This is a genomic window from [Clostridium] aerotolerans DSM 5434 (genome assembly GCF_000687555.1).
GTDB lineage: Bacteria > Bacillota > Clostridia > Lachnospirales > Lachnospiraceae > Lacrimispora > Lacrimispora aerotolerans.
On sequence record NZ_JHWJ01000002.1, the window covers coordinates 115,343 to 173,013 of the forward strand.

A 57,671-nucleotide genomic window follows, 5' to 3' on the forward strand; every position below is an offset into this window, starting at 1 on the left:
CTGAATCCGTTTTAATGAATTTAGGTAGGGCTCAAATGTATATTTAATAAATATATGTATCAGCACATTGGCTGTTATAAGGATTACAAAAATGAATTTATTTGTGTTAGCACCAAAGAAAGCAAGCAATATGGGTATAAGTATATTGAATCCAAGCTCTAAATATTAAGTGGTAATAGATATCGGGTAACAATTTCTGCAATCTAAATTTTAAATCAATTAACAGCAAGGGAGCATAAAATATTACCCTTATCATTTCATAAGATTTTTAGAATATAAGAATCATAACAGGCGATTACTGCCTATTTCTCTCTCCTATCCGTTCCAATTATGTACCTTACTTATAGAAGGTACAATTAATTGTTTTATATTTTGTTTACCTTAGGAATCCTTTCCATACTTTGTCTTTGTTTGCCGTATCTGCTCATATAGTATTACAAGTTCATTCTCAATCTTAGATCTTTTCCCCCATTGTAATACATTGAGTTTCATATTAGTTTTCTCTAACTCTCTTACTTCATCCCACAGCTCATTGATAACAGTTGTATATTCTTGCTCTAAACGTTCTTTCTCTTCTTTTTCTAAACGAGCCTTTTCTTCCTCACGCTGTCTCTCAAGAAGTTTTTCATTTGCAAAACCACGGCTGATATCAGCTTTCTCACTTGAATCCTTATATCCGTTTAAACCATCAAACAATTCTATAAGTTCTAAATAATCCTGTTCCGTCTCAGCCCCCTGAAGCCTGGATAGTCCCCTTTGATAAGTACTTTCAATGCGTTCAGTTTCAAGTCTATCATTTATTTTTTTGTTATATTCTTGAATTGTTTTTTTATAGCTTTCATCAGCAAATCGAACTGCTTTTTGATAATCCAAGTATCCATCCAGGGATTTTGTATGAGTGATTATGTCTTCGGAACAATGAAGTTTTAACAATGCTAAAAGCTTATAAAAGTACGCATATGCATTTCTAGGTTCTAAGTCTAAAATTCTATCACAATATTCCTGGGCAGATTGAAAGTTTCCATCTTCCAGAAAAAGGCTGGTACGTTCTAATAACTGGGTAACACCAGGAGTCAAATATGATATTTCTGAATTACTCTGCAAGCGGCTATCTGTTTTATCTTCATTTGCAGACAATACCTTTTTTATACCACGGATCAAATCTTGAATAAAACCAATCTTTGTCATATCCTGACTTTGAAACATGGATAATTCTTCAGGTAAATCGTATACATCTATGTCGCTGTAACAAGGAATTAAAAGCTTTCTTCTGTCTTTCTTGATTAATGATAAATAACGGCTCCATTCATTTTTAACCCATACTGCATTAAAATACTCTTGTTTTGTACCTATTACAACCATAACTTTGGCACTATTTAATGCTGCAAATATGTATGGTTCGTATAGTTGACCCAGTTTATCTTCCAGAGTTATTCGAGCAAAGAAAACTTTATAGCCTTCCTCTGTTAACTCGTAATATATATCTTGTGCCAGTGCACTGTCTTTTGTACGGGTCCCCCCCTCTGAGGTTTCCTTATAGCATATAAATACATCGTATGGCTCTTCTTGTGCAGAAATCACCAGAATGCCTTTTTGAATTTCAGCAATGCGCTTTGCTTCCAGCTCATATAAATCCTTTGTGTGTAAATCTTCAGCATTTTCAATCGCGGAAAGATAATCGGCATCTGTCAGTATTGAATCACTATGAACTCTATGACAGGTTGGAACTCTCTCATGTGTCTTGGGATCCTCTACATATTCAATACCAAACTTTGATAATACAAGTCCCCAATGTGCTTCCGCTGATGAAGCATTAATATTAAGAATATTTTCATACGCCATCATCGCCTTATCAAAATTATTTTGGCGTCTAAAATGATTGGCTCTGTTATAAAGATTTGCTATTTGATCGTCAGTAGCTTTTGGTAATGTCATTGTACTACCACAATGATCACAAGTTCCGTATGTTTGATTTGCGGAAGCTTCAATATCCCCACCACACATTTTACATTTTAATAAAGCCATAGTAATATCTCCTTAACTACATTCATTTACTTCATATTTATATGACCATTAAAATATATTTAATGGTATAGTCTCTTTTTCTTATTTTCTACTCTGGCCATACCATCAGGCCAAAAAAAAACTATTTTAAAGCTATGCATTTTCTATTTCGTTCTGCAACTAACTGCTGTACTTCTTTACAAATGATTTTTATGATTGATAAATCATTATCTACTACAGATTTAGAAAGATCAGCAACTCTACTCTTGATTTGATTTTCTAAATCTGCAAGCTCTTGGCTGCTCATTGGATCGCTGTAACTTATCGACTCTGCAAGTTCATTTAGTATTTTTTTTACAGCCTCATCTGTAATTTTATCTGCCATGCCTTCTATTTCTATGTGTAAGGTCTTGATGTAAAATACTTTTTCTTTATTTCTACTATCAATGCGCTCGATTTCATCTTTTGAAATATCTACAGCAACCAATCCTATCAGACAAGCACCAAAAAGAATTGTATTTAGTAAAATGCCATATTGGAAAGGAATAAAGACTAAAAAAATTTCTAATAGTCCAAATACTAACTGCACAATTAAATAAGTCCACGCAAGGGCAATTAATGAACACCCATAAACTTTGCTTCTCAGCCCTTCTCTCCCAAGAGCATAAAAGCCAACTCCAGCAGTCAATAAAATAGCCGCTGTTGTAAAACTATACCCTACCCAAAACATTCCACCTCTGTCCAATGGCAGCAAAAAAGCAACTATATTATATACAGCCAATATGACAAACACCGATATAAGGGATAACCCTTTGTTTTTTGAAATAATCATATCTTTAGCCCTCCCTAAAAATGCTGCCAATTACAGGCTGCTCAGAATTTTTTTCTTTTCTTCTTCAAATTCTTCGTCTGACAATATTCCTGCTTCTTTCATTAATTTAAGCTTCTCAACCTTTTGTTTAAAAGATACCATGTCATCAGATCCTTCTGGTATTGCAGAGGAGTTTGTTGTAGTAATATTATTTTTAACAGAACCTAATGATGACATCAAAGGGTTTAAAGCATCATTAGTGATACCTGCAACTACCGCACCCATACCACCAGCGATTCCTCCCATCATCCCAAGTCCAATTCCTGTACTGGAATAATTACCGACTCCTTCATTCATGGCAACCTTCTCGGCCACATCGTAACCACGTTCTGATTGATAGGTGTACCCTTCCTGCGCTCTCTTCTGTGCGATTGCAGCAGATTCTATCACCATTTTTTGTGCATTGGTCTGCTGATCGATTATCCCAACCTTTTGTCTCAGCTGTGCGTTAGCAACATCAGCATACTGTCTTATATGTATATCTTTAAAGGATTCATATGCTTTATCTCCATCAGGTTTTACAATGGTTGTTACAAAAAAGCGCTCAAGTGAGAGACCGTAATCATCAAAATCTGGAATCAATTGCTTATGCAAGGCTAATGAAAGCTCATCCATATGCGAGTCGACTTCAAAGATACCAAATTCGCTATTTTGCATTGTCTGAGCCAGGTATGGCTTAACTCTGGCCATTAGGAAAGCTCGGAACATCTGAGTTAGTCCTGCCTGCCCCAGGGAACGTTCCGTACCGACTAGTTTCACAAGCAGTTTTCGAGAATCCGATACGCGCAAGGCCATCTCCCCAGAAACTCCTATTTTAAGTGGAAACTTATAGGTCGGTTCCATATATTGAACCTGGCTATCTGTCCCCCACTTAATAGACATTTGCTCCGTTTTATTTATAAAATAGATCTCGCAATGAAATGGCGTTTGGTCATTTGTTGACTTACTTAAAAACTTCCTTACTAACGGTATATTCTGTGTTTCAACTGTATGACGTCCTGGACCAAATAAGTCCAGTGCTTGACCATTCATAAAAAATATTGCTTCTTGAGATTCATGTACGATTAGCTGTGTTCCAGTATTAAAATCTTCGATATTCGATTTCCATATAAATGTGTTGTTATCTCCTTCATACTCTACAATTTGAAAAATATCTGCCATTTTTTCTTCCTCCCCTAAACTTGTTCTTTTTTGCGAATATTATTTTACCAATAGTTTACGTTTACCATTCTGTTTGGATAAATTGTATTTATAAAAACTAATTGATCTATTAAATCTCGCTTCCATATTGCTCTCTTCTCATTTATTACATATAAATATTTCATTATATTTTATATAATATTACATATTATAACATTAATGATTAACATCATATAGATTTTGTTTTATTATTTGGTGATAAAATAATTTGATAGATCCTAACTAAAAAGTAAAGAATTCTTAGTATTAGTTATACATTATATGTCTATATGTTTCAATATAAAAAAGGGGTTAACTTATATAATGATTTTAAAAATATAATTTTTTTTATATAGTTTTAATTTTATGATTCCAAGATTAACACTTTCAAACAGATTGGTTTAACATGTTTAAAATTTTAATAGAGTTTATTAACATCACTCTTCTACTGTTTATACAAATATCCCTCCCCCAAAAAAATTCTTAATTTATTATCTTACCATTGAGGTATATAAATTAACTTATTAAAAAAAGGCAAAAACAGAGGTGGCTAATTAGAGCTCTTTGTTTTTGCCTTTTATTTAAGTACTTTCCCATCCAAATAAGAATCTGTATTAGTTGATTTTGGAGTGTTATGTCCAGTTTTGCACTAAACCCAATCATTATAATTTATATAATTGAATTTAACCTTTAATTCCTCTTTTTCATTTTTACGATTACATCTAGACAATTTGATAGGAAAGTTATGTTGATCTTCATTCTTTATTATTAAACTTTTAAAGTATAATATTTTTTTAAAAATTCATTATATAATTCATCATAATCATTTTTCAATTCATATTCTAGCTCACTTATAAAAAAGTTACTATCACTTATATTTGCTTTAACTAGGGAATCTAAAAAAACATCTGTAATATATTTATTCCAATATATAAATAATAAAAACAAATAAGTGATACATCCAATAGCATTTTCTTGAATCAATATTTTAATGTTTTTAATAATAGTATGGGAAGCCAGTTCAGGATTAATTAAAACAGCTTTATTAATGATTTCTGTAACAAATTCATTTTGTTCAGTATTAACAGCCCCATCACTATATAATTTCATTAAGTCTGGAATGTCATCTACACTAACTTCTTTTTCCGTACTTGAACAGAATTCATTCATCGTATAGATACCTTGATCATCTTCTTTTAAAGCATAAGCTGTTTCATATAACTTCTTGTCATACATCATTACCCCTCCTTACAATTTGTTTTCTTATTATGTTTCTTATTATGTTTCTTATTATTTTTCTTATTATTTTTTTGTTCGTATTCTTTAGAAAATATCTTTTCATCTTTTATTATTTCACTAGTGTATTTGCTACCTTTTTGATTTTTAGGATTTACTCGGCAAGGAAAAAGAGTTAGTTGAAGGTTCATTGACTACTTATAAGCCAACTTGCTTTACAAGAAGCTTTTCTTAATCGGCATAGATTAATGGATGGAGTAAAGATTAAAATATGTAGATAAGTTATAATGTTTGCTATACTAATACAAGGGATCGACAAAGGTAAGATGTTCACCATTTTAACGATCCCTTTAAGTCTACAGACCTTTAGATATAACAATTCCTTTGGGAGACCCCCAGCTTAAGCTTTCTAGAAAAACATTTATTGCCTGATCTACGTCAGCTAAATCATATTTTACGTCAATTTGTTCTTCATCAAGCAATAAAATAATACAAAATGTATCTAATTCCTTGTATAATTCATAAAATAACACTATTAATTCATTATTTGCCTTTTGATTTTGCTCATGGTTGTTAACCGCAAACTCCAAATCTGTAAGGCTTTCTCCTTGCAACGTAAAAGCGGTAAAATCGTATTGCTCTAAATTTTTTCCTACAATCTTTTTGTAGTAATTCCAATTATCATATTCTTGAAAATATACGGAGGATTGAAATTTATATTTCTTGGGATCTTGAGAAAACGTTTCTCCTCCCCATTCAACCAATATCTCTTCTAAATTCAACTTATTAATATCCTTCTTAGGTATTAATATATCAAGGATTAAATCCATTTTCCCCTCCACTAGTATATTATTTAGTTATTAAATGGCTCTGGTTTTCCTCGATACCAACCACCTTTTCCTTCTTTATCATACATAAATACATGTTGGTGAGGGTTCGTATGTTGATCCGCCCTACCATGATTACTCCAATGTACTTCACTCAAAGGAACATTTTTGCCATTTGCAGTTGGCCATGCTTCATCTAAGAAAGTAGCTGATTGCCTGTATACTTCACCCGTTTCTGAGCTTACCTTACCTCCTATAACAGTATGAGGACCGTTAGCATTTGGATCAGGTAACGGAATATCTTGCCCATTAACTCGCTGCTTAGCTACAGGTATAGGATTACCATCAGCATCTTTAGGTATATAAACTTTATCACCCTCAGCAGGATTATCATTTTTACACTCATTATTATTCTTTTTACTATACCCACTAGGATCATAATAAACCACAGGATTATTCCCGCAATAAGAATAAAGATTCAGCCCATCTCCCCGATAAACATCTTCCTGGTGGAAGCGTCCAATCACTGGATTATAATATCTGGCCCTTAGATAATACTGCCCTGTCTCCTGATCATATTGCTGGCCTGTATACAGAATCCTACTTTTAATCTCCTCTGACTTTTGACGTATGGCTCCAAAAGCATCGTACTCATAAAAGCTTTCTATTTGACCATGTTCTCCCGTTATGTACGCAGTACTGTTCCGCTCGTCCAAATGGTAGGCATGAATGCCTGCATCGTTTTTCTTCTCACTCCCAGCAACACCGTACCCTAAAATATATCTGGCACTAACAGATTGGTCCACTTCGGTCTCTGCCTGAAGTTCCCCATTATAATAAATAAATCTGGAGGCTTTTCCATTTACATTTGTGCCGACTCTTAAGAACTCTCCATCGTAGAAATTCTCATAACGGAAATTATCACCGATTACTTCCGTCTGCTCACCAAACGGATTATATCCATACCTCCTCTTTTCGGAATTTCCCTGCTCTTCAAGGATATTCCCTTGCTTATCGTATCGGTATACCCAGCTTTCTCCCTGAGTTTTTCTTTCGGTCAGCTGATTTCTTCTATTATAACAGTACGTTTCTTTCCCTGCAACAGACTCCTTCCCAATACGGTTTCCGCAATAATCATATTCATAGGAAATGTTCGTTCCATCATAACTTTCCTGTATTAAGCGATTTAAAGTATCATATCGATATGCGATTCTTGTTTCTGACGCTTCTCCTTTTATTCCAGATTCTACTGCTGACTTTCCAAAAAGAATACGGCTTCCGCTTTTTGCAATTCGATTTCCATTTAGATCGTATTCATATCGGAAATCAAACAGTGGTTGATTATCTGAAACGCAGGTTGCCAGTCGGCTGATATTTCCATCCGTATCATATTCATAAATGGTTCTCGCTCCATTTTTATGATAAATGGATTTTAGCTTCCCATCCGGATAATGACTGTATTCCACTAGTTTTTCATTACCTTCTGCATTAATATAACTTAGACTTCCTCTCCAATCATACCCATAATGCAATGTTTTACCAGTAATGTCCGTAAGGGTCTTCAAAGCACCATTCTTATCATATGTACAAGCCAAAAGTGGTTGGCCAGAGGATGTTTTTTTCAAGAGCTTACCGTCAGGTCTGTATTCATAAGTATAAATGAATCCTCCTGAAATAGCTTTCTTCTTCATTCCAAAGGTATCATACTCCCAACTTCTGGTCACCAGGTTCTCACCATTTTTGTCACAGCCTGCCTCGTAAACAGGGTTTCCATCTACATTATAGGCAGTTTTTACCTGATTTCCGTTTCGGTCCGTATGAAGAACTCTTCTGCCTTCCCTGTCATATCGGAAGGTTTCACTATTTCCATCCTGGTCAATTATTTCACAAACTTTCCCTTGACTATTATATCGGTAAGTAATCGAACCTCCATTGGAATCCGTTGTAGTGGTTATCAGTCCACTGCTATTGTAGGAGTATGTTTCATTACCGCCATCTGCATATCGAATTCCGCAAATACGTCCCCAACCATCAATATCGTAGCCTGTTTTATTTTGATTACCATCTGCGACTCCAGTTATACGGCCATTGGAATCATAGGTGAAAGCCTGGGCGGGCTTTTTCTGTTTTTTGCTTCTTTCAGTATAGATTTCAGTTTCCATTCCGTGAACTCCATACTGATAGGTGAACTCATTTCCACATGCAACCCGTTTTTTGGAAATGTTTCCGTCTGAAAGATACTGATTATCCTCAAGGACAGTTCCAGCCCCATCTATTTTTGATATTAAGTTTCCGTATTGATCGTAGGAATAATGAAAGCTGTTTTCTATTTCTGATGCTTCCCCACCTTTTGGCAGGATCTCCTTTTCCAGACGATCATTTTTATCATAATGGTAGCTAAACACTGGACCTAAACAGTCACTGGCATTGATAATTCGGTCTTTCAGATCATAGTCATAGGTTATTTCCCAAATCTCGCCGCCTTTTCCCTGTCTGGATATCTTCGTTATGTTTCCGGCAAGATCATAGGTAACAAAGGTGGAACGGTCAATGCCATTTTGATGGTCAAGCATCCGCTCTAAGCTTAGACGGTCACAAGAATCGTACTCACGGAATATCTCATATCCTTCTGGAGTTTTTATTCGGATTCGGTTCCCATTTTCATCGTAAGTATAACTGGTGATGGCATACTTTGCCTCACCCGGTATTGCAGGCAATCCACTGTCTAATTCTTCCTTTACTTCTGTAAGTCTTCCTGCTTTATCGTATCCGTAGTGTATGATTTGACGGATTTCATCGGATATAACCTTCTCCTCACAGATCTTTTTCCCCTGTACATCGTAGGAAAAGCGGATGACTGCTCCCATGCCATCTTCCACACAGATTAAACGGTCCCTTTTGTCATAAGAGTATTTTAAATGGAGTTCACTGCCTCCGTTTTCCTTTTGCTGTCCATCGGGGCTCCAATAACCTCCCCTGTGATATTCGCTGATTTTGTTGCCGTTGGCATCATAGTCATAGGTTGTCCTCTGGTATAATACCTCCTGTTCTTCCTCCTTTACAGGACGCAGAATTTCTAAAAGCTGACCTTTTAGATCGTAAGTATACCAAGTGGTCCGTCCCAGAGAATCTGTTTTTCTGGTTTGGTTTCCTAACAGATCATAGGTGTATTGTGCCTGAATACTTCCATCAGGTCCTGTGACTCGCTCCAGATGACCTGCATCATCATAACTATACTGCCATCCTGCACCATCATCGGCTTTAGGGTCATAGGACTCTGGGAAAATGTGTTTTATACGATTACCATTGGCATCGTAAAACATTTGTTCACAGCCTCCATCGGGATATCGAATCCGAATCTGGTTCCCATTGCTGTCATACTCATAAGTAATTCCTTCTCCATTGTCAGAGTCACTATGATATGCGTTGGGATGAATATGTTTCAGTACATTTCCCTCACCATCAAGAATCTGCCTGTCATGACTGCCATCAGGACGTAAGGTATCAATTCTTCGATCCAGGAAATCGTATCGATAGGTATATTCTCCGGTTTGATTTTTCCAGGCTTTAGGGGGATACATAGCTAAGAGCCGTCCCATACCGTCATAGAGATAGCGGGACTCGTTGCCTTCCCCATCCCGTACAACGGTGCGGTGATTCTTTGCATTGTATCCATATTCTCTACGACCACAGCTATCTTCCTCAGCCATTAAGCGCCCCATGGCATCGTATTCAAAACGTACTTCTTCTCCATTAGGGAACTCGATGGAGGAAGGCTTTCCACAATTCTGGGAATAAGTGTATTTAGTGGTTTTCCCTAAGGCATCTGTTTCCTCCAGAAGCCTTCCCTTACGGTCATATAAATAGGTACGGGTAATCCAGCCTTCTCCGTCAAACCGCCGTTCTCTCTCTGCTGTAAGATTATGATTTTTATCATATTCGTAAATGAATCTTCGACCGGCATTGTCACTTTTTTTCACCAGATCTCCGGCATCATCGTATTGATAGACCGTGTTCAGCCAACCTGTTTTATTTTCCTGAATAATACGCCCATCTTCATCGTAAGACCATTCCGTTTTATGACCCAGGCGGTCAGTCTCGCTGATCCGGTCTCCCTTTTCATTATATTGGAACAGGGTTTTTGTACCATCTTCATAAGAAATGGAAAGGATCTGCATATCTTTTCCATAGTGATACGTGACGGTTTTATTTCCTACGCTGCTGTAGACAATTACCTTCCGCTCCTCGTCTACATACTCCGCTTTATAAAAATCTCCGTTTGCCAGGACTTGATGAACCATTCTGCCGGCTTCATCGTAAGTATTTTCCAGATACATTACCTTTGCCTGGTCGATTGCTCTGGTTAGATATCCTTCTCTATCGTATTCGTAATGAGTGACTCCGTAATCCATATGAACCACATCAGACAACCGCCCATCCTCATACCGGTACTGCATGGTTCTTCCAAGAGTATCTGTCAGCTGAATGAGACGTCCTTCTCTCATGGTAACGTTAATTTCATAGTTAAGAGCGGTTGTGATTTTTTCTAAGTTTTCGCCGTGGTATGTAAATGACATTGCCTGACCGTTTTTGTCTGTTATAGACATTAAAAGACCGTTGGAGGCATAGCGATAAGTCTTATGCTTCTTTTTATCCCTTACCAGCCATTCCTCGTGATCCTTTAACAATTCAAACCAGCCGCACCCATTGGTTACATTTACCGCCTTCTCTCCATCCCACTGGAAGATGAGATGATGACCACTTTCAAGTATCACATGGCGTTTGCTTCCATCCTGGTAGAGCTTCCCTTCGTAAGCAAAATCCCAGCCCACGCCCATGATTCCTTCCCGTTTAACCGTAGAATTATATCTTCGCTCCAGCCGGATAGACTCCTGGATATCTGGAATCATATAATCCGAAGCTGTAATCAGAAACGCACCGGAAACAGCATCTACAGGTTCACCGAACAACTGGCCAAGGCCGCTGGATATAAAGTTCTCCTTTAACGATCCAAGAACGTCAACCTTTCTTCCCGGCAAAGCTGCATCCACTGTCACATCTACTGCCGTTCCATATACAGTCTGGACTCCGGCACCAATTATCTTTTTCCCAACTTTCGTTTTGGCAAAATTCTGAGCCTTACCCATAATGGCATTGCCTGTACCACCCTTAAACAAACCAAGAGCTGCATTAAAGGCCATATTCTTAACATCCACCCTGCCGCTTATCTGATATTCCTTAATACCACCAAATATCAAAGAACCACCCATTTGAGATACCACATTGGCAACCTGGGATTTGGGACACATGAATTTGGTGAATTTCCCAAACTTGGCGGCCTTTACAAGGGCCTTTCCACTTACCACATCAAATACAATGTCCGTTATAGTAGAGGCAAAATTATAAGCATCTTCATTCCCTCCAAATATGGTATCCCGTATGAAATTGGAAGGTCGCGACGCATCCAGGGAATTGACCTTACTGTAGCCATCCAGTCCTTCCGCCACGTCTGCAACTGCAAAGGCTGCTTTTACTCCTGCTGCCACAAGAAGTGGAGCCGTTGCACCGCCAGTGCAAATGGTTAAGGCAGTAAGACCGACTACCGTAGCAATACTTAAAACTCCGTTTAAGAATTTCTCCTTACTCTTTTGCTTGTTCTCAATCAGAGTATTAGTCAAAGCCGTATTCTGGGCATCCCGGTCAGCGGCATCTGTCTTTGTCAGCTCCGCTGTTATTTCTGCTGCCGATGGAACTGCCTGGGGATGGGAATCTGCCTTATGACTGATAAGAGTTGATTTTACATCAGTTTTATCTTCCAGGGTAATGATATCATCACCACTGTCACCTACCTGTAAGACCACCTTATTTTCGCCGGATATCATCAGATTTTTAACCGGAATTTCTCCCCCGGCCATCATGCCCTTTTGGGTCCTGATATTAATGTCCTTTCCGGTCAATGACATAAATCCGGCCTTATTTAAGCTTAGAAGTATGCTGCCGCTGGAATCAGGAGCATAGCTTAAATAATCCTTTGTCATATCCATGGCACTTCCGCTTGGATCTGAGAATTGTTTGTTATCCGGATTTTTGCTTCCCCCGCCTCCTGCACTGTCTCCAGTGCCGCTTCCAATTGCATGAACCGCAACAGCGCTTTGCTCGTCATGCTCTGGAAAATAAATATGTACCCGGCTTCCTTCCACTGGCATGCAGTAAAAGCTGCTGCTTTCTATGGCATATGTAAAATATTTAAGCTGAGCTGCCGGCTCATAAACCGGATCAATATCAAAATGCACCCGGACTCGGTTTCCGCTTCGTTCTTTTACAGTTGCAGGAATACTCATGCCATAAATTCGGGGATTCTTTTCTTTTTCTCGTTTTAGTCCCTCTCTGCAGGAGAGAGTATACTCGTAGACCAGTTCTCCTTTTAAAGTATACAGCTCCATTTCGATTACAATGGCAGATACCTTGTTAAAAGTCACTGTTTCCCCAACCTGAAGATATTTTCTGGTCCTGATGCACCACTGGGACGCTTCCTGAGACAACACACCATCAGGTCTTAATACCTTTGTATAATGAGCCATGTTTTTACTCAGAACATAATCCTCTTTGTTCAGCTCTGTCCCAATCTGTATATCAGGGATTCCAAAATAGACTTTTCCGCAGTCGCTCTTGGCATCTACCATCAGATAGGTGTTAAAGTGGCTGGCCAGTCTGCGAAGAAAGACCCAATCACTTTCTTCGTACTGCAAAAGCAGTTCTGGAATGACTCCATCACAGCCTGATTCTGCTTTAATATCAAATGTTCCGTAGTCTTTAAGAACCTTTCCTGCAACCGCCATGTAGGTCATGCTGCCGTCTAAAAAGCTTCTGCTTTTTTCCTTCCGGTCCCAGTCTTTTGTATAGGAATATGCCTCCAGATATAGAAACGACAATCCCTGCTCTACTCTCGTATAGACAGTTTCAATCTTTCCTTGAAATACTGTCTGCCCTCCAGAAGTCTCTTTTTCCCTGACTATGACTGGAACAACCGAAGCCATATTTACGAACTGCTCAGCCATTTCATCACTAACCAGCATTTTCATGGTCAGAAATACATGGTCGTTTAATGTTTGTGTAAGCCGAAATGTCTCTACCTGTATGATACCTTCCAGAGAGAGTTCTATTTCCAATTCCTTATAAGCCAATTTCATATCTCATTCCCCCTTTTTCATGAGGTAACCGTTCATTTGTATTTACTATTTGTTCATACTTTTCATCTTTTGCATATCCTCCATGAAATACCTCGATGTTAAATGAATATCTCAGGCAAACTTTCGATAATAGTAAGCAGGGTATTTTACTGTTCATACAAAAAATGATTTTACACTTATCCCAATATCAAAATACATTAAATAAAATTTAAAACATTCCCTTTATTCTGCTCCGAAAGGAAATAGCAGGAAGTACATTACTATTGCTTAACCAAACCATTTCTTCTCAGATATTCTTTATCTATTCCTTCTTTCATCTGTACTGCTGCAAGGTAGAGCTCCTTTAGTTCTTCTTTTGATATGATTTTCTTCACGTCCAGATCTGCTTGCAGGTAATCTCCCGAATCAGGTTTCATGTCATAAAAATCGGGAAGATAATAGCTTACTGTAGTGCCATATCCTCCATCATAATCCGTTGATACCCGGGCAGTTTTTTTGTCCATATCTATATTGCTAATCTTCACATCCACTAGATATTCCTTAGAATAATACTTCCATAAGATCTTAGTATTAATTTCTAATAATTCAGGTCCATATATAGCCTCAGTATTAGAATCAAATTTAATCTTTAAACACTTTTTTTCATCGTAAGTTACCACTTGAGCAGATACATGATTATCTTCTAAATACTCCGCATAATTATCAATTTTCTTCATGACATCTTGTATGCCACAGTTATCATTGATAACATTAGCCTTTTTAATAAAATATTGATTGATGAAGGAAAATGTTGCTAAAAGTAATAATGTTAATAATAAGGAGCAAATTATTGTTTTTTTCATCATAGTCTCTTAATTAAACTTGGGAAATAATACACCACGCATTATTTCCAATATCTTTATCTGTAAATGAAACAGTAGGGACTCTTACAAATTCTTTGTAGCTGACTTTACATTTTGAATCAGTGATCTTGATATATCTTTTTTACTTCCTTTATACGAACCCAACTCTATTTCTGACCAACCAAACTGATTCGCCTGTCCTTCACTTCCGGCAATAAACCCACACCAATTAAAATTTCACCTGGATAATAGCTCTGATTACCGTTATAACCTTGATAATTCAAATCAGATACATTGCTATATGCCTTATTTTTTATTCTATAAATTCCCAGAGGCAAATCAACGCTCCTCTTATACAGCCCGGTAGCAAAACCATACTCCAGATCATCATCTCTTTATTCTGGAATCAAAATACACCGTATGATGTTCACTTCATTCCCTTTATTCTGCTCCGTAAGTGAAATAACAGGGAGTCCGTTAAATTTCTGATAGCTATACTTATTGTTGTAATCCGTTATTTTTACAAATCTTTCATTATGTTTCAAGTAAGAATCTAACTCTAATTGTTTCCAGCCTAATTGTTTAGCCTGTTCTTCATTACCAGCAACGATTCCGCACCAGTTCCAATACCCTGGATCATATGATTCATTTCCGTGATACCCTATAAAAGAAAGGTCCGTAATATTTTTAAAAACCTCATTTTTTATCTGGTATATACCTATAGGAATATCCACACCAACCTTATACATACCAGGAGGATAAACTAGTTTCCCCTCTCCCTTTCCTTTCCCTTCATAATAGATTGGATTTATATCAGGTTTCTTGTCTAGAGCAATCAGTATACAGTCATCCAGATTAATCGCGTTCTCATTGTCTAAAGTAATATATCCAAAACGACTGACGCTTACTAATTGCTTATCCTGATCATCATAAACTCCAGCTCCACCGGTCTGGATATCCATGGACAAAATGAAATACTCACCTTTTGGTATCTCTTCACCTAGTTTATAGGCTCCCTCTCCATAAAAATTCTTTTTAACATCTTGTTCAAATGCATTATCATTATCAAGAATTATTTCTGTTTGGTCATTAATCTTAACTACATCTCCTTTACTCAAAAAGGCATAATTCATAAATTTAAAAATGTAATAATCTTGATCAGATACGTCTTTTTTACCGTTACGTAAAATTGTTAAATTGGGTGATGATAAATCCTTTTCTGCACTAAGGTTTTTACATAGATAAAGTCCTTCTGGTATATCAGTTCCTGCGGTATATTCGCCCTCACTAATCCATTCTCCACTTATTGAATTTATTTTTTTGATTTTTGCTGCCATTTCTGCATCGTTTTCCTGCTGATAATTCCAATATCCTTTAATCTGCGTCTCCAATTCTCTGATATCGAAACTATCGTAATTTTCATATCCATCAGGTTTTTCCAACACATAACGAAAACGTTCCTCCGGTGATATTGTTTTATTTAATACTTTGGTTGTTATAATAAATCCACTAAATATTAATAATGTAAAAATAATAAGCAATCCAAGTACTACTTTAGTTACTGTGCTTATGCGCATTGATTCCCTCCTGTATCATATCTGCATCAGACGGTCCCTCTTCACTAGAATTATCTCCATACTGTCCACTTATCAGACTCTGAAAATACTTAGCTGCGGCCTCCTTATATCCTTTAGCGCCTCCATTCTTACCGGCTGTTCTTAAATCAGAAAAAAGCTGCGCAGCTCCAGCTCCGTATTTTAAAACTCCGTCGTCTACTGGAGTCGTAAAATATTCATCACCCACATACCCGTATAGCCAATTACCTGCATAATCTTTCTCAAAAGCAGTACCATCTTCTTTGGGCCAGGGTGCTGACCATATTGAATAATTATACGTTTCACCGGTTTTTTCATTTTTAAAACTTCGGGACTTTAAGTCCAAAGGATTATTTGTATTTACCATATTTACAAACTGGACTAAATCGTTTTTATGACCAGTTATTGCAGAGCTTGAATTCACATCATTTCCCATATCTTTTAAATATTCCATAACATCTGCATTTTTAAATATATTCCTCTTTTTTAATTCTGATTCCGCACGTAAAGCCTCATTCATATATTTATCAGGATTTTCTTTTTCATCCTTTCTGATCTTATAATATTCATCAAACTCATTTTTATATTTGTTATAAATAATGTTCTCATATTTATTAACTATCTGATCCATCTCTTTTAAATCTCTATTCTCAAACAATTTGGACTTGGAATTTACAGCATTAGCTGGTACTAAGGACAGAGCCATCTGTAAACCTCCCCTTAAATTCTCACCTGGATTCAGCAATTGATGAATTTGTCCCCGTACTAAAGCATCCATATTTTCAAGAGCTAGAGATAACCCAGCTTTCCCTAATTTTGCAATCCCTAACCCCATGCCCACCGCAGTCGCCATCAGTTGATCAGCCATATTATTATTCTCGGACTTATCCTGTTTTTTCTCTGACTCTCCACTCCCAGCCTCCGGCTGCCCGGCTTCCATGATCTGTATCTCTCCCCCATACATGCAGTAGAGCTTGGCTCCCCCCATCAAAGGGCGTTCCGTTTCGGTTTCCACCCCTTCCTGTCCGTGGTCCCATTCCTGGGCTATGATGCGGGGCGTGCAGACGCCTACCACCTGGGGCGTTTCACTATCTTTAGGCTCTTCTTTCTTCTTTTTCTTACCGCCTGTAAAAAAGTTCATGACCTTATCGGTAAATGTTTCAGGGCAGGCTTCGTCCACTGCCTTTTGAACCTTTTCAGCTTCTTCCTTGGTGCTGGGATTTTCCATGCTGTAACAGCCACCAAAGCAGATTACATTGGTATCTCCCTCACAGTCTTTGATAGTCATCTGAGCCTGGCCTCTTAAAAAGACTCCATGAGTTTCAGGAAGTACCACCGCGCTTGGCCGCATGCCCATGGAGCAGGCAGAACAGGCACCGTGAACAACAAAGGTATCATTTAATTCTGCCATGCTCCTACCTCCACTTCTTTAAAGAGGATCCCCATGACATTTCTCCGAAGGAGGCTTTCTGCCACCTCAAGACTGATCAGTGGATTGGGGAAACGCTTGTCATTTAAGAGAAACACTTTGTGATCCCCGATCTTCTCCGGATCAAGTACAAGCCGTTTTATGCTTCCATTGGTATAAAATTCGGTTTCCTCTGCAAATGCATCCAGCCGTTCTAAAAGGAGATGATGGTAAACCCAGATGGTCTCCCGTTCTTTATGGGCAATGGTAACCGTCTTATAGACCATGTCATCCTCATAGACATCAAATACCTTTTTTACCTGATCCGATACCAAATAGACCGGGCTCTGAATGAAATCAGGAGCCGCCTCTCCGCTGTCTTTTGTGAGATACATCATGGTAGATTCCTGGATGTCGTCTCCATCCTCTTTGTAGAAAATATGCCTTGGACCATTGATATCAAAATCCCGGAAACGTATCTGGTCCTGCAAAGCTTTATCTTGTTCTATGGTAAAAAATCTCATGCATTTGCCCTCCTGTCGATGAGGATCGTCTGTAGCTGTTCCGGCTCTATATGTAAAAAAGGGATATCCTTTTCCAGGAAAATGGAGTTTGATAAGTCTGCTCCTGAAAAATCATTGTCCTCCCACCGGCAGTCCACGAAATCAGCCTGGCGGATTACAGCATTTTGAAAGCTGCACCCTTTCAGGATACAGTTTTTAAACCGGGTTCCGGAAAGATTGGCATAATCAAAGGAAATTTGCGTTAAAGTACAATTTTCAAACTGATTGAACAGAAGTAATCTTTCACTGGAGTCTGAGTCCACCACTTCCATCTCATACCAGTATTTAGAAATGAGCACATCCTCCTGCTCCTTGGATTGGCGAAGGGCACGCTCCCAGTCCTTTTGGGTCTTTTTCTCCCTGTCTACAAAGGCAATCAAATCACTGGAATCCCGGTATTCTCCCCAGTAGATTCCCCAGGTATCCAGCTTTGGAATCTCTATAAAATCCTGATTTTCTTCTATGTCCCTGAATAAGAAACGAAGTTCTGCTGCCAGAATCCGGTTCCATTCAATGGCGTTATCCTGCAACAAATTCTCGATATCATAGCGGTTGATCTTCCCCATGTATTTTCCCGCATCTAACATAAGCCGTCCCTTCATTTCTTCTGTTATAGAAAAGAGAAATTCCAGAGAAAATGTAGTCTTAGCCGGCTCCGTATCCAGATACCATCTGGCATCCATGGCCTGGAGAAGGAAACGGTATGTTCCGCTTAGGAGATCCATACGTAACAGGGAAACATGAAAGAACATGATTTTCTCCTTGTCAAGCTTTAGCACCTCCTCCTTAAGCTCACCGAACGCTTCCCGTATTATTTTGGCAAGCTCCTCGGAATTTTCCATAATTCCTCTATAAAACTCAAGCTTCTTCTCTTCCAGATACTCTTTTTCTTCCTCCTGGAATCGTTTCAGCGCTTCTTGTCTTGTCATTCGTTTCCTCCTAATTTACCTTTACTTCTGTCCCCTGAATATAAAGCTTCCCGTCTGTCGGCATTTTAACTGCACCGCCCTTTACGCAGGTGACCACTGCATTTTCAAGTGCCTCAAAGGATATGTCTTCTTCCGCAGTCAGCTCTAAGTTGTTTGCTGCCTCGATCTGAATGGTACCCTTGGCACTTAAGGTAACATCTCCCCCATTGCCGATTTTTACACTGGCAGCTCCCTTGCTGCTGGAGAGATAAATTCCGTCTGCAGCCAGCTTCATCTCCTGGCCGTGAGGATTGCCTAAATACTTGGTTGATGGGCTGCCCATACGGTCCGGGACTCCCCCGCTTTTTCCGTCATAAGAGCTGACCGCACTCACTGCAATCACATCCCGGGTATGCTTGGATGGGAAATAAATCCTCACATTATCCCCTTTCTCCGGCATGTAATACCAGCCGCTTCCGTCAGGAGAAGCAGATAAGGTGGAAAATGGAAACCAATACACATCCTTTCCTCCGTTATCTATATCCAGATGTATTTTTATCTTGGTTCCTGAGATTTCAAGGACCTTACCATTCAGTGCCACGCCAATGATGTGCATGGGGTATCTGGATCTTTGTAAAATTCCTTCCTTCTTTTGAAGCTCCAGGCGGCACCGGATCTCTCCCCGCTCCAATTCAAAGAAAAGCCGCCTGATCACAAAGGTCTTTCCCTCTACGGTCACTTGTTCAAATATCTCAGGTACATGGTCTGTTTCCACTTCCAGAATAAGAAAGTCATTGTCGCCAACTGCCGCTCCTTCCGAACTCCAGTAGGCGTATTCTCCCATTTCCTTTCGGTATCCGGTTCTTTGGCATTCCCATTTCCCCCATGGGATATCAGGGACTCCACCGTAGAGACTTAAGTGATCCGATACCGTACGGCATACAAGGACTCCATGGAGCATGGACAGCATCCTTTTTAGGAACTGCCAGTCCGTTTCTTCATATTGAATCGCGATCTCGCCCAAGGGCTTATCTGGCAGGGACAGCTTCAGCTCGCTTTTAGGATACTCGGCTAAGACGGATTTAAACAGCTGGTCATAAGTCATTGCTACATCCTGAAAGGACCGGGACTTCTTTTTCTGGTCCAGGAGAATGCTTCGGCTCTTTGCCTCAGCCTCAATATTAATATTACCGCCCTCTTCTGTTATACTGACACTGGTAAGGATTCCGGAAAATAGTGTCCTTCCTTCTTTTACAGACACGGTAATGGAATCTTGTTCGGTAAATTCATAAAGGGCATTTTCCCCTTTTTCAGATGATATGCTACCGTTTATTTTCAGGCTTCCGTGCTCCCCAGGTACGCAGTTTAAGGTGAGTCCGTTTAAATGTTCCACCGGAATTCCCTTTATAACAATCTGTTCCGCAGTAATTGCCATAGAAAACACCTCCTAATTTTCGTAAATCTCATCTCCGTGAAAGTCTACTGCTCCTTTTTTTATCTCTATATCAGCTCCTGATTGACAAGCTACCCGGACCGAAGTCTGGGACTTAATGGTCAGATCTTTTTTAGCCGTGATATTTAAGTTTTCTGCTGCCAAAATTTGAATGTCCTTTAGGGCGTTTAATACCACCTCTCCCGATTTCTTTAACAGGATGCTGCCATGTCCATCCCCTGCGGCTATGAGAACACCTTCCTCTGTCATCTTTACCTGGTTTCCCTGAGCGGTCTGGATATTCCGATGGTCTGGATTTGCCATGGTATCTGAGGAGTTTCCTGCCTCCGGCTTATGGCCTTTCCCATGAGTCACCACGTAGGCCTCTTTTTCATCTGCGACCGGAAAATACACCCGTATGCTGTCTCCTTTTTCCGGCATACAGTACCAGCCGCTTCCATCAGAGGAAGCAGCCACTGTGGAAAATGGAAACCAGTACTTTTCTCCGCTCCCGGCAGCTATCGCCATGTTTACCTGTACCTGATTCCTTTTTACAGCAGCTATGGTTCCCTCCAGGGATACGCCAGTGATTCTTCCGTTGTAATAGGAAAGAAGTTTAAGGCTCTCTCTCTGGCGCAGGCAGTATCGGTTCAGTAAAAGACCTTCCTTAAGAGTCCGCTTAGCCGATTCCACAAACCAGGAACTGCCCTTGTAGGTGATCTGGCTGCCAATGGCTGCGATATCATAGGAGGTCAATTCGTAGACTGCATTTTGAGAGCGGGTCAGATTTTGACAGCCATTTTCCTTCATTGCCTCAAGATAGATAAAATCCTGAGACAGGGAAAAGGGAAGTTTATTCCAGTCCCTGCTTTCAGGCTTTGGAGAAAGCCCGGCTTCAAAGCGGATATCCGGAAATGCAGGGTCCGGATATAAATGTTCCTGATACTTTGATAAAAAACGTTTTAAAAACTCCCAATCCGTCTCCTCATACTGAACCACAAGCTGCCCGATGGGGATATCCGGAATGTGGACTGCATGGTCGGAGCCTGAATAGGAACTCATGACAAGACGTACCAGTTCATGAACTCCCATCTGAGGATTTTGAAAGATTCTTATTTTTCGTTCCACGTCCATTTGACAGGTTCCATCAAGTGCCTTAATCCGTACGACCAGCTCATCTCCATCCCGGTCCATGGCTATGTCCTTTAATACACCATAAAACAGCACCTTTTCTTGATTGTCTTTTTTATAGACCAGAGATATGGTATCCTCAATCTCATGAAATGCGTTTTCACTGGTGTCACTGTTTAAAACTGCCTCTACAAAAAGACTGGCATGCTCTCCCGGCGCTTCCTTAATCTCAATGCTACGAAAATAAGCGATTCCTATGGCCCCTAAATATAGGTCCTTGTAGGTAATCGCTCCATTGTCATTTTCCTGTTTTATCTCCGTTTTCTTCTCCAAAAAGACCGCCCCCTTCTCCGTCTGTAAACCACTGGTCAAGTGCCATCACCATTGCTTCCAAAATGATTCCGTAGGTATCCTTATCTTCTTTCAGGCAATTATAATTTCCTGAAATCGTCTGTTCCTTTCCTTTTTTCCGAAATATGATATTGTAAAGCCAGCCTTCCCCGGTGGGTACCTCAAAGCAAAGGTATTCCAGGGCTTTCAGCTGCTGTTTTTTTCCCACCTTGGCATGTAGACCGCTGGATGCCATGCCATTAACAAGCTGATTCTCCCATTTCTGAAAGGGAACCGGCTTTACCTGTTTCTTCGGCCAGGAGAGTATCTGGCTGACTTGTCTGTTATGGTTGACATAAATCACTCCCTCTTCTTCCTCTTTGGATGCCTCATAGAAGTTCTTAAATACCATCATGGGAATGTTCTGATTGGTATAGATACGGGGTTCAAATTCCAGATTTTCTCCTTTTGGAAGGCGCAGCTCACCCTTTAAAATACCTTGTAAGGCATCTTCCAGCTCCAGCTTTTCTTCTTGGTTCTCCTCCTGGCTTCTAAGAGAAGCCTCCCGTTCCTCTTTTTCCTTTTGCCTTCTGGCTCGCTCCATAAGCGCTATTTTTTCGTCAAGATACATGGTAATCCTCCTTTTATAAAAGCATCATGCCTCGTTTTCCTTGATTTCCCTGTGTTCTTTTTATCTCTCCGCTTCTTCTGGTTCTTAAAACCTCCAAGAGCCCATTGTATATTTCCTGATTGCTTTTCCCTGAGTAATCCTCTTCCAGTTTTGCAAATAAGTATTCCAAGATAAACTCGGATGCCACCAGCCCGTGACTGGATAAAGCCGTGGCAGAAAAGCTGATATCAAAAGGATCTGTAGAACCGCTTCTTAAAATTTCCCTGGAAAATTGCCTGATGATGCAAGGATTTAAGGTGGTTCCACCGGGAGCCCCGTAAGGCTGGTTTATGATGTTTACGGTATCAAATCCTGTGGAATAATCCTGAAAGTTTTCGTGACTGTCACGAAGCCTTGCTCCCTCCTGAAGGCGGAATCTGCACAGCTCCATCTCGCAGGAAGGATCCGGTTTCTTATCTTCCAGGAAGATTCTTGTATTGGCAGTAATTCTTCCGGCCTCCCTGATTTCCGCCATGAACTGGACCTTTAAAAAACGAACCTTATCCTCTGCCTTACATTCCATAACAAAGGGCTGCTCCATGAAATAAAGATTTTTCTTCCACAAAATCATGCCCGAATCAATGGTGAGCCTATGGTTATCCCAGGTAATCCCACAGCCGCTGATGACACCGTCGCCATACTCCTTTAGTGACAGATCCAGAAAATTCCTTGGATAATCTCTCAGCTTATCAAGCATCTCTACTCTTAGCAGCCGCTTTTTTTCAAATTGGGGATAATCGTATTGAAACATTCCCTTTTCCTCCGTCAGCACAAAATAATTTCATCCATGGACATGGTCTCTTCCATGCCCATGATTCCAAAGTGATACTCATAATAAATTTCTACATGATATGGAATCTCCACAAACATTTTAATTAAAAATCTCATTTTATCTTCCAGGACTTTGTCCTTTTTCCAGCCGATATAAACCAGTAGTTCAAAGGAGTTCTGGTTACTTAGATACACGATGTTATTTGGAATCAGAGTTTCCATCATGTCCTTGAAAATATCCAGAGAACTGCCCGTCTCATACTGCTTTAACAGTCCGCTAAGTATAAATTCTCTTTCATCCCGGCTGAATAAAGCAATGGCTTCCCTGGCATCTGATCCAAATGCATCTCCCATAAAATCCTCGTACAAAAGCTTTTTATAATATTCTTCTCTTGTCATTCCAGACAAAGCATCGTTTTGTGCCAGCATGTGAAAGATGAGATGAAAGAGATTTTCCCGAAGCTTTGGAAATTCCTCCAGATCCGGTCGGAAAAAATCTTTAAAAATATGATAAAACCTATAGTATGGGTTAATTTCCACCACGGCATTTTCTTCTATAGATTCCTGGTTTAAATACGGCATGGACAGTTCCATATAGGCACTGAATTCATCCGGCATATGGTAACGGATGGAATGCTCCGGCAATCCCTGTTCTCTCAGCTTAAGCATTACTTCCCACAAATAATTCATACGAGCTTTCCTCCGCATTCATATTCCGGGTATAATTCCTGTACCTCTGAGGTGACAAAGCTTGCCAGATCTCTTAGGAGCCAACGATCCTTTCCCCTTGGCTTAAAATGGATTAAAAGCCTTTTCTTTCCCTTCCGGTCCCTGATTTCATCCTCCATAAAAAAGTTCATAGGATAAGTTTCCTGCTGTTCCCCATTATCTGCCTCCAGCACGCAATCCTGGTATTCTATGTATTCTTCAAGGCCAAATCCACGGATAAACCGCTCAAGCTCTCCCTTTGTCTTTACCATCTGCCCTGTTTTCCCCTGGAACCGTTCGGCAAACCCGTCTTTTCTCAAATTCTCCATGACCGGATACGTATAGCGGTCGATTCTGTGATCCGTGCCTCCGCGAATCATATAAACATCCCATTTTTTTGCATTGGCTACCTTACCGGTGACCAGAAGCTTTTCCCCACTCTGTCTTACACTGCGGATTCCTGCCTTTTCTTCCACCAGATAGGCGTGCCCGCTGCCATAGTCCCGAATGGAAATCACGTGCTCATAATTTTCATGATCTCTGCAGGCTACTGGAAAGCCAACGCTTTCCAGTTTAAGATGCCATACGTTCCAGATGGGTATCATATCGTAATGGACAAAACGGTTGTATTCCCCAAAATCTCCGCCAAAATTAGTGACTGGCTCATCATCGGCTGCCTCATCAGGGATTGCAGTGATACAAATATCTGCCATTTTAAACAGATAAGGGGCATTTAATGTTTTCCAGGGAATGCCATTCTTCATAAACAGATGGTATAAGTGTTCCAGTTTATCAAGATAACGTTTACTTGGCTCCAGATGAATCTCTACAGGATACTCTTTGCCTGCCTTTAAGATTCCCGTAAAGCTCTCCTGGTTTTTAAGTACCTCTCTCACTTCCAGAGCATCACATTGGAGAAATACGGTGGCCACCCGGAATTTCCCCTCCTCCTTAAGCTTCTTTCTCACATCCGCAATTTCATAAACAGGAGTTTCCATATCTTCGCCACACATAGGAGACATTAAGTGATGGGACTGGTCCAGATATGACCGTTCCATAAGACCTGTGCGGATTAAGTAGCGGTTGATATCATATACCAGGTCATTCATGACCCGTTCTTCCAGCATTTGATACATTCGGATATTGGTCTCATATAACTCCAAAAATACTCCCTCCATCAGATTTTTAAAGGTGATCCGCTCCTTTAGATCACCGATGGACTGAATTTCCTCCCGGATCATTGCTTTCATCTCTTCGATCTGGTCCATTAAAGCTATTTCCTCCCGTCAAAAAAGTTCTCTTCCCAGGTATCATCCTCAAAATCAAAGAAGGTCTCTTTCCCCTTATAAAGCACTTCATTTTCCCGAAGAACCGGCAGTACCAGAAAGCCCCAGCGTTTCCTGGATACCCATACAAAGAATTTCATCTCTCCTTCTAAAATGGTATCCGTCTCTTCCTGGATGACGCTTCCCGCATACTCTCTGTCAATCTCTTCCTGGGTGGTTCTTTCAAAGTCTTCGGTATTGTATTCAAAATAATAGGCTTTTAAGCGTTTCCCTTTTTCATCGCTTAAATAAAGATCCAGCTGTTTTCCTACCATAAACCTGGAGATACACCCAATGTGATCTTCCTCATCCAGACTGCGGATCAGAATTTTCTCCTGGTTCTCGTGGGTATAGGCCATGATCTCATAAGGAAGGGATCTTACCTGATAATCCTGGTTCACCTTCATATAGCCACGTTTGCAATCCATAAAGTAGGCCAGTGCCCCTTCCAGACAGCACATCTTAAGTCCCGCATCGTCTCCATCCCTTTTTGTACTCTGGATCAGCTTACCTGGAACGTACTGTTTTAAGGCCTCTGTAAACAGCTTTGATTTACAGGATTGTCCGGTCAGCTTAAGCATCTCGTATTCCTGAAGCTCTCCCTGTTCAAACTTCTGGTCCAGAAAGCGTTCCATCACATGATAGATATCCGGCTGGAGCACGGCTTCAATTTCATTTAAATATAGAGGGAAACGAATATCCTGATCCAGATGTACAAGTCCTGATCCATCTCGGATGGATAATTTCCATTTATCTAAAAACATCTCCTGATCCAGATGGTTCTTATCAGAATTAAGAAAGAGCTCGTACTGGAATTTCGCCTGAAAGAAAGACTTTTTTACTTCCTCCGCAAGCTGAAACAGATAATAATAATTATTTTTCACCCGAAAATATTCATCTCTGCTCTTTTCCTCATACGCTTTAAAACGAGTGGGCAAAATGGATTCTGCCCTTTCATAAAAGTCCTTTACTCCTTCAAAGCCTTCTCCGTCAAAAAGCGTTTCGCTTCGTTCCTCAGATGCATAGGATATAGCCCTGGCAATCTTAATTTTCAGCATCTGCAGAATGCGGAAGGTTAAGTTATTGCCTCCAAAATTAGTGTCTCCATTTTCATAACGGGTCTCTAAGTTAATGGTATAGGAAATCCGGCTGTTATCGATCAGGAACCTTCCTGAGGTAAGGTCCGTGGTGCCGCCGCCGCAGTCGATGATCAGTGCCTGATACCAGCGACCTCTTTCATACTGGTTATTCCGGATCATTCCATGAATGGTATTAAAGAGGACTGCCATACCTTCGTCTAGTTCACAGCTCACACTGTATTCGGGAAGCAGCTCTTTAAACAGTTCCTGGAATTTCTCTTTCTGGCGGATAGGGGCTAAAAACTGAATGTTCTGAAACCGGCACTTAAACTGCTGCTTTGCAAGGTCCATTAAATATTCTAAGTAAGCTCGCAGCATATCTCTTCTTGGAATCTGATATTTGAAGCCGCTCTTTAAAATAACACCCTCCAGCCGGTCAGGGTCACTGACCCACCGCTTCATATCGAAAAATACGGGAACATCTTCATCCTGGTAATTCTGCTTTTCCAGAGTCAAAGCATCATATCCAAATAAAAATCCGTGTCTGCCTTCTTCTTTTTCCTCCACACCGATGACACTTGGAATAATATTGCCGTCTCCGGCCTTTGCAATCTTTGTGGTTCCATCCGGAAGGCAGATTCCCATGGTAGTATTGGAGCTTCCAAAGTCAATGACAAGTGGAAGATCTGTGTCTGTGACTTCTCTCACTTCAATGTTAAGAAGGGGAATTCGAATGGCTTCCATGCGGCCAGGAATGTGTTTCTGGCTTCCCTGGTAACAGTCGTAAAGAAATTCAGAATCCCTTTCATTAGGAAAATAAAGAATGGAATACTGGTGCTTTGATAAGGGCTTTACAGGCATGCCAACTCCCTGAAACAAATTCCAGGTACCTTCTATTTCCTTTAGATAAAAACAGGTATAGACCTGGAGAGTTTCATCCACTAACAGGAGATTTCCCTCATAAAGCTCTATATCAGATTTCACCTTATACTGGTCCAGCTCATTTAACCCGGTTCCCTCATATAAAATAATGGTACCAGGTATGATAACCTCCGAGCTGGAGCTAATTTCTATGTAATTCTGGTCAAAATAATCCTGCAGGCGCGAAATTCCGCCTTCCAGGTTTTCTTCTATATGCCGATAATCCTTCTGTCCCCGAAACCGCATGATCAGACGCAAAAGACCTTCCCGGTCCATGGAATTTCCCGATGGCATAACCAGCTTTTCCATCCGGCATATTTCCCTTAACTGAAACGTCGTCATCTTTTCCAGTTTGCTTTTTTTATAGGTACCCTTTTCCGGCTCCGTCGTTCCCGGATGTAAGGTATAGGTATATCGGCTCATGTGCATTTCCTCGCTTCGTTATTTTTCGGACTTTTTTTTGCTGGCTCCCGGGCCATACTCCCCAGCACTCTCATCTTCGGCAGTTTCCTGTTTTTCTTCTTTTATGGCAGTCTTTGCAGCCTTTATCTTTCCATTGATTCCATCTGCCAGCTCTGTCATCTCCAAACGGGTGTATATGGATTGTGCCGTCTTATAATAGGTGATTGCACTTTCATATTTTCCTTCTGCAAAAAGCTCGTTGGCCTTGTTTTCCAAGTCAATGGCATTCTTCTGATCATTGAGCTTTTGCTGGTTTTCCAGCTCCCGCTGTTCCTCTTCTTCTTTTTTTGTCTTGTCTTCCTCTGCCTGCTTGGATTCGTCTTCCTTATCCTTTGCCGCCTGGGATTCCTCTTTGGCTGACGCAGCCGCTGCCTCTGTTTTCTGGCTGTCCTTTTCAAGCTTTTCTTCCAGGGCCGCCTGCTTTTTCATGGCATCTTCTTTTCCATCGGTAAAATAAAGAGCCGCTGCTTTGTCTCTTGCCTTACGGTAGGAATCAACTGCTCCCTTTACATCTCCGTATCCTTCTTTTTGCTGACCTTCCTCAATGAAATCAAACACATCAATATAATCTCTGGTCTGGGCCAGCTGGCTCTCAATGTACTTTTTACCGGCATTTCCAGCTTCCTTAGAAAGCTCTCTGGCCGTTAAGTAAAGATCCCGCGCCTTTTTATAATCTCCTGCGCTCATAGCTCCATCAGAAAGGATAATTTGTTCGGAAAGCTTCTGATAACGGTCTGCTTCCTTTGACAAGTCCTTTTTCTTTAAGCTGTCAGCCAGCTTCTTTGCCTCTTTGTAATCTTCAGATGCCTTTTGATAATTGTCATATCTTAAATATTCCTGACCGCTGCTTAGATGATGCTCCAGACTCTCTTCCTTTTGCTTCACGCTGCGGTTTTTAAGATACAATCCAAGGCTGACTCCGCCGACAATCAAAATCACGGGAATAGCGACCATCAAGACCTTTTTAACTGTGATTTTTTTCTTGGGAGACTGGTAGACCTTGTCAATAAAAGTGACAGCAAGGCTGTAATTGTCTACCTCTTCCGTCTCCTGCCTTCCTAAAATCAAGTCCTCTGCTTTTTCTAAAATCTCCTCTGGTTCCGTGGCGTCCTTTGATATCTCTAAAAATTCTTCTTCCCTTAAATTTTCCCAGGCTCCTCTGGTAAGAAGGGCAAAGCTGTCACCATTTTCCAACGGAATCTTTTTTGATACCAGGATTTCCGGCTGTCCCCTGTCTCCCAGAAAGGAATAAAGGTTATTCCGCTCCTCATGAGCAGCCGCCTGATCTAAGGTGATGGTATCTTCTTTCAGAAGATTCTGTGTCAGGGACTGGTCTGTTGATTTTAAGAGCAGCCTGGAGTTTCGGATGAGATAGAACCGGCTGTTTCCCGCGTAACAATAGCATAGCTTTTTGTAATCGGTCACTACCATGGTAACCGATGCTTTTAAGTGCATTCCGCCCCGCTGCTTTAGAAGTTCCTTATGAGCCTGATTCATATAATGCTTAAGCCTTGAGGTCTTCATGGAGGGTCCTTCCACAAAGCTTCTGATTAAGCTCTCCACCACAAACCTGGCACTGTTGGTCTGAAGCTCTCCATCCAGGCTGTCTGCTAATATGTAACAGGCATAATCATCCATTTCCACATAACCAAAGTAATCCCGGTTTGTCAGCTTCTGCCCCTCTTCGGAAATATACCGGGTGCGGAATTCAGAATTAATTCTTCTCATAAAGTACCTCCGCCTTTAGAAGCAGTACGCTTCCATTTTCTTTTTCCAGGCTTTTTCTTTTTTCCGCTTCCATCACCATTAAGTCAGCTTTTTCCTTTAGCGTATGGTTCTTTAGAAGAATATCTTCCATGTCCGCCCAGGACAGCGCTTCATATATTCCTTTTGTAAGAAGCACAATCACATCATCTGGCTTTAACTGTATAGGAGGCTCACAGACTTCAATCTCGTGGAATCCGTCTAGTCCAAGATAATTCCAGATTCGCTTTTCCTCCATGGTCCAGACTGTTTCCGATTTTGTAAGAACTCCATCGTCAAAGGCGTTAAGGGCAAGTACATCAAGAGTATGCCCTTTGCTTATGGGAATCAGCTCCTGGTTTCTTAAAAGAGCCACCCGAATGTTACCTGCCAGGCCGTAATGTAGTGTTTTGCCATTCACAAAAACAGCGGCTAAACAGGCTCCTCCTCTGCGGTCTCCAATGGTCTTTTGAATCCGGGAGTGTGCCTCACGAAAGGAGGTCTTAAAAAAGTATTCCGGGTTCTGTAAAACTTCATAGGACCGGTAAGCATCTAATAAAGTATCTGCCGCAATCCCGGCACATACCTTTCCTGTGTTTGCCCGTCCCATTCCGTCTGATAAAATTGCCAGGGTTCCAGCCGGACTTTTCATGATTTCGGCAACATCTGCCTGTATTTCCTGATCTCCCGTGGTCTGGCTCACGGCTTCCCCGCCAGGCATTTTGTGTTTCTTTCCATCCTGGCTCAACTGTTCACTGGCAGACAACAGGATCCTTCCTAAAAGAGAAAGGGATAATATGGCTCCCAGACCGCTTAATATCGTCATCGTCATTTCTGATCATTCCATTCAAAATTTTCTCCGCACAAGGGAACAAACAGGAACCGGCTTTTCCCCAGCTCTATTACGTCGTATGGCCTTAACTCGGTAGGCACATAAACAGCCTCTTCATTTAAATAGGCAAGTCCTGCCGCATCTCCCGGCAGTATGACGGTATTTCTCTTTTTCTGGTCATAGACTATGATGGTATGGTTTTTCCGGTTAATCTCGTTATCTCCCAGAATCTGGACGTCCATATCATCTCCCCTGCCTACAAAGTTCTTTCCGCTGTGGATCTTATAGTCCATTCCAACTCTTGCACCAGAGATACATACCAGCCAGCCGCAGACCGGAAGGATGTCCTCCTCCAAAAGCTCCATGGCAGGCTCAAATCCAAGGGGCTTCTTCTCTTCTGCCTCTTCCTTTAATTTCATCTGGCAGTAAGGGCAGGTATTGCCGTAACGCCTTGCGTTAAAAACATGTCCATTGGGGCATCTTACTAAGCTCATGTATCAATCTCCAATCTTTGTTCTTATGTCAGTAAGAGGCGGGTATTGGCTACATAAATCACATCTCCCGCCGAAACTTTGCATGGCCGGTTCGTCACCTTATAACAGCCGCCATCTTCTACCTTTTTAATCTTAATTCCATTGATTGAACCTAAATCCTCCATATACCAGGAATCCAGACAGTAATTTAGTACCCCATGCAGATCATCGATGAAGGTACCGTATTCGCATTCCGTCAGGTCTATATCCACATCCTCCTGGTCGTTCTTCTTTCCAATGATAAGAGCAGTTCTTCCAGCCAGGTCCCAGGATTTTAAAGGTTTGTCATGTTCATCTAAAAGCACCAGCTGACCTGCCTTTAAAGAATGGGGTGAAGCTGTCCTTTCATATTCCCTCACAGACCCCCTCCCTCCAAGGAGAAGTGTTAAATCTGCGGCGGCGGACAGGCCGAATAAAAGAATCAGGACTTTAAGCCACAAGGGGTAGCCTCCACGGTAAATAATGAGGAAGATAATACATGCCACACTGACTAAAATAGCAATATCAAAACCGATTTTTAATGCTTTTTTCCGTCCCATATACAATCCGGCTCCTTTCCTATTTTTTTGTCCCGAAAAAAGCGGCAAACAGATCATCAGGACTCACTGGGCCGGCATTCTTTTTGGCGCTCCCTCCAGTGCCCCGGTAGGTCTCCATACCTTTTCCAGCCTGAAAACCAAAGAACCGTTCAAACTGGCTCATATCGGGAGCTGCCTTAGAAGGCTCGGCACTTTTTCTATCCTCTTTGCCTCGTTCTTTGTCTCCGGCCAGGGCTGCATCGTATTTCTTTCTCTTTTCTTCATCACTCAGGACGCTGTAAGCTTCCTGAATCTCATACATCTTTTTATTTCCTTCCGGGTCATCCTTTATTACGTCCGGGTGATACTTTTTGGCAAGCTTTCTATAGGATGCCTTAATATCCTTTTCCGACGCTTCCGGGGATACGAGAAGAATTTTGTAGTAATCAAGCATTTTATGTTTCCTTTACAGAAAGGGGCTGCCTAACCGGCAGCCCCTGCATGTTTACACGCTGTATCCGCCTTCCACAGCGATTTGCGCCATCTTGTCTTTCTTCTGTTTGATGATCAGCCGGAATGTTCCCACGCCTTCTGTATCACCGTAATCTTCCTTGTAGTCCACGACAAATGCATTAGGATATGTATATTTACGAATCACCTGGGAAGCAGCAATCACTTCAATCGTTACCTTACGGTAGCAATCGGATTTTTCTGCCGGAACTAAAGACCAGAGACCTAACTGTCTGGTGGAATCAAAAGGATCTCCATCCACTGCTGTTAAAATCTTACCTGTGATTTCCACTGTGCTTCCTAAATCTGTGGAACGAGCATTGGAATCAAGAGGAATATCTGTTCTAAATTTAACTCCTATAATACTTGTGGTTCCCAGGTCGACAGTAGACGGCCCTTCAACTTTTAATGTAAATCCCATAATTTATCCCTTCCTTTCTCTTCGTTTTTTAATTATTCTCCGCTGAATCCGCCTTCAAATTTTAAGGTGGTCATCTTATCCTTCTTCTGCTTGATCAGAAGTTTGAACACACCGGTTCCTGTCTCATCTGTAAAATCTTCTGTGTAATCCACTACAAATGCGTTAGGAACGGTAATCTGTCTTACCACCTGTGATGCACTCACAACATCGATCTGAACGTTGCGGTAGCAATCGGAATTTTCAGCTGGTACTAAAGACCATCTTGCCAGCTTGCTGGTATCGTCTGCTGCTTCCCCACCTACTGCTGCCAGTATTTTTCCTTCAACCAGTACGGTTGAACCAAGATCGGTGGATCTTGCATTGGAATCATGAGGAATATCTGCCCCAAATACCACTTTAACGATACTTGTCTCACGCAAATCAACGGATTCGCTTCCTGTGATTTTCATTCTAAGTCCCATATTTCATCCTCCATTCTTAATAAATGTTTTTTTGTAATCTATAAGCCGGTCAATGCCTGCTTTCAGATACCAGAATCATGATCCACCCTGATTACCTATCCTGCATCTGATTCGATGCCTGGGGGATCGAAAAGCAGATAGATTTCATTATCTGCTTTTCATTTATCAAATAAAATCACAAAACCACTCATTTAGGAATTTCCCGTCTGCCCCCCGGCTTTACGGAAAATCCACCACCCTGATGCACATTTGTACCTGCGGGCATCACGCAGCTTTTATGCTGTCTGTCCTTTTCTTGTCAGCTCTACCTTTAAATTTCTTGTGGTGTTGCTGAAGGTCAGAAGTACATTACAGATTCCATTCTTCTCATCGATATTGAAGTCCAGCTCGTCTCCGTCCTGTAAAAGGGAATTGACATACTGACGGTTGGCATCCCATTTGCTCTTTTGGCTGCTTGGGTTATTACTGAAGAACTGAAGGATCTTATCCTGCTTAAAGTCTCCGCTGTAAAAACGAAGCATACGCTCAATATAAGTAACTACAAGCGTTTTATAGATTGGCTCAAACTCATTTCCATTGCTTAAAAGATTCCTTGCCTTGTAGACCATGATGTTCTTGATCTCCCGCCCCTTACACTGGGCATTATCTGAGGTAAATACAAAGCCAAAGCCAGTATTATTAATGGAATTTTTAATGGTGTTGGTAAAGCCTGAAATCTCTTTTGTCATGCTGGTGGTCACTAAGAGTGCATTGTCACCAGCTTCTATATCATAGCGTACACCCGGATATTCCTTGGTTGTATTGCCAAATCTCTGTTTTAAATACTCTGGGCACTGCCATGCAGCTGTGATTCCGGCTGCTCCGTAGGAGGCTCCCACGTATACGCCCTCGATCCACATCTTCATAACATCTTCTTTTTCTTCAGAAAGTGCCACTCTGCCTTCGTCATCAATGAGCATCCGCTTATCCAGGATAAGACCAGACTTATCTTTTGGAATAATGGTCACATTGGGAATACAGGGAACTACGAATTCGCTGAAATCCCTCTTCATAAGAGGTGTGCACTTATCCTTAAAGATGCCGATTCCTTCGGTTGCTACATAGCTGAAGGTACTTTCCTCTCCTGTGGCAAAACTGAAGAAGGTAGTAATCTTGTATGGATTGATTGCATTCATTAAGGTTGCAAGGCTTTCCATGGTATTGGTTCCCGGCTTTTTCTCCTTTTGATTTCCTGCAAAACGCATTCTCTGGAGTTTTCCGCCGCCTGACTGATTGAATTCCACATCAGGAACAATGCCGAACCACAATGTATTTTCAAATTCATTCTTATCGTTAGTGGTATTTAAGTAAGTTAAAAGTCTTGGCAGATTGCTTGACTTCACCATCATCTCAAGAGGTGTATTGGTAATGAGAAGCTTTGGCTGCATTCCTTTTTCCTTTACCTGATACTGATCAAAGAAGGATTTTACGCCCAGAATTTTCTCAATCAAAGGCTTCACTGCCTTGACGAAATCATCCTTGCTCTTTTTATAGAACTCTAAGTATGTATTATAGTTCTTCACCTCTACCTCACGGTCCACACTGCTTTCCACGGTGGAAGTAAGAGGACAAAAAGTTCTTACTACCAGCTCTCTTACGTAATCGGAAGGCGTATCGTTGAGGGCATCGTAATCATCCTTAAAGGTCTCAATGAGGCTTGTATTAATATGATCATCCACAAGAGCAAGCTGAGTTCCTTCCTCCTGCTTCATCTCAAGGATCTTAAGCTCTCCATCGTCTCCCATGCTTAAAAGTCCTGCCTTAAATTCCTGACCACCCTGAGCGGATTCACCGCTTCCAAGGAGCAGACGGGTCTTAATGTCTTCAATGGCAAGAGGAAGCATAGCCAGTACGTTGTTGTAATTGTGGCTGGCCTGTTCGAACTGATAATTCAGCTTATCCCCCATATCCAGTCTCTTGGGATCTTCGTCGTCAAGCTCCATGTATTTACCGTAGGTATACTGGATTTCTCTTCTCACCTGACGGATGTCTTCCATGATCTTCTTAGGAGAAATCATGTCCAGAATATTGCTGAATTTAAAGTCAACGTTTGCGACTCCCAATGCGCCTTTTGCCCCCTGAAGGGTGATCAGCATGTTCAGCAGATCATTTGTTTCATTAAGAGGTATCTCAGTGATACAGTTGTCCGGTAAATTCTCTGGTTTCATGAGGCTGTACTGGATGGAGCCAGTGTTGGCATCACACCAGGAATAAACGACTGGTGCAAATTTCTCTAAAAATTCTTCAAAGCTTTCAACCAGAAGCACTTCATTGATTTCCTTAATCTTGTCGTCATCAAGACTTGTTTTTCCTCTCACATCTCCGATCAGCGTTAAAAGATTCAGCTTTTCAGGATTAATTTCGGAAAATAGAATCGTCCGGTTTGTTTGTGTAATCGTTTCCATCGGCGCTCTCCCTCTTTCTTACTTGTTACTTTTATTTATTCGCTCTTACCGTCTTAATTGGGATAAGAAGCGTAAACAACATGGTTACGGACAAAAAGTCGGTCCTACTGGATCATGGAGATATAGTGGATCTCCAAATCATAATCTCCTTCCGGAGAGGTAATTGATATAATATCTCCAAAGCTTACACTGTACTGAATCTTTTTGCATACAATAGAGCTTCCCAGCATGATGACAGAATCCGAAGAATGATAAAGGATCATCCGACGTTCTTCATCTGCAATCAGAAAGATCCGGTCAAGTCCCAGCGATTCGGAGGCTTCCGGGAATTCCTTCATTAAGTCTCCAATGCTCACACGGTTGTCCTTGATTTTGTACATAGGGAATGTGAGGGGCGGAATCTCCTCTTCCTCCTCCGGCTGCCCGACAAAGTAGGCATCCATCTTTCCCTGAAAACGGTTTTGGGCTTTCTTTTCTGTGATTACCTCAAGCTCTGGTCTTGGCTTATGGAAAATCCTCCAGATAATCGCTCCAATCACAAGGATACCCAGTGCAAATGCCCACCAATATGCCTTCCAAAGAGGAATCACTTCGAAGCTGTAACGGTAGGATAAAGCGGATTCTCCGTCAGCCACTTTGATTACAAGACTTTCCCTTCCTGACTTCAAAGGCTTTACCGTAAGAACGCCCCTTTCAAGAGCCACGGCGGCGGAATTCTTTGTGCTTTCTTCCAGGGAGTAGGTAAGCGCATCCCCATCGGAATCATGAAAATAATCATCAAGCTTGAGCTTTTTCTCTTTGCTTAAAGGATTTAATGAAAGCTTATCCGGCAGCTCACCGGCAGGAGGTGTGTTGACCACCTGTACCCTTACGGTTTCGAACACACAGGATTCCATTACATCATCCAGGCGGCTGTCTATGTAATACGTTCCGGAACTTTCTAGCTTTACTTCTCCTGTAATTACACCGTCCTTAATTTCTGTATTTATAGGTGTCCGGCCATTGGCAGACTGACCATCTGCATAAATCTCAATTTTGGGAGTAAAGTTTTTATAAAATGCTTCATCGGTAATGACACTGCCGCTTTTATCCTTAAAATAAATCCGGAAGGGCAGGGGCTTATTCCTTGCCATATCGGTCTCTATCTCAAGAACCGGAACCAGATCCCGGTAGCTGATTAAGTAAACCTTTAATCCCTGATCCTTCGAAGTGTTTGTCTGTATGTTTAATTCCTTGATCTCACTTTTCACATCCGAAAGCTTGGCTACGGAGTAATGAACCAGGTTTACCGGCTTTATCTGCTGATCTCCGTAAATCACAGTCGTATCAAGAATCTGCTGGGGAGAAATCATCAGTACATCCATCTCATCCAGATAGGCATCATCAAGCTTTACTCTTATGCTCTGACTGCCCGCTCCGTAGATTCCATTGGTGATCTCCTGAATCCGGTAAGCCATGTTGGAATGAAAAATTCCATATAAGACGTCAATTAAGGTCTCCGGCTGTTCCACCGTATAATTGCCTGCATTGGTCTGCTTCGCAATTTCCTTTAACACTTCCTTGCTTCCGTCGTACTTCCCAAATGCAACGGTGTAAATGGGAATCCCCTGAGACTGGCAGGCATCTACCGTATTCTTAAGATCTGCATTTGAGATTTCTAAGGATCTTCCTGTTTTGGAGCCTTTTAAATCAGACTCGCCGTCTGAAATAAGGACGATCATGCGCTTACGTCCTGTTTCCTCTCTGGAAAGACCATAAGCATAATTTAACCCCAGCCCGATGTCTGTGTTTCCGGAATATCCGGCAGAATCCATCTGTGCTTTTAGGGCGTCACGTTCCTCCTGGGTCTTAACAGAAACCGGGGCTGCCGAGGATACGATCCTGTCATTGTATGCAACAAAGCCAATCCGGATATCTGCACTGTGAACCGTATCAATAAATGCCTTTACCATTCCACTTGCCGTATGATCCGGATCATTGGCATTCATGGAACCGCTGTAATCCATAACGAATATGACATCCAGACCATTCTGTTCACTCCGTATTTCCTTTGCCATGACTCCTTGTGAACCCGAAAGAAAAACAAAACAAAATAGTACAAACAGAACCCTTTTTAATCTCTTCATTGATCTAACACACCTTTGTTTTTGTTTTTTACTTCTTACAATATACTATAAAAAACGACAAAAAAACCGTTTACGTATGAAATAGCGTGTTATATGTAACTTTTGGTCATAATATGTATTATTTTGTCATATACAAGGCAATAACTGAAACTTTTTTCTTTTTCCGGCATGAAAATAGGAGGCAGCTGTATCAGCCTTACCTCCCACCTATCTTATTCTTTTTTAGGTTCGTATAAAATTGCCTTCAACGTAAACTGCTCGTCCTCACCTTCAGTCATCAGGGCACCGTGATACCGTTCTGTCACCTTTTTCATGGACCTGATTCCAAGACCATGGACTCCTTCTGTTTTTCTGGTCTTAAGCCTTCCCTCTTCGTCCATTTTAAGCTCATCTGCAAACTTGTTTCTGACACACAAAAGCAGGCAGCCTCTCTCATATTTCATATCCACCCGCATATCCCGGCTCTCTTCTTCCACGTAATCCAGGGCTTCTACTGCATTGTCAAAGGCATTACCAAGAAGGATGCACAAATCTGTATCCTCAATGTTCAGCTCTTTCGGAACCTTGATTCTGGTATCCAGCTTGATTTTCTTCGCCTGGGCTACCCGGTATAAATGATTGACCAGTGAATCTACCACCAGATTTCCTGTCCACTCCTCTAAATGCTCCTTTTTTGATGTTTCTCCAATCATCTCATCAAGGACTGCCATCAGCCTGTCCATCTCTTCTTTCTTGGCCAATTCGTGTATGTATATCAGCTTCTGCTTCATATCATGACGCTTTGTCTGGAGTTCTATGGTTTCCTGGGCTTCAAGTTGTTTTTGCTTTTTAAATAGTTCCAATTGTTTGATATACATGCACTCATTTTTCTTAATCCTCGCTTCCTCTACCCGAAGCAGATATGCAGGGTACACCAAAAGATTCAAAAGTATCATGCCAGATGTGCCTAAAAGAAGCCAAAAGAGCATGTTACCACCCTGAAACACAGAATGCTCGGCTATCATATAAAATGCAAAATATACGGTCATCAAAGCGGTAAAAGGAAGAAGAAATGAGAGTCCCTGAGCAGGCAGATTGCCTATATTTCCTTTTGCCTTTATGTACCTTCGTATTCCCAGAATCAAAGAAAACAGGCACAGCTTAGAAAGCCACATAGCAGTCACTGTCCCGTCAGCCTCTCCTCCCAGAAACAGCCTCGTTCCCAGCAGAAAAAACATGTCCATAAGCTCCCACAGCGCTGCAAAAAGTGCTGAAAAGGTCACCTGGTTCCAGATCGCTGAAGTATAGCCAACGATTCCAACCAGACCAATGACAGCAAAGGAACCAAACAAGTAATAAATTGGTAAATCTCCGGCCAGATAAAGCCTTCCATACATCTGCCATAAAAAGAAAAGCAGCCATCCTGCTGCCTTTCTAAATCCGCTTCTTTTTGTAAGGAACGTATCTAAGTACAGCTTCATGATCCATACACTAAATAGCGAAAATAATACGCTGGCAGTAATTCTCATCCCCTCGTTCATACATGGCACCAATCCATTACATCATATAAATTGACTTCCACCTCTTTTCTGCGGCTTCTGCTTATAGGAAGACAGATTCCATCCATTAATTCCACAATATCCGCAGAAAATCTGGAAATTCGCCAGTAGTTAACTAAATATGACTTATGGATACGCACAAAGCGCATCTTTTGACTTCTTAATTCCTCTTCAATGGTCTCCAGATTCTTATAGAGCCTGTAACGTCCGCCTTCCCAGACGATCTCCGTCATTCTTCCTTTGCTTTCAAAGTAAATGACCTCTTTTAAAAGTACCTTATAATCAGACCGGTCATAGCGGAAACGATAAAACTGATCCTCCGTTCCGATCATCCCTAAAATATGATGAAACGTATCCGTAAATTCTGCCTTACATAGCGGTTTTACAAGAAAGCCAATGGGAGCAGCGAGAAATGCTTCCTTCATATAGCTTTCATGAGACGTTACAAAAACCAGCTGCACGGTACGGTCCATCTCCCTGATTCTTTTTGCTGCACACATGCCGCTTAAATGCTGCATCTCGATATCCATAAAAATAATATCAAAACGCTTTCCTTTCATCACTGCCCTTACAATCTCTTCCCCGTCTGCATAGGCATCGACCTCCAATTTCACCCCGGTCTCCTCCCCTAATTCCAGCAGATATTTCTCCATTTCCCACAGCAGCAGACGGTCATCATCGCAGACTCCAATTTCCAACATAGTCTTACCTCCCACTATTCTGTATTGTTTAAAAGAACCTTATATTTTCACATGCTAGCCTCTGATTTTATGGATTATAGGTTTTTTTATAGATTTTACGAAAGTGCTGACACACTGTTAAGATTTTCAGAATTCACAGTTCCATCTTTTCATACAAACAGATCTCATGGATACTTTTTACCATTGCTTCTCTTACAGCACGCTTTTCACAGCACGGTTCTTCGTCAGCATCCCATAGAAATCAATGTAATTTTGTTACAAACTTAAGTATTTATATCTTTTTTAGCATATAATGAAAACCGACATTTTTCAACCCAAATGCTAAAATTATACACTTTGACTGCCAAAATTTGCATGTAATCTTTTGTCATCTATGCTCCGAAAAAACTTTGTTTCACCTTTTATACAATCTATTGTATAATAAGCTTTAATAATATTATATTTACTTGTAAAAACCTGTTTTACAGGAAGAAAAAGGAGTCAGAAAGCGATGAAACTTGACCGGCTGCTGGGAATATTGACCACTCTGCTAAAAAACGACAAGGTGACAGCTCCTTATCTGGCTGAGAAATTCGAAGTATCCAGGCGCACCATTAACCGTGATATCGAAGCTTTATGCCAGGCAGGGATTCCTGTCATCACACAACAGGGAAGCGGCGGCGGTATCTATATCGCAGAGGGGTACAAGCTGGATAAAAGCCTATTGACCCCAGACGAGCTCTCCGGGATCATAGCCGGCTTAAAAGGCATGGGAAGCGTCATGGACCAGTCTTATATGGAACAGACACTTGATAAATTATCTGCCGGTAAGGAAAAGTCGGTGCCCTTACAGGAGCCTGTTGTCATTGATCTGGCCTCCCATTATAAAGGAAGCCTGACAGAAAAAATCCGGCTGATTAAAACGGCTGTTCTGGAATCACATCTTGTGGAATTTGACTATTATTATGAAAAGGGAATTAGCCGCAGGCAAGTAGAGCCATACCTTGTCGTTTATCAGTGGACTTCCTGGTATCTCCTTGGCTACTGCCGGGAGAGAAAAGACTGGCGGCTATTTAAGCTCATGCGTCTGTGGGATCTTCATGCTTGTAAGGAAACCTTTCTTCCAAGAGAGATCCCGGAGGATAAAAGAAATTTAAGTGATACGCTTCCAGATGATAAACCTTTAGTGGCCCTATTCCATCCTTCCGTCCGTTATCAGCTCATTGAAACCTATGGCCCTCACTGCTATAAGGAAACAAAGGAAGGTCTTTTGCGCCTTGAAATCGGGTATACTAACCGGGAATATACGATATCATGGCTTCTTGGCTTTGGAGAAAAGGTAACAGTACTAAAGCCACTCGATCTGGCAATGGAAATAAAAGAGATTGCTTTAAAAATAATTGAGAATTATAAATAGAACAGGACATACTGCTGTCATGTTTCCCGTGGTATGATCATGAAAAAGGAGGGAGTTCATTTGATTCATCGTGAAATCAGAAGCTACGAAGATTTTTTAGAAACCTTATTGGAAGCCGGTTTTTCCATGGGGGGAGGAAACAGCGAAGGAATCTATTCCATTATAGACTGGGGGTGGAATCAGTCGCCCCCATATGAGACACCAATAACCTGGCACACTGGAAACCGGGAGACAGATCCCTGGGAATGGAGAATCCGTGTTTTAGATGAGCGTAATGACATCGCTTATTCCAAGCTGTTCTTTAAGAAAAGCGGATTTATAACAAGAGACTGGGCTCCTCTATTCCTTGCTGTCCGCAGAAATGGCAGGACTTTGAAGGAAGAATTTAGGGACGGGCTTATCAGCAGCCCTGCAAAAAAGATTTATGAAACCATTGTAGAGCATATCTCATTGCCTCTCCATTCCATTAAGGAGCTTGCCGGTTTTGGGAAAGAAGACAAGTCTCTGTTTGACCGTTCCCTGGTGGAATTACAGATGAAGCTGTATGTGACCATGTGCGGCAGAAAGCAGAAGCGATCCCTAAAGGGAGAGGAATACGGCTGGTCTTCCACTGTTTTCTGTACCACAGAAAGCTTTTGGGGAGCAGATGTTTTTGAGGAAGCAGCAAAGCTTAAGAAAGAGGACGCAATGGAGCAGATTACAGAGCAAATTTTACTCCTTAATCCAAACGCCGACTCTAAGAAAATAAATAAATTCATAAAGGGATAATTTTCATAGAAATTATGGAGGTGGGTATGAAAGAAGATATTATAAAAAAAGCAGAAGCTATCATTCAACAAAATACGGTACACTCCGGACCGGAAGGCTCTATTCCTTACTGTGTCCTGGCTCTGATGGATAAGAATGGCGGTCCTACGGCTTCCACAATTACACCATCAAAAGCTCAGGGAATCCAGTCGATCAGCTTTTGTACCGGTCTTGGGAGCACTAAGGCAAAACGGGTTTTCGACTGTTCCAAAGCCAGTGTATGCTTTAATACCGGGGGCGACTATAACATCACCTTAACCGGCTGGATGGAAGTTTCAACAGCTCCTGACATCCGGCATGAGATGTGGTATTCCGGGATGGGAGACCACTTTCATGGGCCAGATGATCCCGGTTACTGCGTCCTGATCTTTCACACCACGGGCTACAACTTATGGATAGACTGCCAGGAAGCAGCGGGAGAATTAAAGGTTGTTAAGGCGAATGACTCCGCCGCACAAACAGGATAAGACACATTGATCGGACAGGGCTGCATCTCCATTTATCTTAACTTTATTATCTTTTACCATCCATGGAATTAAGACCACCGGAACACACGGCTGGGGTGGCGTCATCCTTGTACACGTGCCAAAAGAGGTGATATTGGTTCCAGGTTTATAATCCATGACAGTAAGAAGCCGCCTTCCCCCCTCATCCATACTGCGGCTGGCCGGAACCTTTAAAGGGCTGGAGCAGCTTCCCATGGAGCACGTTAAGGTGATCCCTTCCACTGCCTCAAATTTGTCTTTCATAACAAAATACCTCACTCAGAAAAATATTGTAACACCAAAAGGAAGGGCCGATCATCAGCCCTTCTTTGGTCCTATTACAATATAAACTAAATTTTGAAAAAAGGTGGGATCATGTATAAAATAGCACCCTATATGTAAGAACAGGCAGAAAGAACCTTACAAAGACTTGGAATCATCATCCTTTAAAATCTTTACGATTTCACCAATAAAGCATTGATGATAATCCTTATCCGGATAGTTCTTTCCATCTAAACTCTTATCTACAAAGCCTTCCGGATCAATGCCCTGCTTAAACAGCTTACGGCAGATGAGCACAAGCTTTGCTTCTTTAAAGTAGGGAGCATCTCCGTCGAATAAGGGAGTAAGGCCCGTTTCTTTTTCCTTATCCACATCGCGGCCGGAATGGGAACCGCAATAACCAAGAGCTTTCCGGTAGGTTTCATCAAAAAAGCTTAAGGTATAATAATCCTCCCGGTCCACAAATTCCAGGGTGTATCTTTGCGGGCGAAGTACAATGCTTGTTACCGGTTTCCCCCACATGACTCCGATTCCGCCCCAGCTGGCAGTCATCATATTATAGCCATTTTCATTACCGGCACAAACAAGCATCCAGTCCTCTCCGATCAATGTGAGCGGATCTAATTTACATTGGTTTAGTTCTACTTCTCTTAACATAATACCCTCCATTGTTCTTGATCTTTGAATTGGTTTTATCCTATTATAGCATAGAAAAAGAAACAAAATACCTACTTTTAGGATAATCTGTTTATATGAAGAATAAGATATTATCAAAGATATACAGGAGGCTGCCTATGAATGCAAACAAAAGAAAGCTTTTGGCCTTTATCATACTTCCCCTGGCTGTCGGAGCAGTCGCAGGGATACTTACTCGAAACAGCATGACTACTTACAACTCCTTAAACCAGCCTGCTCTTTCTCCTCCTGGCTGGCTGTTCCCAGTGGTCTGGACTATTTTATACATACTCATGGGAGTCAGCTCCTATTTAGTTGCCACCTCTCCCTCTCCAAAGAAACGGGAAGCCCTCATGCTTTATGCCCTCCAGCTGTTCCTTAATTTTATCTGGAGCCCCATTTTCTTTGGTCTTGGAAATTACGTTCTGGCATTCCTAGTCTTAATTGTTTTGTGGTATGTGGTATTTAAGATGATCCGCATCTTTTTCCGGGTGGATCCCTCAGCTGCACTTTTGCAGATTCCCTATCTTTTGTGGCTTACTTTCGCCGCATATTTAAACCTGGCCATAATCTTTTTAAACTAAGTGACAAATAAAAAGCCGGAGGCAATACTACGAAAAAAGCGTAAGTTTTTTCCGTAATACTGTCTCCGGTTATTTTTATCTTAAGATCATTGATCTCCTAGATCAATATATACTTTAGAACAAACAGAACCGCCAGAATATACATCAGGGTACTGATCTTCTTCTCTTTGCTCTTTCCTGTAACAACATTAATGATGACATAGGAAATGACTCCCATGGAGATACCTTCAGAAATGCTGTACATAAACGGCATGGCAACGATGGTAATATAAGCTGGAATCGCCTCTGTAAAATCATTGAAATCAATCTTTACAATGGAAGTCAGCATTAAGAATCCTACCACGACCAGAGCCGGTGCCGTCGCAAAGGACGGAATCGCCAGGAAGATGGGAGATAAAAACAGGGATAGTCCAAACAAAATACTGGCTACGACTGCTGTAAGTCCTGTTCTTCCGCCTTCTGCCACACCTGCTGCACTTTCAACGAATGCAACCACTGTGGAGGTTCCAAATACAGCACCTGCGGTTGTTGCAATGGCATCTGATAAGAGAGAGCCTTTGACGTTAGGAAGTCTTCCGTCCTTATCAAGCATGTTCGCTTTTGATGCAACTCCAATGAGAGTTCCCAGGGTATCAAATAAATCAACGAACAGGAATGCAAACATGACAACCAAAAAGTCCAGGGAAAATACTCTGGAAAAATCCATCTTCATAAAAGTAGGAGCCATGCTTTTAATTCCGAATCCAGCACTTAAATCCGGGAATACACTGAACATGCCAAGCTCTGGATTTGGCTGATAGAGACCAGTCGCTTCACAGATCATTCCAAGAATCCAGGTAAATAAAATTCCCCATAACATGTTGCCCTTTACATTCTTAATTACTAGTATCGATGTAACAAGAATACCGATGATTGCAAGTAAAACAGTAATACCAACGGTATGGAAGGTTCCATCTGTAAAAGAATGTTTAAATGAATAAAAGGAAACAAGAGTGGAGCTGTCTACAACAATTTTAGCATTCTGCATTCCGATAAATGCAATAAACAGACCGATTCCTACAGAAACCGCATGCTTTAAATTGATTGGGATCGCATTAAAGATTCCTTCTCTGACACTCGTAAGAGAAAGAACGATAAAGAGCAGACCTTCAATGAATACGGCTGCCAGGGCCATCTGCCAGGTATATCCCATGTTGAGTACTACGGTGTAAGCAAAAAAGGCATTCAGTCCCATACCCGGAGCCAGTACAAACGGATAGTTTGCAAGCCAGGCCATCAAAAGTGTTCCCACCAGGGATGCCAGTGCAGTTGCTGTAAATACAGCACCGCTGTCCATTCCAGCTGCACTTAAGATGCTGGGGTTTACTGCGAGAATGTAAGCAGTTGTCATAAACGTGGTAATACCAGCCACCACCTCAGTTTTTACATCCGTGTGGTTTTGTGACAAGTGGAATGTCTTATCTAAAAAACTTCCCCTATCTTTCGTTGCCATGTTCGTACCTCCTGATGCCGGAACCTACCTTTAAAAGATCCGGCTTCCTTCTGTAAATTTTCCTTTAATATGCCTGTCATCAGACAGGTAAATAAAACGTTCCAGCCTTTCTTTTAAGGAAAGTGGCTGTGGATGAGGCAGATCGCTGTCATCCAGTATCAGAGCATCAAACTCATAGCCTTTTAAAAAGCTTCCAACCTTTCCAAAGAAAGCTCCTCCGCCTAAGGTACCCATGTAAAATGCCTCCTCCATAGTTACCGGCTTTAAGCTTTCATCAAGAAGGCGCCACCTTAATTTAGATACGGAAACAGCATCTACCATGGCACGGAATATGGATTCTCCACTGCCTCCAGCCACATCAGTTCCAAGACCAATGTTCATCTTACGCTCCAGATAAGTTCTCACTGGCGCAATTCCAGAGGACAAATTGGTATTGGACTGAGGACAATGGGCAATAAAGACTCCCTGTTCCTCCATTAGGTCTATCTCCTCATGGGTAGAATAAACGCAATGTGCCATAACGGTCTTAGCAGGTTTGCCAAACAGACCAAACTGGTCGTAGGCATCTCCGTAAAACCTTGAAGTGGGACAAAGCTCCTTCACCCAATGAATCTCACTTTTATTTTCCGACAGATGTGACTGAACCGGTATCCTGTACTTCTTCTGTATCCTTGACAGGCGTTCCATCAACTCATCCGTGCAGCATGGAATAAACCTGGGCGTAAGTATGGGGGTCACATTGTCGTATTTCGACATGACAGACTCCAGCCACTCTATGGTATCCCGTTCCGACTCTTTGGGACTTTTTTCGCAATAATAATCAGGAGAATTCCTGTCCATATTCACCTTTCCCACCATCGTCTTTAACCCGGTCTCTTCCATAAGATCCATTAAAAGCTCCGTGGCCGGACGGTGTATGGTGGCAAAAATGCAGGCTCTTGTCGTTGCACTTTTCTTCATTGTATCGGCAAAAATCTGATAGGCTTTTTTCGCATAATCCAGATCCTTGTACTTGGCTTCTTCCGGAAACGTGTTGGTATTCAGCCAGTCCAAAAGCTCCAGATCCATATTAAGCCCGCGGAATGAAAACTGGGGGGCGTGAATGTGAAGGTCCACAAGACCGGGAATGATAAGCATATCTCCCCAGTCCGTAAGGGGAAGGGCTTTAAACTGCTCTGGCAGCTCTTTATAAACACCTTCTGTTTTTCCTTCCAGACATACCAAATACCCTTGTTCCATTGTCCGTAACAGATGGATATCCTCACTGTAGCATATGTTTCCTTTTAAGACAAAATTTTTTTGTTCAGCCATAAAACCTCCTGCTCTGCTATCCATAAAATACAATACGGCAGTTTCCATTGCAGCGTGTTTGTTCCATGCGCAATAAAAAACCACCGTTTTTCTCTATCCTCCTGCGCACGCACCACAAATCACAGCCAACAAGGGCTGTGCCGTAATCCATGCGAAAACTTATAGACAACTATTCCGGTAGCTGGTAGAAACACTCAACCAATTATGAGCATATATAAGCTTCATTGATACTGTAACCAATTAAATTTTGTGATCTCTGACAGGTGAACTATAACATATTGTAAAACTATTTGTCAACGCTATTTTTATTCTTGTTCACTTCCTATATTATTGCTGATTCTTTATCCATTATCAGCAATTATCTGTCAATTATTCCCTAGAAATTGCGTTTCATAATAATACTTCTATCCAAGATTCTCTGCCAGATTTTATACCCGCTTAAGTTATGCCGGATTGCTGTTTCTTATTATACTGCTTTGCCGGTTTTTTATGCTTACCGGCAGAGAATCCTTCCTTTATGAACTGCTTACTATCACTTCTTTTTGCAGGGACAAGGAATAAATAACTGCTTCCTTTACCTTTTTCCCAGTCATCTGCTCCAGAGCCCGGGTATAATAATTAATCTGGACCTGATACCTGTTTTTTAAGATCTCTTCTTCTCCTTCTCTGATGCGGTCCGTTTTATAATCGATTAAAACCAGCCCGTCCTCTTCTTCCATATAAGCATCAATAATACCCTGGACCAAAATAAGCTCATCCGAATCTCCAAGGTCCATTTCTCTTGCAGGAATCCCTATAACGAACTGTTGTTCTTTCTTTAATCTTCCTTCCTTTTGTGCCAGGGACAGCCGTTTTCCAAGAGGAGAGATTAAAAAGTTAAGAAGTATGGTTTCTGACAGAAGGGAAATGCTTTCCTCATCCATACGCTTTTCTCTACGAAAACCATGGATGGCCTCTGAAATCTCTTCCTTTGTATGCACCGCTCCAAAGTTAAGCAGCTCAAGCACACGGTGATAGGCCGTTCCACGGTAAGCACCTCTGACTGCATCCCCCTCCCCTTCCTCTTTTAGGAACATGGGAATGGTAGGCAGAAACTCGCTTTCCTCCTCATCGAGAAACTGTCCCTGCTTTTTAAGCTCTGAAACTGACAGCTTGGTATGAAGTCCTATTTCAGCCGCATGAGGGTATTGGTAGTGAAACGCTGCATGTAACTCCTTTTGAAGCTTCTCATCATAGATTTCTTCGGTATTAAGGGAGAGCAGCCGCTCCTTGGTCAGTTTCTTTCCTGCCTGGCGCTCCACCTCCCGTCCCACCAGTTGAGTCACAGGCAATTCCTTTACAATCAGGCTGCCCGTATCCTGGCCTTCCTCCAAAAGAATGGCTGTATCCGAATACTTCCCGGAAAGACTCATTAGCATCCAGTCTAAATAAGAATCTGCAGTAGAGAGAATGGTAAATGGAATGGCTCCATCTACCCGAAAGACCTCCTGATACCGCTCCATCTTCTTTTCCAGATAACGGTCCAGTCCTGTCATGACCAGCTTTTCCTTGGCCCTGGTCATGGCAACATAGAGAACCCTAAGCTCTTCTCCCATGGCCCCAAGCTCTGTTTTCCGCCGTAAGACATGCTTTTTTAAGGTAGGGGCTTTGATTCGCCGCTCCAGATCCAGATAATCGGTTCCAATCCCAAGGTCGGGATCAATGAGTACTTTTCCGTATGCATCCTGTTTATTAAACTTTTTCCCCATACCCGCTAAGAATACAACGGGAAATTCCAGTCCCTTGCTTTTATGGATGCTCATGACACGAACGGTATTGTCCTCTCCGGACAGGGAAGCCTCTCCAAAATCCGTATCGTATTTTTTAAGATTTTCAATGTAACGGATGAAATGAAACAGTCCGGTGTAGCTGGTTTTTTCATAAGCAGATGCCTTTTCCACCAGCATGGCTAAATTGGCCCTTCTTACTTCTCCGGCTGGCATGGCTGAAACGTAATCATAGTAGCCCGTACCTTCGTATATATCATAGAGCAGCTCATGGATGGATAAATAGGCTGCCTTTGCACGATAGGTCGTCAGCATGTGAGATAATCGCTCCAGTTTCCTATATAAATGAGGATAAGCCATGTCCTCTGCTTCCTCATATTCCAAAAGGTACTGCTGCCAGGCTCCATAGATCCCCCGATCCTGTCCCTTTTTTGCCTTCTTTTTAAAGAGGGCGGTCATGTGGGCCATCTCTTCGTCTGTTACCTCACAGACAGGGGATTTTAACACGGCTGCCAGAGGGATATCCTGCATAGGGTTATCTATGATATTAAGAAGGGAAAGTATCACCTCCACCTCAATGGCAGTAAAATAACCGGTTTTTCTTTCCGCATAAGCTGGAATTCCCTCGTTCATCAATACGTTTACGAAATCCTCTGCCCAGCCGCTTAAGCTTCTTAGCAAAATGACCATGTCTCCATACTGCGCCGTCCGATAACCACCCCCGCCGCCTAAATTCTTATCAAAGACCATAAGCCCGGTTTCCGGATGAACGAATTCGCGAATCCTGGCAGCGATAGCCTTTGCCTCCAATTCCCGGCTGGTAAACTCTCCGCCATCCTCATCAAGCTTCTTTAAGAGATCGCCTTCCGCATGAATCATCATAAGCTCCGGCTTTTCTCCTATCCTGCCTTCCCTTTCCGGGTAAAAGGCTCCGGGGTGAAGAGCGGTATCTCTGGTATAACGAATATTTCCCAGATTCTTTGTCATAATCTGGTAAAACACTTCATTGATTCCGGTAAGAACCTCATTTCTGCTTCGGAAATTCTGATGAAGCTCTATTTTCTGGTATAATCCCTCTTCCTTTTGGTAGGACTCGTATTTATCCAGAAAGAGCTGAGGTCTTGCCAGACGGAACTGATAGATGCTCTGCTTCACATCTCCTACCATAAACACATTGGGCGTGCCGAACCGCTCCCTTGATATACTGGTGATTAAAGCCTCCTGAACATCGTTGCTGTCCTGGTATTCGTCCACCAAAATCTCAACGAACTGCTTGCTTAACTCATCGGCTGCATCGGATGGAATTCTCTCATTCCCCTCCTGCTTTAACAGGATTTCAAGGGCATAATGCTCTAGGTCATTAAAATCCACCAGATTCTTCTCCCGCTTTTTCTCCTGATACCTTCTGGCATATTCTAGAGCAAGATCAAGGAGCATGGATACGGCTTCTCTGGTTCCCTTTATGTCTGAGAGAACTTCATCCGGGGACTCAAAGCAGTAAAGATCAGAAAGCTTTGAAACCGCCTTTTTCACACGGTCCCTGATTCCTGTTACATAAGCCTTTTTCTCAGGATCAATGTCTTTTTTCCGAATGGAGGCCAGACGGTCAAAGGAGACCTCCTTTAACTCCCTGTTAAATGCCTCATAATTTACTGCGTCCAAAAGCCGTTTTAACAGGCGCCTATCACTGATCATCATAGGAAGATAAGCCTCCGGCCCATTTTCTTCCTCACACACCTCTGCGGCTCGTTCTATCTGGCTTATTAATTCAGAAATCTGAAGGTTCACATCATGCATGAGAAATCTCATCCATTCCGTTTCCATCATTCCTTCCATGTCATCAGCCAAAAGCTCTGCCCGACAGCGGTCAATCCATTCCCCCGGCCACGGATTGCTTTGGGAAAAGGTATAAACCTGCATGATATAATCTTCAATGCCGTAATCCGTCTTTCCAGTGGCATAGGTCTCCACAAACTGTTCAAAACGAGGGTCTGCTGCCTCATAAAAATCTTCCAGCATCTCCTTCATCACATCTGCCCGAAGGAGAATAAGCTCCCCTTCATCTCCCACCCGGAAAGCAGGATCAATGTCCAGCTTGTTGTAATGCTCTCTTATAAGTCCAAGACAAAAGCTGTCAATGGTCGTAATCTGAGCATAAGGAATCATGGCAGCCTGTATCTGCAGATGAGTGTTGTCCGGGTGCTCCATAAGCTTTTCATCTACCGCTTTTAAGACACGTTCCCGCATCTCATCTGCCGCTGCCTTTGTAAAGGTCATGACTAAAAGCTGATCGATTTTTAAAGGCTCTTCCCCTTCTGTGATCATACGGATAATTCGTTCCACCAAAACGGCTGTCTTACCGCTTCCTGCTGCCGCTGAGACAAGAAGATTCCTGTTTCTGCTTTCAATGACCGCTTTTTGCTCATCCGTCCAGCTGATCGCCATCGTCCTTAGCCTCCTTTTCGCCTTCAATAACCGGCCATATTTCTTCTGATTTCAGTGCCTTAAACTTGCGGTAGCCATATCCTTCCGTCTTTAGGTCAAAGCCACAGACAGCATGATAAGGACAGTAATCGCAGGCACTTCTGTTTCCCTGCTTATAAGGCTTTACATCAATGACACCGTCTAAAATCTCCTGACCCTCTGTTTTCAGCTTCTCCTGCACGAACTGGCGGAGAGCTTTGAACCGGTTCCCCCCGGCAACTGAGGACCTTGCTTCCTGTATGATGCCATTTTTCATGGCAACGGGTATGACATCAGACTCTGTCTCAATCTCCCGGTCCAGATGGGAAATGGAGTTTAATTCCGTGTTGACAAGACCGTTCATGCGTAGCTGCTTTAACATCCTTTGGTCTATCTGAGAGTCTGTCATATTACCTTCCTTGTCCACCACAGGATCGCCGATGTTATAATAGAAGATTCCCGCAGGAATTACCTGTTTTTCCGGTCTGTGCCTCTCCTCCATTTCAAGTGCCGCATCCATATAGACTACAAGCTGGAGCTGCAATCCATAGAACAGAGAAGTTAAGTCAAAGGCCGTGCTGCCTGATTTATAATCGATGATCTTTACATACACTGCGTCATCGTCCTCACAAAGATCCAGCCGGTCAATTCTTCCCCGCAGGTGGATGGCTTCCTCTCCGGAGAGGGGAATGCGCATAGCCTTTAGATGATCGGAGGCAGAAAAAGATACTTCAAATCCAACGGGGACAAAGTCACCTTTCTTTAGCTGTTCGGTCAATGCCCACATGGTTCGGTCCGTAATCCGCTCTACCTTTCCCGCCAGATAAGCATTTCTGGCTGAACTTTTAAGAATGGTATTTCCGTATTCACTGGTCACGAGAGAAACACATTCATGAACCAGTGCTTTTCGCTCCTCCTCGGACAATGTCTTAAAATCCTTTCCTTCCTCCTTGATCTTCTGAAAGCATAAATCAATGGAATCATGAAACAGATTTCCAATATCCATAGCTGCCAGCTCATACTCCTGCCGCTCCATTAACTCCAGACCGTAATTTAAGAAATGAGCATAAGCGCAGGAAGCATACTGCTCCATTCTAGTGACACTTCCGCTGATGACCGAGCCGTAAAGAGCTCTGGCTGCCACCTTTCCGATTCCCTTTTCCTCGTAAGTATAAAAGGCGGCATCTAAAAGCTTTTTCCCTTCCTCACTGTAACGGTCCGATAAAAGAAATGCCTTAAAAAGCTCCAGGAACCGGTCGTTCTCTCCATTCATCCGGTATTCCCGAAGTCCATGGAGGAGAGAATCCTTTGCCTCTCTCATGGACAGAGGAACCTGGTCCTTTTGAGGTATGGATTCTGTCAGCCCCGGGAACAGCTTTTTCAGCTCTCCAATGAGAGTGGACGGGCGAAGGCTCTTTCCTGATCCATCCATGGCGGAATAAGATAAGCAAAGCTCCTGCTCCGGCTTTGTGAGGGCCAGATAAAGATAAAATCTCTGTCGAAAGCCCTCTTCCTTGCTTGTGGGTGCCAGCTCAATAGCCTGTGTTCCTAAAAATTCTCTCTCCCTGTCCGTAAACAGGCTGCTCTTTTCCTTTTTTACCGGTACGATTCCATCATTGACTCCCACAAAAAAGAGTATCTTTACATGGTCAAGCCTTGTTCTGGTAATATCTCCTACCACCACCCGGTCCACGGATGCCGGAATCAGTCCCACTTTTATTTCAGAAAAACCGGCATCCAGGATTTCTCCATACTCTTTCCCGCTTACGTGTTCTTCTCCTAAAAGTCCTGCCAGACGGTCAAATAAATCCATGACTAGGCCATAGACCTGACTGTATTCCTTTGCAAGTATCATTTCTCCCATATCCTTAAACCTGGTTTCATAGGCGAGGAGTTTTTCTTCGATTCCAAGCTCCATTAAAAGCTCTGTAACTGCTGCTGTCATGGTTTTTACGGTGGAATCTTCCTTTCGAAATGCCTCTCTGAGACCTCGTAAGGGGGCAATAATCCTTTCCCGGAATTCATTTATTTCCTCCAGATTAAGCTCCTTGGCTCCCCGGTACCAGCCTTCCCATGTGGAATCCCATTTTTTAAAGCCGCGAATCCCCATGGCAATGACATAATTCTCCAGCCGGTCCGTCTTTTCCTTCTCCTCATCTGAAACGATGAGAGCGGTTCTTACATAGCGGAACACGGATTCATACGTAAAATCCTTTTGTATCATCTGGGTGGCCGCCCGGATTAGCTCAACCATGGGATTTTTTAAAATGCTTTTTTTATCATCCAGAAAGAACGGAATGCCATTTACCTGAAACTGATGAATAATCTCATTGGCATAGCTTCCTAAATCTCCCGTTATCACCGCCATATCCCGATAACGGAGTCCCCTGGTCCGTATGGCTTCTTCCATGGAATGGATCACAAATAAAATCTCTTCGGCTGGATTTAACGCTTTTACCAAACGAATGGATGTAAAGTCCTTTGATACCTTCCCCTTATAACGGTATAGATTCTGCTCCAGAAAATCCAGAGAATTTTCCGTGTTCTCTCCCGCCTGACGGTAACGGACGGCAGGGTGCTCCATGATCAAGATATCCTTTTCTCTTACGGTATTCTCTTCCTCTGCCAGATCATTTAACTTCCATATCATCTGTCGGCTCATGTAAAACAGCTCCTGAACGCCGGTCCGCCTGCTCATGTTCTCCTGGGGATCAATGGTCACGGTGACAATGACCTTTTTGCAAAAACGAAGGAACAGACCTAGAATCCGGTACTGGACCGGAGTAAATCCGGTGTAGCCGTCAAGAGTGATAACACTGTTTTTGATTAACTCTGACTGAGGCAGTACACGGCAGAATACATCAAGGATCTCTTCCGTGGTGATATACTTGTCCTTAATATAATCCTTAAAGCCCTGGTACATCACGGAGATGTCAAACAGCTTCTGTTTCAGCATAGGACTCATGGACTGTGGCAGCTCTTCTTTTAACATATCAGGGGTGACTCCGTACTGATACATCTCAGAAAGCATGGATTTTAACTGGGAGATAAATCCGTTCTTTGACAGATGCTCTTTATAAAGCACCAGCTCTTTTTTCTTTCCGGCGGCGACCTTTCTTAAGACCATGGATTTTCCCATGTCGTCAAGGACCTGGGGATTTTCAATGGCAAGCTCTTCAAAAATTCGGTAAGCCAAACGGTTAAAGCTGACAATATCTATATTCATAACACCATGACGGGGGTGAAGGGTAACAATCTCCTTCTGTGTCTGCATGGTGAACTGTTCTGGTACGATGGCAATATATCTGGTATCCGGATCCTCTATGGACATGCGGATAAGCTCTGTATAAAGGCGGTAGGTCTTTCCTGACCCTGACCCGCCTAAAATAAATTGAAGGGACATCGTCTTTTTGTCTCCTTTTTCTAATCATTCCTATGAAAACAAAACACTTGTTTGCTTATCATCTTAACATAGTTTTCCCCTTACAACAATCAAATCTTAGGCATGAAACACAAATCAAAATAATAGACTATAACAAAACTGTACGGAGGGCTTTTTATATGAGCTCAAAAACAAAAATCGTAGTTTTACGAATGAAAGAAATCATTTACACAGCAATCTTCGTCGGCCTTGGAATACTCCTTATTACTTTGTTTTTAGTCATGTTCCGCCCGAAAAAGGATTCGGTTCCCACGTCTGGTGACGCCGTGCATTATGTTCCTGGGGTCTATACCTCTGCCATAACACTGAACAACCAGGATATTAATGTTCAGGTTACCGTAGATTCCGGAAAGATTGCCTCTGTGAACCTGGTTCCCCTAAGCGAAGCTGTCACAACCATGTATCCGCTCATGCAGCCTGCAATGGAGAACTTATCGGAGCAGATCGTTAAAAACCAGTCCACCAAAAACATCTCCTATCCAACGGAATCCCGCTATACCTCAGGCGTTCTTTTAAAGGCTGTGGATCAGGCGCTTACAAAGGCAGTAAAGGCTGAGTAAGGAGGGATTGTATTTTTTCATTGAAAACTGTATAATGAAAAAATTGGATACATAATTACATGAACGAGGAAAATGAACCATGGAACAAACTACAAAAGCACAGGATGCGCTGGGGCATAACGGGATTACAGAGGGAGTGATTTGGAAACAGCTTCTTCTGTTTTTCTTTCCCATTTTATTTGGAACCTTTTTTCAACAGCTTTATAATACCATAGACGCCGTTATTGTCGGCAGATTTGTGGGTAAGGAAGCACTTGCTGCAGTGGGAGGTCCTACGGGAACTCTGATCAATTTGCTGATCGGATTCTTCATAGGGCTTTCTTCTGGTGCAACGGTCATTATTTCACAGCATTACGGAGGAAATCAAAAGGAAAAGGTGAGCCAGGCGGTCCATACAGCCATAGCCTTCTCTATCGTCTCCGGAATCCTCTTTACCATCATCGGAATCGTGTTTGCACCCCTTGCCCTAAAGGCCATGGGGACTCCTGAGGATATCCTTCATCACGCGGTCGCCTTTATGAGGGTGTATTTTATGGGTGTGACTGCAAACCTGATCTATAATATGGGAGCCGGAATCCTCCGGGCAGTTGGAGACTCTAAGCGGCCTCTTTATTTTCTTATTGCAAGCTGTTTTACCAATATCCTTTTGGATATCCTGTTCGTGGTATACCTACCCTTTGGGGTAAGGGGAGCTGCACTGGCCACCATTCTCTCCCAGCTCTTAAGCGCTGTGCTCGTGGTGCTTGTACTGACCCGCACAAAGGAATCCTACCGATTGGTTCTGCGTAATTTAAGAATTGATAAAGGTATGTTAAAGCGTATCATCCGCATCGGATTTCCAGCCGGACTCCAGTCCGTTATGTACTCTTTTTCAAATATTATCATTCAGTCCAGTATCAACACCCTTGGAACCAATACCATAGCTGCCTGGACCGCTTACGGAAAGATTGACAGCGTATTCTTCACCATCATAAGCGCCTTTGGTATCTCCATTACCACCTTTGTAGGACAAAACTACGGGGCAGGGAAAAAGGACAGGGTCTATAAGGGAATCCGGGTCTGCATGGCCATGTGCTTTGCGGCCTCCATTGTTCTCAGTATACTTCTCTATGGGTTTGGAAACCACATTTATCTTTTGTTTACCACGGATACCGATGTCATTTCCATTGGTACGGATATTCTTCGTTATCTGGTTCCGGTTTATATTACGTATATTTCCATAGAAATCTTCTCCGGATCCCTTCGCGGGACCGGGGACTGCTGGATCCCTATGCTCCTTACCTGTATGGGAGTCTGCATTCTTCGGGTCGTATGGATCTGGACTGTGGTTCCCCTTCACCGTACCATTGAAACCGTGATATTCAGTTACCCTATGACCTGGGCTACTACTTCAGTTCTGTTTTTCATTTATTTCTTCTTTTTCAGCCGGCTGAAAAGCCGCAGCTTTCCCCTCCGCTTAAAAAAATGATCCTTTTACCGGACTCCTATTCCATAGGAGCCCGGTAAAAGGAACCATAAAATTGTTCCGTCCGAAAGAGGTTGACGATAACATGCTCATCTACCTCGTAGAACAAGGTAATAATATCAGCCACCTCATAAGAGGAGACCACCGTATGAAGAAGGTACATCTTTTTCTTGCTGTAACCACCGATAGCATCCACACAGGAGATTCCATGATGAAAGGTTTCCACATACTTTTCAGAAAGCTCCGGGCCTTTTGCGGTCGTGATCTGTAATGTGACCCGCTCATACCGGTGATGAAAGGTTGATATGATTTTTGTTGAAACAAACTGAAACAGGATGGAGTACCCAGCGTATTTCCAGCCAAATATAGCTCCAAAGATACAAAGCAGGACCACATTACCGATAAATACAGACGTCCATATGGAGTTCCCGGTCTTATTTGACACGTAAAGGGCAATAAAATCCGTTCCTCCGGTGGAAGCATTGCCCCGAAGTGCCAGTAAAATGGCAAAACCAAACAGAACGCCACCATAGATTACATTCAGTACCTCATCGTCAAACAGAGGACTAAAATGGAATATTCTTAGGAATGTACTGGCTAGGAGAACCTGTAACAGGGAGAAAAAAGTAAATCGCTTGCTGATGCTTCTGCTGCAAGCCCAGGCCACCGGAATATTAAGTACCACCATACCAAGGGAAGTGGATATATTAATTCCAAACAGGGAAGTAATCCGGTCAATTAAAATGGCAATTCCCGTAAATCCACCGGACAACAGTCCTGCAGGTTGGATAAAGGCCTGAATCACATACGTCTGTAAAAGAGCAGATAAGATAACAGCTAACGTTGTCATCACGTTTCTTACCCGCTTATCTTTCCTTAGTTTTTTAAGCATAATATTCCTCCTTATCGATACATGTATTATATGTAAGTTCTCTAACCATATCAAACTTTTTATAAAAATGATAGGCTATACTTGCCGATTATCATATCAAATCACGCAAAAAAGAGGATTGCCTTTCCCCCACAGAAGGCAATCCTCCGCCACGATCTAAAACCGTCACGTCATATCGTTTTCGCTACACGGCATCCCCATGCCGATATCAAGCACATAAGACACCTCTTTGTGCTTTTTACATAGACGATAATACCATAGATTGCCAACCAAGTCAATGTTTTTAGTCTATTTTACCCAAAAACCAGGCTGTTACAGGACACTTTCCCATATATTTTTACACATCTGTCAAAATCTGCCCTTTTTCGTCATGGTAATTTGATAAAACATATTTTCAGAAAAATTGCACATACTTTCCTTATTGCCAAATCCCGGCTATTTTATAATAAGGAGATATCTGCCATGGAATTTTCGACTAGCATTTCCGACAATATGAATTATCTAAACAACAAGCTGGATGTGGATGGGAACTTTGATCTCAATTACCGCACCTTTTACGTAGGCGGCAGACTTGCCTGCCTGTATACGATAGAAGGATTTACAAAAAATGATGTGTGGCAGAAGCTCATGGAGGACTTCTCCTCTATCACTCCCGAGGACATGCCCCCTGATATCCATGAATTTGCCAAAAAACACTTTCCCTATACTCAGGTAAGTCTGGTCAAAGACGAATTTACCATGATTAAAAATCTGCTCTCCGGCCTTTCCTGTC

General features: G+C 42.0%; 43 protein-coding genes and 1 riboswitch (1 of these 44 cut by a window edge). Of the genes, 7 read left to right on the forward strand and 36 right to left on the reverse strand.

Annotated features, from left to right (window positions below):
- Positions 1-381 precede the first annotated feature (381 nt).
- The 29 genes from T546_RS0103290 to T546_RS0103440 all read right to left on the reverse strand — a co-directional run bounded on the left by T546_RS0103290 (position 382) and on the right by T546_RS0103440 (position 39,279).
- Positions 382-2,025, reverse strand: coding sequence for a toll/interleukin-1 receptor domain-containing protein (locus T546_RS0103290; RefSeq protein ID WP_026890390.1), 1,644 nt, complete (start codon positions 2,023-2,025; stop codon positions 382-384).
- Positions 2,026-2,146: 121 nt separating this feature from the next.
- Positions 2,147-2,836 (reverse strand): hypothetical protein, encoded by a 690-nt coding sequence (locus tag T546_RS0103295; RefSeq protein ID WP_026890391.1) that lies wholly within the window; start codon positions 2,834-2,836, stop codon positions 2,147-2,149.
- 30 nt (positions 2,837-2,866) lie between these two features.
- Positions 2,867-4,036, reverse strand: a complete 1,170-nt coding sequence (locus tag T546_RS22740; protein ID WP_051629576.1) for an SPFH domain-containing protein — start codon at positions 4,034-4,036, stop codon at positions 2,867-2,869.
- A gap of 786 nt (positions 4,037-4,822) precedes the next feature.
- A complete protein-coding gene (locus T546_RS0103305; RefSeq protein WP_026890392.1) occupies positions 4,823-5,293 on the reverse strand; it encodes a hypothetical protein in 471 nt (156 codons plus the stop codon).
- 353 nt (positions 5,294-5,646) lie between these two features.
- A complete protein-coding gene (locus T546_RS0103315; protein WP_026890394.1) occupies positions 5,647-6,120 on the reverse strand; it encodes a hypothetical protein in 474 nt (157 codons plus the stop codon).
- A gap of 23 nt (positions 6,121-6,143) precedes the next feature.
- Positions 6,144-13,307: an RHS repeat-associated core domain-containing protein gene (locus T546_RS0103320; RefSeq protein WP_026890395.1), complete on the reverse strand. Its 7,164-nt coding sequence runs from the start codon at positions 13,305-13,307 to the stop codon at positions 6,144-6,146.
- A gap of 260 nt (positions 13,308-13,567) precedes the next feature.
- Positions 13,568-14,023, reverse strand: a complete 456-nt coding sequence (locus tag T546_RS0103325) for a hypothetical protein (protein WP_166429794.1) — start codon at positions 14,021-14,023, stop codon at positions 13,568-13,570.
- Between the two features lie 521 nt (positions 14,024-14,544).
- Positions 14,545-15,726: a hypothetical protein gene (locus T546_RS0103335; RefSeq protein WP_026890397.1), complete on the reverse strand. Its 1,182-nt coding sequence runs from the start codon at positions 15,724-15,726 to the stop codon at positions 14,545-14,547.
- Positions 15,704-17,155 carry a PAAR-like protein gene (locus T546_RS24480; RefSeq protein ID WP_051629577.1) on the reverse strand — a complete coding sequence of 484 codons (1,452 nt, stop codon included), beginning with the start codon at positions 17,153-17,155 and terminating at the stop codon, positions 15,704-15,706. The genes T546_RS0103335 and T546_RS24480 overlap by 23 nt, the downstream gene beginning before the upstream one ends.
- The gene (locus T546_RS0103345) at positions 17,143-17,676 is read right to left on the reverse strand and encodes a hypothetical protein (protein WP_026890398.1); all 534 of its coding nucleotides are present in this window, start codon (positions 17,674-17,676) and stop codon (positions 17,143-17,145) included. Before T546_RS0103345 ends, T546_RS24480 begins: the two co-directional genes overlap by 13 nt.
- A complete protein-coding gene (locus T546_RS0103350) occupies positions 17,673-18,644 on the reverse strand; it encodes a pentapeptide repeat-containing protein (RefSeq protein WP_026890399.1) in 972 nt (323 codons plus the stop codon). The genes T546_RS0103345 and T546_RS0103350 overlap by 4 nt, the downstream gene beginning before the upstream one ends.
- 10 nt (positions 18,645-18,654) lie before the next feature.
- Positions 18,655-20,058 (reverse strand): contractile injection system protein, VgrG/Pvc8 family, encoded by a 1,404-nt coding sequence (locus T546_RS0103355; RefSeq protein ID WP_026890400.1) that lies wholly within the window; start codon positions 20,056-20,058, stop codon positions 18,655-18,657.
- Between the two features lie 12 nt (positions 20,059-20,070).
- The gene (locus T546_RS0103360; RefSeq protein WP_026890401.1) at positions 20,071-21,519 is read right to left on the reverse strand and encodes a phage baseplate assembly protein V; all 1,449 of its coding nucleotides are present in this window, start codon (positions 21,517-21,519) and stop codon (positions 20,071-20,073) included.
- Positions 21,485-22,147, reverse strand: coding sequence for a hypothetical protein (locus tag T546_RS0103365; RefSeq protein WP_026890402.1), 663 nt, complete (start codon positions 22,145-22,147; stop codon positions 21,485-21,487). The genes T546_RS0103360 and T546_RS0103365 overlap by 35 nt, the downstream gene beginning before the upstream one ends.
- 13 nt (positions 22,148-22,160) lie before the next feature.
- Positions 22,161-22,937, reverse strand: coding sequence for a hypothetical protein (locus T546_RS22750; protein WP_051629579.1), 777 nt, complete (start codon positions 22,935-22,937; stop codon positions 22,161-22,163).
- A gap of 14 nt (positions 22,938-22,951) precedes the next feature.
- Entirely contained in the window at positions 22,952-23,647 is a 696-nt protein-coding gene (locus tag T546_RS0103375; RefSeq protein WP_026890403.1) for a hypothetical protein, read from the reverse strand.
- On the reverse strand, positions 23,644-24,933 hold the full coding sequence (locus tag T546_RS0103380; protein ID WP_026890404.1) for a hypothetical protein: 1,290 nt from the start codon (positions 24,931-24,933) through the stop codon (positions 23,644-23,646). The genes T546_RS0103375 and T546_RS0103380 overlap by 4 nt, the downstream gene beginning before the upstream one ends.
- Positions 24,934-24,938: 5 nt before the next feature.
- The gene (locus T546_RS0103385; protein WP_026890405.1) at positions 24,939-27,413 is read right to left on the reverse strand and encodes an acetate and sugar kinases/Hsc70/actin family protein; all 2,475 of its coding nucleotides are present in this window, start codon (positions 27,411-27,413) and stop codon (positions 24,939-24,941) included.
- Between the two features lie 18 nt (positions 27,414-27,431).
- A complete protein-coding gene (locus tag T546_RS22755) occupies positions 27,432-29,180 on the reverse strand; it encodes a PP2C family protein-serine/threonine phosphatase (protein ID WP_034597732.1) in 1,749 nt (582 codons plus the stop codon).
- Positions 29,167-30,027, reverse strand: a complete 861-nt coding sequence (locus tag T546_RS0103395; protein ID WP_026890406.1) for a PP2C family protein-serine/threonine phosphatase — start codon at positions 30,025-30,027, stop codon at positions 29,167-29,169. The genes T546_RS22755 and T546_RS0103395 overlap by 14 nt, the downstream gene beginning before the upstream one ends.
- Entirely contained in the window at positions 30,024-30,521 is a 498-nt protein-coding gene (locus tag T546_RS0103400; protein ID WP_026890407.1) for an FHA domain-containing protein, read from the reverse strand. The genes T546_RS0103395 and T546_RS0103400 overlap by 4 nt, the downstream gene beginning before the upstream one ends.
- Before the next feature lie 23 nt (positions 30,522-30,544).
- Positions 30,545-31,099 carry an FHA domain-containing protein gene (locus T546_RS24485; RefSeq protein ID WP_051629580.1) on the reverse strand — a complete coding sequence of 185 codons (555 nt, stop codon included), beginning with the start codon at positions 31,097-31,099 and terminating at the stop codon, positions 30,545-30,547.
- Positions 31,100-31,118: 19 nt separating this feature from the next.
- Positions 31,119-31,532: a DnaJ domain-containing protein gene (locus T546_RS0103410; RefSeq protein ID WP_026890408.1), complete on the reverse strand. Its 414-nt coding sequence runs from the start codon at positions 31,530-31,532 to the stop codon at positions 31,119-31,121.
- Between the two features lie 51 nt (positions 31,533-31,583).
- Positions 31,584-32,009, reverse strand: a complete 426-nt coding sequence (locus T546_RS0103415; protein ID WP_026890409.1) for a hypothetical protein — start codon at positions 32,007-32,009, stop codon at positions 31,584-31,586.
- Between the two features lie 32 nt (positions 32,010-32,041).
- Entirely contained in the window at positions 32,042-32,470 is a 429-nt protein-coding gene (locus T546_RS0103420; protein WP_026890410.1) for a hypothetical protein, read from the reverse strand.
- A gap of 275 nt (positions 32,471-32,745) precedes the next feature.
- Complete coding sequence (locus T546_RS0103425) at positions 32,746-34,914, reverse strand: hypothetical protein (RefSeq protein ID WP_024836838.1); 2,169 nt, start codon at positions 34,912-34,914, stop codon at positions 32,746-32,748.
- A 104-nt stretch (positions 34,915-35,018) separates the two neighbouring features.
- Complete coding sequence (locus tag T546_RS0103430; RefSeq protein ID WP_026890411.1) at positions 35,019-36,971, reverse strand: vWA domain-containing protein; 1,953 nt, start codon at positions 36,969-36,971, stop codon at positions 35,019-35,021.
- Between the two features lie 281 nt (positions 36,972-37,252).
- Positions 37,253-38,560: a sensor histidine kinase gene (locus tag T546_RS0103435; protein WP_026890412.1), complete on the reverse strand. Its 1,308-nt coding sequence runs from the start codon at positions 38,558-38,560 to the stop codon at positions 37,253-37,255.
- Positions 38,557-39,279, reverse strand: coding sequence for a LytR/AlgR family response regulator transcription factor (locus tag T546_RS0103440; protein WP_026890413.1), 723 nt, complete (start codon positions 39,277-39,279; stop codon positions 38,557-38,559). The genes T546_RS0103435 and T546_RS0103440 overlap by 4 nt, the downstream gene beginning before the upstream one ends.
- 490 nt (positions 39,280-39,769) lie before the next feature.
- Between T546_RS0103440 and T546_RS0103445 the strand changes: the two genes are divergently transcribed.
- From T546_RS0103445 to T546_RS22765, 3 genes are read left to right on the forward strand one after another with little or no spacing between them, the layout of a single operon-like run.
- Positions 39,770-40,675, forward strand: a complete 906-nt coding sequence (locus T546_RS0103445; protein ID WP_026890414.1) for a helix-turn-helix transcriptional regulator — start codon at positions 39,770-39,772, stop codon at positions 40,673-40,675.
- A gap of 60 nt (positions 40,676-40,735) precedes the next feature.
- A complete protein-coding gene (locus tag T546_RS0103450; RefSeq protein ID WP_026890415.1) occupies positions 40,736-41,443 on the forward strand; it encodes an AlkZ-related protein in 708 nt (235 codons plus the stop codon).
- Positions 41,444-41,469: 26 nt separating this feature from the next.
- Positions 41,470-41,949 (forward strand): pyridoxamine 5'-phosphate oxidase family protein, encoded by a 480-nt coding sequence (locus T546_RS22765; protein WP_051629582.1) that lies wholly within the window; start codon positions 41,470-41,472, stop codon positions 41,947-41,949.
- On the opposite strand, the gene T546_RS24940 is transcribed toward T546_RS22765, so the two are convergent.
- Together T546_RS24940 and T546_RS0103465 are read right to left on the reverse strand one after the other, a co-directional pair.
- The gene (locus T546_RS24940) at positions 41,905-42,231 is read right to left on the reverse strand and encodes a DUF4280 domain-containing protein (protein WP_084326136.1); all 327 of its coding nucleotides are present in this window, start codon (positions 42,229-42,231) and stop codon (positions 41,905-41,907) included. The genes T546_RS22765 and T546_RS24940 overlap by 45 nt on opposite strands.
- Positions 42,232-42,387: 156 nt before the next feature.
- Positions 42,388-42,906 (reverse strand): flavin reductase family protein, encoded by a 519-nt coding sequence (locus tag T546_RS0103465; RefSeq protein WP_026890417.1) that lies wholly within the window; start codon positions 42,904-42,906, stop codon positions 42,388-42,390.
- A 137-nt stretch (positions 42,907-43,043) separates the two neighbouring features.
- Here T546_RS0103465 and T546_RS0103470 point away from each other — a divergent pair, with 137 nt between their 5' ends.
- A complete protein-coding gene (locus tag T546_RS0103470) occupies positions 43,044-43,508 on the forward strand; it encodes a TspO/MBR family protein (protein ID WP_026890418.1) in 465 nt (154 codons plus the stop codon).
- 97 nt (positions 43,509-43,605) lie between these two features.
- Here T546_RS0103470 and T546_RS0103475 read toward each other — a convergent pair whose 3' ends face one another.
- The 4 genes from T546_RS0103475 to addB form a co-directional block, all read right to left on the reverse strand.
- A complete protein-coding gene (locus T546_RS0103475; protein ID WP_026890419.1) occupies positions 43,606-45,000 on the reverse strand; it encodes an NCS2 family permease in 1,395 nt (464 codons plus the stop codon).
- A 30-nt stretch (positions 45,001-45,030) separates the two neighbouring features.
- Positions 45,031-46,311, reverse strand: coding sequence for an amidohydrolase family protein (locus T546_RS0103480; RefSeq protein WP_026890420.1), 1,281 nt, complete (start codon positions 46,309-46,311; stop codon positions 45,031-45,033).
- A 142-nt stretch (positions 46,312-46,453) separates the two neighbouring features.
- Positions 46,454-46,549, reverse strand: a riboswitch (purine riboswitch).
- Positions 46,550-46,826: 277 nt separating this feature from the next.
- On the reverse strand, positions 46,827-50,522 hold the full coding sequence (gene addA / locus T546_RS0103485; protein ID WP_026890421.1) for a helicase-exonuclease AddAB subunit AddA: 3,696 nt from the start codon (positions 50,520-50,522) through the stop codon (positions 46,827-46,829).
- On the reverse strand, positions 50,500-53,943 hold the full coding sequence (gene addB, locus T546_RS0103490) for a helicase-exonuclease AddAB subunit AddB (protein WP_026890422.1): 3,444 nt from the start codon (positions 53,941-53,943) through the stop codon (positions 50,500-50,502). Before addB ends, addA begins: the two co-directional genes overlap by 23 nt.
- 158 nt (positions 53,944-54,101) lie before the next feature.
- Here addB and T546_RS0103495 point away from each other — a divergent pair, with 158 nt between their 5' ends.
- Complete coding sequence (locus T546_RS0103495; protein ID WP_024836852.1) at positions 54,102-54,542, forward strand: FMN-binding protein; 441 nt, start codon at positions 54,102-54,104, stop codon at positions 54,540-54,542.
- Positions 54,543-54,621: 79 nt separating this feature from the next.
- Positions 54,622-56,010, forward strand: a complete 1,389-nt coding sequence (locus T546_RS0103500) for an MATE family efflux transporter (protein ID WP_034597736.1) — start codon at positions 54,622-54,624, stop codon at positions 56,008-56,010.
- 16 nt (positions 56,011-56,026) lie between these two features.
- On the opposite strand, the gene T546_RS0103505 is transcribed toward T546_RS0103500, so the two are convergent.
- Positions 56,027-56,899: a YitT family protein gene (locus tag T546_RS0103505; RefSeq protein ID WP_026890424.1), complete on the reverse strand. Its 873-nt coding sequence runs from the start codon at positions 56,897-56,899 to the stop codon at positions 56,027-56,029.
- Positions 56,900-57,361: 462 nt separating this feature from the next.
- Here T546_RS0103505 and T546_RS0103510 point away from each other — a divergent pair, with 462 nt between their 5' ends.
- Positions 57,362-57,671 carry the beginning of a spore germination protein gene (locus tag T546_RS0103510; protein WP_026890425.1) on the forward strand. Its footprint extends 1,100 nt past the window's final position, so 310 of the gene's 1,410 nt are visible here — the first part of the coding sequence; it begins with the start codon at positions 57,362-57,364; its stop codon lies beyond the right edge, outside the window.

What these genes read in the sequence shown, in the direction of transcription:
- T546_RS0103290 (WP_026890390.1), bottom strand. Translation starts at nt 2,025, where the DNA reads ATGGCTTTATTAAAATGTAAAATGTGTGGTGGGGATATTGAAGCTTCC.
- T546_RS0103295 (WP_026890391.1), bottom strand. Translation starts at nt 2,836, where the DNA reads ATGATTATTTCAAAAAACAAAGGGTTATCCCTTATATCGGTGTTTGTC.
- T546_RS22740 (WP_051629576.1), bottom strand. Translation starts at nt 4,036, where the DNA reads ATGGCAGATATTTTTCAAATTGTAGAGTATGAAGGAGATAACAACACA.
- T546_RS0103305 (WP_026890392.1), bottom strand. Translation starts at nt 5,293, where the DNA reads ATGATGTATGACAAGAAGTTATATGAAACAGCTTATGCTTTAAAAGAA.
- T546_RS0103315 (WP_026890394.1), bottom strand. Translation starts at nt 6,120, where the DNA reads ATGGATTTAATCCTTGATATATTAATACCTAAGAAGGATATTAATAAG.
- T546_RS0103320 (WP_026890395.1), bottom strand. Translation starts at nt 13,307, where the DNA reads ATGAAATTGGCTTATAAGGAATTGGAAATAGAACTCTCTCTGGAAGGT.
- T546_RS0103325 (WP_166429794.1), bottom strand. Translation starts at nt 14,023, where the DNA reads ATGAAGAAAATTGATAATTATGCGGAGTATTTAGAAGATAATCATGTA.
- T546_RS0103335 (WP_026890397.1), bottom strand. Translation starts at nt 15,726, where the DNA reads ATGCGCATAAGCACAGTAACTAAAGTAGTACTTGGATTGCTTATTATT.
- T546_RS24480 (WP_051629577.1), bottom strand. Translation starts at nt 17,155, where the DNA reads ATGGCAGAATTAAATGATACCTTTGTTGTTCACGGTGCCTGTTCTGCC.
- T546_RS0103345 (WP_026890398.1), bottom strand. Translation starts at nt 17,676, where the DNA reads ATGAGATTTTTTACCATAGAACAAGATAAAGCTTTGCAGGACCAGATA.
- T546_RS0103350 (WP_026890399.1), bottom strand. Translation starts at nt 18,644, where the DNA reads ATGACAAGACAAGAAGCGCTGAAACGATTCCAGGAGGAAGAAAAAGAG.
- T546_RS0103355 (WP_026890400.1), bottom strand. Translation starts at nt 20,058, where the DNA reads ATGGCAATTACTGCGGAACAGATTGTTATAAAGGGAATTCCGGTGGAA.
- T546_RS0103365 (WP_026890402.1), bottom strand. Translation starts at nt 22,147, where the DNA reads ATGTATCTTGACGAAAAAATAGCGCTTATGGAGCGAGCCAGAAGGCAA.
- T546_RS22750 (WP_051629579.1), bottom strand. Translation starts at nt 22,937, where the DNA reads ATGTTTCAATACGATTATCCCCAATTTGAAAAAAAGCGGCTGCTAAGA.
- T546_RS0103375 (WP_026890403.1), bottom strand. Translation starts at nt 23,647, where the DNA reads ATGAATTATTTGTGGGAAGTAATGCTTAAGCTGAGAGAACAGGGATTG.
- T546_RS0103380 (WP_026890404.1), bottom strand. Translation starts at nt 24,933, where the DNA reads ATGGACCAGATCGAAGAGATGAAAGCAATGATCCGGGAGGAAATTCAG.
- T546_RS0103385 (WP_026890405.1), bottom strand. Translation starts at nt 27,413, where the DNA reads ATGAGCCGATATACCTATACCTTACATCCGGGAACGACGGAGCCGGAA.
- T546_RS22755 (WP_034597732.1), bottom strand. Translation starts at nt 29,180, where the DNA reads ATGAGAAGAATTAATTCTGAATTCCGCACCCGGTATATTTCCGAAGAG.
- T546_RS0103395 (WP_026890406.1), bottom strand. Translation starts at nt 30,027, where the DNA reads ATGACGATGACGATATTAAGCGGTCTGGGAGCCATATTATCCCTTTCT.
- T546_RS0103400 (WP_026890407.1), bottom strand. Translation starts at nt 30,521, where the DNA reads ATGAGCTTAGTAAGATGCCCCAATGGACATGTTTTTAACGCAAGGCGT.
- T546_RS24485 (WP_051629580.1), bottom strand. Translation starts at nt 31,099, where the DNA reads ATGGGACGGAAAAAAGCATTAAAAATCGGTTTTGATATTGCTATTTTA.
- T546_RS0103410 (WP_026890408.1), bottom strand. Translation starts at nt 31,532, where the DNA reads ATGCTTGATTACTACAAAATTCTTCTCGTATCCCCGGAAGCGTCGGAA.
- T546_RS0103415 (WP_026890409.1), bottom strand. Translation starts at nt 32,009, where the DNA reads ATGGGATTTACATTAAAAGTTGAAGGGCCGTCTACTGTCGACCTGGGA.
- T546_RS0103420 (WP_026890410.1), bottom strand. Translation starts at nt 32,470, where the DNA reads ATGGGACTTAGAATGAAAATCACAGGAAGCGAATCCGTTGATTTGCGT.
- T546_RS0103425 (WP_024836838.1), bottom strand. Translation starts at nt 34,914, where the DNA reads ATGGAAACGATTACACAAACAAACCGGACGATTCTATTTTCCGAAATT.
- T546_RS0103430 (WP_026890411.1), bottom strand. Translation starts at nt 36,971, where the DNA reads ATGGCAAAGGAAATACGGAGTGAACAGAATGGTCTGGATGTCATATTC.
- T546_RS0103435 (WP_026890412.1), bottom strand. Translation starts at nt 38,560, where the DNA reads ATGAACGAGGGGATGAGAATTACTGCCAGCGTATTATTTTCGCTATTT.
- T546_RS0103440 (WP_026890413.1), bottom strand. Translation starts at nt 39,279, where the DNA reads ATGTTGGAAATTGGAGTCTGCGATGATGACCGTCTGCTGCTGTGGGAA.
- T546_RS0103445 (WP_026890414.1), top strand. Translation starts at nt 39,770, where the DNA reads ATGAAACTTGACCGGCTGCTGGGAATATTGACCACTCTGCTAAAAAAC.
- T546_RS22765 (WP_051629582.1), top strand. Translation starts at nt 41,470, where the DNA reads ATGAAAGAAGATATTATAAAAAAAGCAGAAGCTATCATTCAACAAAAT.
- T546_RS24940 (WP_084326136.1), bottom strand. Translation starts at nt 42,231, where the DNA reads ATGAAAGACAAATTTGAGGCAGTGGAAGGGATCACCTTAACGTGCTCC.
- T546_RS0103465 (WP_026890417.1), bottom strand. Translation starts at nt 42,906, where the DNA reads ATGTTAAGAGAAGTAGAACTAAACCAATGTAAATTAGATCCGCTCACA.
- T546_RS0103470 (WP_026890418.1), top strand. Translation starts at nt 43,044, where the DNA reads ATGAATGCAAACAAAAGAAAGCTTTTGGCCTTTATCATACTTCCCCTG.
- T546_RS0103475 (WP_026890419.1), bottom strand. Translation starts at nt 45,000, where the DNA reads ATGGCAACGAAAGATAGGGGAAGTTTTTTAGATAAGACATTCCACTTG.
- T546_RS0103480 (WP_026890420.1), bottom strand. Translation starts at nt 46,311, where the DNA reads ATGGCTGAACAAAAAAATTTTGTCTTAAAAGGAAACATATGCTACAGT.
- addA (WP_026890421.1), bottom strand. Translation starts at nt 50,522, where the DNA reads ATGGCGATCAGCTGGACGGATGAGCAAAAAGCGGTCATTGAAAGCAGA.
- addB (WP_026890422.1), bottom strand. Translation starts at nt 53,943, where the DNA reads ATGTCCCTTCAATTTATTTTAGGCGGGTCAGGGTCAGGAAAGACCTAC.
- T546_RS0103495 (WP_024836852.1), top strand. Translation starts at nt 54,102, where the DNA reads ATGAGCTCAAAAACAAAAATCGTAGTTTTACGAATGAAAGAAATCATT.
- T546_RS0103500 (WP_034597736.1), top strand. Translation starts at nt 54,622, where the DNA reads ATGGAACAAACTACAAAAGCACAGGATGCGCTGGGGCATAACGGGATT.
- T546_RS0103505 (WP_026890424.1), bottom strand. Translation starts at nt 56,899, where the DNA reads ATGCTTAAAAAACTAAGGAAAGATAAGCGGGTAAGAAACGTGATGACA.